At 70.5% G+C, this 51,104-nt stretch carries 45 protein-coding genes, 1 tRNA gene, 1 rRNA gene and 1 riboswitch; of the genes, 26 read left to right on the plus strand and 21 right to left on the minus strand.

What is annotated here, in order from left to right; genetic code table 11:
• A 5S ribosomal RNA gene (gene rrf, locus ACFWGD_RS12000) occupies positions 1 to 83 on the plus strand; the annotation flags it as partial.
• Between the two features lie 159 nt (positions 84 to 242).
• On the opposite strand, the gene ACFWGD_RS12005 is transcribed toward rrf, so the two are convergent.
• On the minus strand, positions 243 to 1,433 hold the full coding sequence (locus ACFWGD_RS12005) for an aminotransferase class I/II-fold pyridoxal phosphate-dependent enzyme (protein WP_377778922.1): 1,191 nt from the start codon (positions 1,431 to 1,433) through the stop codon (positions 243 to 245).
• Between the two features lie 64 nt (positions 1,434 to 1,497).
• Between ACFWGD_RS12005 and ACFWGD_RS12010 the strand changes: the two genes are divergently transcribed.
• Entirely contained in the window at positions 1,498 to 2,607 is a 1,110-nt protein-coding gene (locus ACFWGD_RS12010; RefSeq protein WP_377778923.1) for an alpha/beta hydrolase, read from the plus strand.
• Here ACFWGD_RS12010 and ACFWGD_RS12015 read toward each other — a convergent pair.
• The 3 genes from ACFWGD_RS12015 to ACFWGD_RS12025 form a co-directional block, all read right to left on the minus strand.
• Entirely contained in the window at positions 2,604 to 3,239 is a 636-nt protein-coding gene (locus tag ACFWGD_RS12015) for a DUF3239 domain-containing protein (protein WP_377778924.1), read from the minus strand. The genes ACFWGD_RS12010 and ACFWGD_RS12015 overlap by 4 nt on opposite strands.
• A gap of 47 nt (positions 3,240 to 3,286) precedes the next feature.
• Entirely contained in the window at positions 3,287 to 4,963 is a 1,677-nt protein-coding gene (locus ACFWGD_RS12020) for a DNA repair helicase XPB (RefSeq protein WP_377778925.1), read from the minus strand.
• A gap of 94 nt (positions 4,964 to 5,057) precedes the next feature.
• Entirely contained in the window at positions 5,058 to 7,475 is a 2,418-nt protein-coding gene (locus ACFWGD_RS12025; protein ID WP_377778926.1) for a helicase-associated domain-containing protein, read from the minus strand.
• A gap of 65 nt (positions 7,476 to 7,540) precedes the next feature.
• On the opposite strand from ACFWGD_RS12025, the gene ACFWGD_RS12030 reads away from it, so the two are divergent.
• Positions 7,541 to 7,732 (plus strand): hypothetical protein, encoded by a 192-nt coding sequence (locus tag ACFWGD_RS12030; protein WP_377778927.1) that lies wholly within the window; start codon positions 7,541 to 7,543, stop codon positions 7,730 to 7,732.
• Between the two features lie 228 nt (positions 7,733 to 7,960).
• Here ACFWGD_RS12030 and ACFWGD_RS12035 read toward each other — a convergent pair whose 3' ends face one another.
• Entirely contained in the window at positions 7,961 to 8,635 is a 675-nt protein-coding gene (locus tag ACFWGD_RS12035; RefSeq protein ID WP_377778928.1) for a transglycosylase family protein, read from the minus strand.
• A gap of 19 nt (positions 8,636 to 8,654) precedes the next feature.
• Positions 8,655 to 8,834, minus strand: a riboswitch (cyclic di-AMP (ydaO/yuaA leader).
• 380 nt (positions 8,835 to 9,214) lie between these two features.
• On the opposite strand from ACFWGD_RS12035, the gene ACFWGD_RS12040 reads away from it, so the two are divergent.
• Positions 9,215 to 9,622, plus strand: coding sequence for a cold-shock protein (locus tag ACFWGD_RS12040; protein WP_377778929.1), 408 nt, complete (start codon positions 9,215 to 9,217; stop codon positions 9,620 to 9,622).
• A 34-nt stretch (positions 9,623 to 9,656) separates the two neighbouring features.
• On the opposite strand, the gene ACFWGD_RS12045 is transcribed toward ACFWGD_RS12040, so the two are convergent.
• Both ACFWGD_RS12045 and ACFWGD_RS12050 read right to left on the minus strand, forming a co-directional pair.
• Positions 9,657 to 10,193, minus strand: a complete 537-nt coding sequence (locus ACFWGD_RS12045) for a DUF2771 family protein (protein WP_377778930.1) — start codon at positions 10,191 to 10,193, stop codon at positions 9,657 to 9,659.
• Positions 10,194 to 10,263: 70 nt separating this feature from the next.
• Complete coding sequence (locus ACFWGD_RS12050) at positions 10,264 to 11,160, minus strand: glutaminyl-peptide cyclotransferase (protein WP_377778931.1); 897 nt, start codon at positions 11,158 to 11,160, stop codon at positions 10,264 to 10,266.
• Positions 11,161 to 11,175: 15 nt separating this feature from the next.
• Between ACFWGD_RS12050 and ACFWGD_RS12055 the strand changes: the two genes are divergently transcribed.
• The 3 genes from ACFWGD_RS12055 to ACFWGD_RS12065 all read left to right on the plus strand — a co-directional run bounded on the left by ACFWGD_RS12055 (position 11,176) and on the right by ACFWGD_RS12065 (position 14,389).
• A complete protein-coding gene (locus tag ACFWGD_RS12055) occupies positions 11,176 to 11,910 on the plus strand; it encodes a DUF3027 domain-containing protein (protein WP_377778932.1) in 735 nt (244 codons plus the stop codon).
• A gap of 121 nt (positions 11,911 to 12,031) precedes the next feature.
• Positions 12,032 to 13,534 carry an NCS2 family permease gene (locus tag ACFWGD_RS12060; RefSeq protein ID WP_377778933.1) on the plus strand — a complete coding sequence of 501 codons (1,503 nt, stop codon included), beginning with the start codon at positions 12,032 to 12,034 and terminating at the stop codon, positions 13,532 to 13,534.
• 3 nt (positions 13,535 to 13,537) lie between these two features.
• The gene (locus ACFWGD_RS12065) at positions 13,538 to 14,389 is read left to right on the plus strand and encodes a TrmH family RNA methyltransferase (RefSeq protein WP_377778934.1); all 852 of its coding nucleotides are present in this window, start codon (positions 13,538 to 13,540) and stop codon (positions 14,387 to 14,389) included.
• On the opposite strand, the gene ACFWGD_RS12070 is transcribed toward ACFWGD_RS12065, so the two are convergent.
• The 3 genes from ACFWGD_RS12070 to serC all read right to left on the minus strand — a co-directional run bounded on the left by ACFWGD_RS12070 (position 14,368) and on the right by serC (position 17,687).
• A complete protein-coding gene (locus ACFWGD_RS12070) occupies positions 14,368 to 15,285 on the minus strand; it encodes a DUF6928 family protein (protein ID WP_377778935.1) in 918 nt (305 codons plus the stop codon). The two genes, ACFWGD_RS12065 and ACFWGD_RS12070, sit on opposite strands and share 22 nt — an antisense overlap.
• A gap of 10 nt (positions 15,286 to 15,295) precedes the next feature.
• Positions 15,296 to 16,414, minus strand: coding sequence for a septation protein SepH (sepH, locus tag ACFWGD_RS12075; RefSeq protein WP_377778936.1), 1,119 nt, complete (start codon positions 16,412 to 16,414; stop codon positions 15,296 to 15,298).
• A gap of 136 nt (positions 16,415 to 16,550) precedes the next feature.
• The gene (gene serC / locus ACFWGD_RS12080) at positions 16,551 to 17,687 is read right to left on the minus strand and encodes a phosphoserine transaminase (protein ID WP_377778937.1); all 1,137 of its coding nucleotides are present in this window, start codon (positions 17,685 to 17,687) and stop codon (positions 16,551 to 16,553) included.
• A gap of 651 nt (positions 17,688 to 18,338) precedes the next feature.
• On the opposite strand from serC, the gene ACFWGD_RS12085 reads away from it, so the two are divergent.
• Together ACFWGD_RS12085 and ACFWGD_RS12090 are read left to right on the plus strand one after the other, a co-directional pair.
• The gene (locus ACFWGD_RS12085; RefSeq protein ID WP_377778938.1) at positions 18,339 to 19,634 is read left to right on the plus strand and encodes a citrate synthase; all 1,296 of its coding nucleotides are present in this window, start codon (positions 18,339 to 18,341) and stop codon (positions 19,632 to 19,634) included.
• Positions 19,635 to 19,854: 220 nt separating this feature from the next.
• Entirely contained in the window at positions 19,855 to 20,214 is a 360-nt protein-coding gene (locus ACFWGD_RS12090; protein WP_377778939.1) for an FKBP-type peptidyl-prolyl cis-trans isomerase, read from the plus strand.
• Between the two features lie 25 nt (positions 20,215 to 20,239).
• Here ACFWGD_RS12090 and ACFWGD_RS12095 read toward each other — a convergent pair whose 3' ends face one another.
• Positions 20,240 to 21,724, minus strand: coding sequence for a carboxyl transferase domain-containing protein (locus ACFWGD_RS12095; RefSeq protein WP_377778940.1), 1,485 nt, complete (start codon positions 21,722 to 21,724; stop codon positions 20,240 to 20,242).
• Between the two features lie 125 nt (positions 21,725 to 21,849).
• On the opposite strand from ACFWGD_RS12095, the gene ACFWGD_RS12100 reads away from it, so the two are divergent.
• Positions 21,850 to 22,797: a nucleoside hydrolase gene (locus tag ACFWGD_RS12100; protein ID WP_377778941.1), complete on the plus strand. Its 948-nt coding sequence runs from the start codon at positions 21,850 to 21,852 to the stop codon at positions 22,795 to 22,797.
• A complete protein-coding gene (locus ACFWGD_RS12105; protein ID WP_377778942.1) occupies positions 22,790 to 23,785 on the plus strand; it encodes a ribokinase in 996 nt (331 codons plus the stop codon). Before ACFWGD_RS12100 ends, ACFWGD_RS12105 begins: the two co-directional genes overlap by 8 nt.
• Positions 23,786 to 23,808: 23 nt before the next feature.
• Here ACFWGD_RS12105 and ACFWGD_RS12110 read toward each other — a convergent pair whose 3' ends face one another.
• Genes ACFWGD_RS12110 through ACFWGD_RS12125 form a run of 4 tightly spaced genes read right to left on the minus strand, consistent with a single transcriptional unit; the run spans position 23,809 to position 26,939 of the window.
• Complete coding sequence (locus ACFWGD_RS12110; protein WP_377778943.1) at positions 23,809 to 25,077, minus strand: ABC transporter permease; 1,269 nt, start codon at positions 25,075 to 25,077, stop codon at positions 23,809 to 23,811.
• Complete coding sequence (locus ACFWGD_RS12115; protein ID WP_377778944.1) at positions 25,074 to 25,985, minus strand: ABC transporter ATP-binding protein; 912 nt, start codon at positions 25,983 to 25,985, stop codon at positions 25,074 to 25,076. The genes ACFWGD_RS12110 and ACFWGD_RS12115 overlap by 4 nt, the downstream gene beginning before the upstream one ends.
• Positions 25,986 to 26,031: 46 nt before the next feature.
• Positions 26,032 to 26,625, minus strand: coding sequence for a hypothetical protein (locus ACFWGD_RS12120; protein WP_377778945.1), 594 nt, complete (start codon positions 26,623 to 26,625; stop codon positions 26,032 to 26,034).
• Complete coding sequence (locus tag ACFWGD_RS12125) at positions 26,622 to 26,939, minus strand: helix-turn-helix transcriptional regulator (protein ID WP_377778946.1); 318 nt, start codon at positions 26,937 to 26,939, stop codon at positions 26,622 to 26,624. Before ACFWGD_RS12125 ends, ACFWGD_RS12120 begins: the two co-directional genes overlap by 4 nt.
• A 122-nt stretch (positions 26,940 to 27,061) precedes the next feature.
• Between ACFWGD_RS12125 and ACFWGD_RS12130 the strand changes: the two genes are divergently transcribed.
• From ACFWGD_RS12130 to gcvT, 7 genes are all read left to right on the plus strand, one after another.
• Positions 27,062 to 28,789 (plus strand): FMN-binding glutamate synthase family protein, encoded by a 1,728-nt coding sequence (locus ACFWGD_RS12130; protein WP_377778947.1) that lies wholly within the window; start codon positions 27,062 to 27,064, stop codon positions 28,787 to 28,789.
• An 18-nt stretch (positions 28,790 to 28,807) separates the two neighbouring features.
• Positions 28,808 to 29,659 carry an aldo/keto reductase gene (locus tag ACFWGD_RS12135; protein ID WP_377778948.1) on the plus strand — a complete coding sequence of 284 codons (852 nt, stop codon included), beginning with the start codon at positions 28,808 to 28,810 and terminating at the stop codon, positions 29,657 to 29,659.
• A 26-nt stretch (positions 29,660 to 29,685) separates the two neighbouring features.
• Positions 29,686 to 30,453 (plus strand): enoyl-CoA hydratase, encoded by a 768-nt coding sequence (locus ACFWGD_RS12140; protein WP_377778949.1) that lies wholly within the window; start codon positions 29,686 to 29,688, stop codon positions 30,451 to 30,453.
• Positions 30,454 to 30,467: 14 nt separating this feature from the next.
• Entirely contained in the window at positions 30,468 to 32,936 is a 2,469-nt protein-coding gene (locus ACFWGD_RS12145; protein WP_377778950.1) for an HAD-IC family P-type ATPase, read from the plus strand.
• A 281-nt stretch (positions 32,937 to 33,217) separates the two neighbouring features.
• Positions 33,218 to 33,604 carry a DUF485 domain-containing protein gene (locus ACFWGD_RS12150; protein WP_377778951.1) on the plus strand — a complete coding sequence of 129 codons (387 nt, stop codon included), beginning with the start codon at positions 33,218 to 33,220 and terminating at the stop codon, positions 33,602 to 33,604.
• Positions 33,605 to 33,607: 3 nt separating this feature from the next.
• Positions 33,608 to 35,263, plus strand: coding sequence for a cation acetate symporter (locus tag ACFWGD_RS12155; RefSeq protein ID WP_377778952.1), 1,656 nt, complete (start codon positions 33,608 to 33,610; stop codon positions 35,261 to 35,263).
• A gap of 253 nt (positions 35,264 to 35,516) precedes the next feature.
• Entirely contained in the window at positions 35,517 to 36,698 is a 1,182-nt protein-coding gene (gcvT, locus tag ACFWGD_RS12160; RefSeq protein ID WP_377778953.1) for a glycine cleavage system aminomethyltransferase GcvT, read from the plus strand.
• Positions 36,699 to 36,738: 40 nt separating this feature from the next.
• Here the strand turns inward: gcvT and ACFWGD_RS12165 are convergent, their stop codons facing one another.
• Together ACFWGD_RS12165 and ACFWGD_RS12170 are read right to left on the minus strand one after the other, a co-directional pair.
• Positions 36,739 to 37,431, minus strand: coding sequence for a hypothetical protein (locus ACFWGD_RS12165; RefSeq protein WP_377778954.1), 693 nt, complete (start codon positions 37,429 to 37,431; stop codon positions 36,739 to 36,741).
• A gap of 165 nt (positions 37,432 to 37,596) precedes the next feature.
• The gene (locus ACFWGD_RS12170) at positions 37,597 to 39,156 is read right to left on the minus strand and encodes a neocarzinostatin apoprotein domain-containing protein (protein ID WP_377778955.1); all 1,560 of its coding nucleotides are present in this window, start codon (positions 39,154 to 39,156) and stop codon (positions 37,597 to 37,599) included.
• Positions 39,157 to 39,507: 351 nt separating this feature from the next.
• Between ACFWGD_RS12170 and ACFWGD_RS12175 the strand changes: the two genes are divergently transcribed.
• From ACFWGD_RS12175 to ACFWGD_RS12200, 6 genes are all read left to right on the plus strand, one after another.
• Positions 39,508 to 41,277: an L-fucose isomerase gene (locus tag ACFWGD_RS12175; protein ID WP_377778956.1), complete on the plus strand. Its 1,770-nt coding sequence runs from the start codon at positions 39,508 to 39,510 to the stop codon at positions 41,275 to 41,277.
• A 50-nt stretch (positions 41,278 to 41,327) separates the two neighbouring features.
• On the plus strand, positions 41,328 to 42,794 hold the full coding sequence (locus ACFWGD_RS12180; protein ID WP_377778957.1) for a rhamnulokinase family protein: 1,467 nt from the start codon (positions 41,328 to 41,330) through the stop codon (positions 42,792 to 42,794).
• Positions 42,795 to 42,946: 152 nt separating this feature from the next.
• The gene (locus ACFWGD_RS12185; protein ID WP_377778958.1) at positions 42,947 to 43,609 is read left to right on the plus strand and encodes a class II aldolase/adducin family protein; all 663 of its coding nucleotides are present in this window, start codon (positions 42,947 to 42,949) and stop codon (positions 43,607 to 43,609) included.
• A gap of 37 nt (positions 43,610 to 43,646) precedes the next feature.
• Positions 43,647 to 45,059 carry a sugar porter family MFS transporter gene (locus tag ACFWGD_RS12190; protein WP_377778959.1) on the plus strand — a complete coding sequence of 471 codons (1,413 nt, stop codon included), beginning with the start codon at positions 43,647 to 43,649 and terminating at the stop codon, positions 45,057 to 45,059.
• A gap of 45 nt (positions 45,060 to 45,104) precedes the next feature.
• Positions 45,105 to 45,527: an RbsD/FucU family protein gene (locus ACFWGD_RS12195; protein ID WP_377778960.1), complete on the plus strand. Its 423-nt coding sequence runs from the start codon at positions 45,105 to 45,107 to the stop codon at positions 45,525 to 45,527.
• A gap of 178 nt (positions 45,528 to 45,705) precedes the next feature.
• The gene (locus ACFWGD_RS12200) at positions 45,706 to 46,704 is read left to right on the plus strand and encodes a LacI family DNA-binding transcriptional regulator (protein ID WP_377778961.1); all 999 of its coding nucleotides are present in this window, start codon (positions 45,706 to 45,708) and stop codon (positions 46,702 to 46,704) included.
• 98 nt (positions 46,705 to 46,802) lie between these two features.
• Here the strand turns inward: ACFWGD_RS12200 and ACFWGD_RS12205 are convergent, their stop codons facing one another.
• Positions 46,803 to 47,135 (minus strand): hypothetical protein, encoded by a 333-nt coding sequence (locus tag ACFWGD_RS12205; protein WP_377778962.1) that lies wholly within the window; start codon positions 47,133 to 47,135, stop codon positions 46,803 to 46,805.
• 300 nt (positions 47,136 to 47,435) lie between these two features.
• A tRNA-Arg gene (locus ACFWGD_RS12210) sits at positions 47,436 to 47,508 on the minus strand.
• A 274-nt stretch (positions 47,509 to 47,782) separates the two neighbouring features.
• Here ACFWGD_RS12210 and ACFWGD_RS12215 point away from each other — a divergent pair.
• Positions 47,783 to 48,070, plus strand: a complete 288-nt coding sequence (locus ACFWGD_RS12215; protein WP_377778963.1) for a hypothetical protein — start codon at positions 47,783 to 47,785, stop codon at positions 48,068 to 48,070.
• A gap of 27 nt (positions 48,071 to 48,097) precedes the next feature.
• Positions 48,098 to 48,868, plus strand: a complete 771-nt coding sequence (gene cobF / locus ACFWGD_RS12220; protein ID WP_377778965.1) for a precorrin-6A synthase (deacetylating) — start codon at positions 48,098 to 48,100, stop codon at positions 48,866 to 48,868.
• Positions 48,869 to 48,905: 37 nt separating this feature from the next.
• Here the strand turns inward: cobF and glpK are convergent, their stop codons facing one another.
• Both glpK and ACFWGD_RS12230 read right to left on the minus strand, forming a co-directional pair.
• A complete protein-coding gene (gene glpK, locus ACFWGD_RS12225; RefSeq protein WP_377778966.1) occupies positions 48,906 to 50,426 on the minus strand; it encodes a glycerol kinase GlpK in 1,521 nt (506 codons plus the stop codon).
• A 64-nt stretch (positions 50,427 to 50,490) separates the two neighbouring features.
• On the minus strand, positions 50,491 to 50,937 hold the full coding sequence (locus tag ACFWGD_RS12230; RefSeq protein WP_377778964.1) for a hypothetical protein: 447 nt from the start codon (positions 50,935 to 50,937) through the stop codon (positions 50,491 to 50,493).
• Positions 50,938 to 51,104 lie beyond the last annotated feature (167 nt).

Consider the following 51,104-nt stretch of genomic DNA (forward strand, 5'->3'; position numbering starts at 1 on the left):
CCATTCCGAACCCGGAAGCTAAGCCCACCTGCGCCGATGGTACTGCACCTGGGAGGGTGTGGGAGAGTAGGTCACCGCCGGCCAATAACATGGTTAGAAACGACTAGGCCGTCATCTGGTCTCATGTCCCCGCTAGGGGGTGTGGGATCGGGTGGCGGCCTTTCGTCATGCCCGGGGTCCCTCTCCCGCTCGAGCCGTCGCAGGCGGGAGAGTGGCCCCTCGGTTATTCAGTGGCCGGCGCGCTACAGCGAGTCCATGTGCGCCCGGAGCTTGTCCAGCGCCTCCCGGATCACGGCTTCGCGCTTGCAGAATCCGAACCGGGCGAGATTGCGCCACCGGGGATCCTTGGGATCCTCCACGAACGCCGGCACGGGAATCGCGGCGACTCCGACGGTCTCGGGCAATGCCCGGCACGTCTCCATGGCGTCGCCCAATCCCAGGGGAGAGACGTCGGCGACGACGAAGTATCCGCCGTCGGCCCCATGGACCTCCAACCCGAGCTCCCGCAGCCCGGAGACGAGAACATCCCGGTTGGACTCCAGCTCGGCGGCCATCGACTCGACCCAGTCACCGCAGTCGTCCAATCCCCGCGCCACGGCCGGCTGAACGTGGGTGACGCCGACGTAGCTGAGGAACTGCTTCGCCGTGGCCACCGCGGACACCAGTTCTTCGCAGCCGAGGACCCACCCCGTCTTCCAACCGGTGACGTTGAACGTCTTCGCGGCCGACGAGACGACCACGCACCGATCGCGCATCCCGGGGATGTCGGCGATGGAGGTGTGGGAGTGGCCGTCGAAAAGCAGGCGCTCGTAGACCTCGTCGGCCAGCACCCACGCCCCGGCCGCGACGGCGACCTCCGCGACGGCCTCGAGCTCGGCGGCGGTGAAGATCGTGCCGGTCGGGTTGTGCGGGGTGTTGACGATGATCATCGCCGTGTCCTCCCGCACCGCCGCGCGCAGGGCGTCGACGTCGAGGCGCCAGCCGTCCTCGCCAGACCGCAGCGGAACCGCGGTCCACTCCGCGCCGGCCAGCTCCACGGCGGCGCGGTAGGAGTCGTAGAAGGGCTCGATGAGCACCACGTGCGCCCCCGGCTCGACGAGCCCGAGCACGGCCGCGGTGAGGCCCTCGGTGGCGCCGACGGTGACCAGGCACTCGGTGCCGGCATCCCAATTCTGGCCGAGCCGGCGGGCGCGGTCGTCGCAGATCGCGCGGCGCAGCTCCTCGACGCCGCGGCCGGGAGCGTACTGGTTGTCGCCGCGGCGGATGGCGGCGATGGCCTCGTCGAGCATCTCCCGCGGCCCGTCGCTGTCGGGGTAGCCCTGGCCGAGATTGATGGCTCCGGTGGTCTTGGCCAGGCGGCTCATGGTGGCGAAGATGGTCTCGCCCAGCGGGCGCAGGCGGCGCACGGTGGGGCCGTTCGGGTCGATGCTCATGGGGTAGACGGTATTCGAACGGGCCGCGGCGGGGCCATCCGCGCCGGCTGGCACAATGTGCGGCATGAGTGAACCGATCTCCGGCTTCGACGCGCGCCCCGGCTACGACCCCGCCAGCGAGGGCTTCACGCCCGTGACGTCCGACGAGGGCAAGCTGCGGCAGCTGGTCGACTACCTGGCCGAGCACGTCTCGGCCTACCGCGATGCGCCGCCCGTGCCGTGGTCGGGGACTGGGGAGGAGGTCGCCGACGCCCGCGCCGCCGCCAATGCCCGCATGGCGCGGCTTCCCGACGCGATCGTCCACGCCTCCATGCTCGTCCTAGGCGCTGGCGTCGACCACACGCTGCCCTTCGTCGCCTTCGACGGCGCGGGGTGCCGGATCGAGGACGTGGACGCGGCCGGCGTGCCCGTGCGCGTGTTCGTGCCCGGCGATCCCACGGGCGCGGTCGTCGTCGCCGCGCATGGCGGCGCGTGGTGGATGGGCGACGGCGCGGCCCTCGACGGTTCCTTCGGCCCGGATTGCGCGGCGCTGGCGCAGCGGTCGGGTGCGGTGGTCGTCGACGTCGACATCCGCCTGGCGCCCGAGCACCCCATGCCGGCCGCCGCCGAGGACATCGCCGCCGTCGCGCGCTGGGCGCGCACCGGCCCGCTGCCGGAGATCGCCGCCGACGCCCCGGTCGTGCTGTGGGGGAGGTCGTCGGGCGGGCATGCGGCGGTGGTTGCCGCGGGGTTGCTTGACGACGACGCACCGGACGTCGGAATCTCTTCCATCGCCCTCACCGCACCGTCGCTGGATCTGCGGGGACGATCGAAGGAGATGCTCACGGCCATCTTCGGCCACGCCGATGCCGCCGACCCCACGGTGTCCCCGGCGCTCGGCGAGCTGCCGGGGGTGCCGCGGGCGCACGTGCAGCTGGGCACGATGGACGAGACGGTGTCGGGCGGGGACGTGGTCGTCGACAAGCTCCTGGCCTCGGGCCGGCCCGCGACGTCGGCGGATTTCCTGGCCACCCACCTGGTGGCGGTGCCCGCGGTGCAGCGGGCGCGGATCACCGACCTGGCCCGCCACGTCCTCGACGCCACCGGCACGGCCCGCGAGCTGCCCGGCGACCCGGCGGGGGAGTACGACAAGGACGCCATCGACCGCGCCAACCGGGAATCCTGGGGGAGTTAGAGCTCCAGCAGGTCGTAGCGGGTGTCGCGGACCTCGGCGACGCGCTCGAGGTTGGCGCGCAGCAGCTGCCAGTCGCCCTCGGGGATGGTGCGCTCGGCGTTGCGGCGGGTGCGCGTGGACGGGGTGGCCCAGGCGATCGGCACCGGCGTGACCTGGTCCCAATGATCGCGGCCGCGGCGGTGCTTGCCGCCGACGGCCACCGACGGTACCCGCGCGCCGACCGTCCGCGGCGTGCCGGAGACCTTGGACACCGTGCGCAGCACGAGCGCCCGGCGGGGCTCGGCGCCCTCGTCGGAGGCGGTGTCCACCAGCGCCATCAGCGTCATCGTGCGCGGCTCGACCTCGGCGATCATCGCCGGCGCCAGCGGCCACGTGTCGTAGAGGTCCTGAGGGGTGCCCGTCGTGCCCGGCAGCGTCAGCGCCACCCACGCGCACATCGTGCCGAAGGTGATGGCCACGATGCCCACGCCCAACCCGAGAGCGGACGTGCCCAGCAGCCACAGCGCCAGCGCGCCGCCGGCCCACAGCAGCACCGCCATGATGGCGGCGGAGATGCGCAGGCGCTTGCCGTCGCGGAAATACTCGTTGTTGGCGGTGTTGTGGGCTTCGTCGACGGTGAAGTCGAAGCTCATCGGGTTGGGTCCTTCCTGGGGTGGGTGGTGCGTCGCGGCGCGCGCGACTACAGCGTATCGCCCGGCAGCGACGGGCCGAGCAGCTCGTCGGCGTCGGCGATGCGGTAGGCGTAGCCCTGCTCGGCGAGGAAGCGCTGCCGGTGGGCGGCGTACTCGGTGTCGAGGGTGTCGCGGGCGACGACGGAGTAGAAGATCGCGCCGCCGCCGTCGGCCTTGGGGCGCAGCAGGCGGCCCAGGCGCTGGGCCTCCTCCTGGCGCGACCCGAACGTGCCGGACACCTGCACGGCGACGGCGGCTTCGGGCAGGTCGATGGAGAAGTTGGCCACCTTCGACACCACGAGGGTGGTCAGCTCGCCGGAGCGGAAGGCGTCGAAAAGCTCCTCCCTGCGCTTGTTCGGGGTCTTGCCGTCGATGACCGGCGCGTCGAGCGCCCGGCCCAGCTCCTCGAGCTGGTCCAGGTAGGCGCCGATGACCAGGGTCGGCTCGCCGGGGTGTCGGTCCAGGAGCTTTTCGACGACCGGGATCTTCGTGGGCGACGTGGCGGCGAGGCGATAGCGGTCCGTCGCTTCGGCGGTGGCGTAGACCATGCGCTCGGCTTCGGTGAGGGTGACGCGGACCTCGATGCAGTCGGCCGGGGCGATCCAGCCCTGCGCCTCGATGTCCTTCCACGGGGCGTCGTAGCGCTTCGGCCCGATGAGGCTGAAGACGTCGCCCTCACGGCCGTCCTCGCGCACCAGCGTCGCCGTCAGGCCCAGGCGGCGGCGGGACTGCAGGTCGGCGCTCATGCGGAACACCGGGGCCGGCAGGAGGTGGACCTCGTCGTAGATGATCAGGCCCCAGTCCCGGGAATCGAATAGTTCCAGGGCGCGGAACTCGCCCTTCGTCTTGCGGGTGACCACCTGGTAGGTGGCGATGGTCACCGGGCGGATCTCCTTGCGCTCGCCCGAGTACTCGCCGATCTCGTCCTCGGTCAGCGAGGTGCGGCGCAGCAGCTCGTCGCGCCACTGGCGGCCGGCGACGGTGTTGGTCACCAGGATCAGGGTGGTGCGGTTGGCGTCGACCATCGCGGCCGCGCCGACGATGGTCTTGCCCGCGCCGCAGGGCAGGACCACCACGCCGGAGCCGCCGTCGCGGAAGGAATCGGCGGCGTGGCGCTGGTAGTCGCGCAGCTCCCACGCGTCGTGCTCGCCGACCCACTCGATGTCGTGGGCCTCGCCGTCGACGTAGCCGGCGGTGTCGCCCGCCGGCCAGCCGACCTTGAGCAGCTCCTGCTTGATGCGCCCGCGCTCGGAGGGGTGGACCGTCCACGTGTCGGCGTCGATCTCCTCGCCGAGCATCGGGCGGATCTTCTTGTGGCGGGTGATCTCCGCCAGCACCGCCGGGTCCTTCGACTCGAGCACCAGGCCGTGAGCGGGGTGCTTGGACAGCGTCAGCCGCCCGTAGCGGTCCATGGTCTCCGCGACGTCGATGAGCAGCGCCTGCGGCACCGGGAAGCGCGAGTACTTCTCCAGCACGTCGACGACCTGCTCGGCGTCGTGGCCGGCGGCGCGGGCGTTCCACAGGGCCAGCGGCGTGATCCGGTAGGTGTGGATGTGCTCCGGGGCCCGCTCCAGCTCGGCGAAGGGGGCCAGCGCCGCGCGGGCGGCGTCCGCGTCGGCGTGGTCGATCTCGAGGAGGACCGTCTTGTCGGACTGGACGATGAGGGGGCCGTCGCCGAAGGACATGGGGCATCACCACTGCTTCCGGTTGGGGAAAAGACTCGCGTGCGGCCCGCCCGGGGCCGAAACGCGCCAAAACCCCATTATGACGCGGTGGGCGTCATGCGTCGAGGACGACCTCCGTCACGCGGTGCAGCAGGAAGCGCAGCACCTGGCCCGTCGCGGGGTCGACCGCGTCGACCTGGCCGCCCGACACCGTCACCGGGCGCACGCGCCTGCGGCCGGCCCGGCCGTTGCGGTCGACGAACCCGATGGTCACGTCGAGCCCGGAGCGGGCGGCGCGGTGCAGCAGCGCCTGGGCGGCCGCGCCGGTGGCGGGGTCGTCGTCCATGCCGATGCGCGTGCCGTCGCCGGTGTCCGCAGCCCGGTCGCCGGCCTGGATGGATTGCAGCGCCTGGCTGATCCGGCCGTCGTCGGCGCGGGCGGGCGCGGCCGGGCGGCGCGGGGCCTCCGGCACCCGGAACCGCTCCGGGCGCAGGTCGAGTGCGGCGCCCAGCGGATCCTCGGCGATGGCCGACAGCCCGGCGTCGCGCAGGGCGGCGATCATCGCCGGCGGGGTGGCCTGGCAGATCGCGACGGTGTCCGCCAACCGGCGCAGGCCGAGGCGCTCGGCCACCGGATCCGCCAGCACCTGCGCCAGCAGCGCCGGGTCCTCGCACCGCAGGTACGCCGCCGCCGGGCCGCCGCGCAACCGGCCGTGGCGGCGGGCGACGTCGTCGATGAGGTAGGTCACCGACTGCGGCACCTCGCCCATCGCGCGGTCGGACAGGAACCCGTGGAGGTCGGCCGCCGACGTCCCGGCGTCGAGCGCGCGGCGCACCGACTCCTCCGAGATGCGGTGGACGCTGGCCAGGCCGGGCGATTCCAGATCGGTGAAGGACTCCAGCGTCTCCAGGAACGCGCCGTCGGCCGGCCCCGGCACCAGCAGCGTCAGGTCGGCCTGCACGATGAACTGCGTCGCCGGCGCCGGCAATGAGGAGGCCAGGGCGCCGGCCAGATCGCCGTCGTCGTGAAGCTCCCCGACCTTGCCCACCGCCGCCCTGCCCGCCGCGGACGCCCCGGCCCCGATGACGGACCCGGCGCCACCGCCGGCCGGCACCGCCAGGCCCAGCACGGCGAACTCGGAGAGGATCTCGGCCAGGACGTCGTCGGGGCAATGCGACGACGCGATCGGGGCGCGGGCGTTGAACCGCGCGCGGACGTCCGGGATGCCGGAACCGGGGGAGGTGCCCTCGCACAGCAGGCGCAGCACGCGCATCCGCAGCTCCGGGGCGCCGGCGCGCCGGGCGTCGGGGGACAGCAGGGCCAGCGGCTTGCCGGTCGGGCCATCGGCGCCGACCAGCCACGGGGCCTCCTCGGACGCGAGCCAGCCGACGATGAGGCGGGCCCAGCGCTGCGCGGCGCCGTCCTCGAGGAACCCGTCGGCCACCGAGGTCGGCGCGAGGTAGTCGCCCCCGGAATCGTCCTCCGGCAGCGGGCGCGGGGTGCCCACGTGGATCAGGCCGGCCGCCGACGCGATGGCGATGACGCGGGCGAGCTCCAGGTCGCCGATGCCCAGGGCGTCGACGAGGCGGCGATGTTCGCGCACTCCGACGGTGCCGTCCTTGAGCGTGGGCACGGCCCGCTCGCCGAGCAGCTCCAGCAGGGCGCGGACGGTGCGCAGCAGTTCCAGCGCCGCGCCGGCGGCGGCACCGTCGGGGTCGCGCAGCTCCACCGCGTCGGCCGGCCCGGGCCGCAGCACCGGCGGCCCGTCCGGGGGCACCGACCCGCGCAGCAGGGCGCGGACGCGGCCCGGCAGCCGCACCGTCGATTCGTCGATGCGCTCCAGCAGCCCCGCGGCGATGAGGCGCGGCACGGGCAGCGCGGGGTCGGCGCCGGGCGCGGCGTCGCGGGTGGTGCCCAGCCCGCCGGCGTCGGCCAGGGTGCCCAGCAGCTTGCGCTGGCGATCATCGGCGCCGGCCAGCGCCTCCCGCAGCTCGGCGCCGGTCGGCTCGCCGGGGCGCGGGATCAGGCGCCACCCGGCGGGCAGCGCGGCGACGACCTCGTCGGCCACGAGCAGATGGTCGACCCATTCCCCGGGCGTCTTTCCGGGCGTCTTGCGCGCCGAGCGCCCGGAAAACGCCCCCGCGCCGCCGGGCCCGTCGCCGTGGATGAGGGCCGATCGCCGCAGCTCGTCGAGGGCCTCGCGCGCGTGCGCGATCGTCGGCCGGTCCTTCGCGGGCACGCCGGCCGCCGACAGGTCCTCGCGGAGCTTGTCGACGACGCCGGCCGCCGCCACCGGTTCGGCGTCCCCGCCCAGATCGATCGCGGCTTCGAGCAGCGCCAGCCCCAGGGCGTCGACGTCGGACAGTGCCCGCTGCACGGACGATCGCAGCTGCAGTCGACCGGCCAGCGCGTCGGAGGACCGGGGCGGCGGCGACAGCGCATCGGGGCGGCGGCGCAGGACGTCGGCGAGGAAACCGTCGGAACGGGCCGCCAGCCATCGGCGAAACGGGGGGAAGGGGGTGGCGTGGGTCATGTCGGTTCCCACATTAGCCGGGGCGAAAGGTGACTGGCGTCGCCGTTTCTGAGATAATGATGAGCATGGCTAACGTTCAGAAGAAGAACCAGTACGTCGATCCGGGCTGGCCGCAGGACCTCGCCCCGGGCGAGCACCCCGTCACCGAAATCGTCGCCCGCCACGCCGGCGCCGACTCGCCCTACGGCGACACGACGTTCCCGGTTCCGGTGGAGACCCTGCATTACGTCCACCCGACCACGGTCATCAACAAGTAGGCCCGGGGCCCCGAACTTCAGGTCCGAGCCCGATGGTCACCCGGCGTCGACGGGTGCCCATCGGGCATTGGCCATGCCCGGGCATGGGGCTCTTCCAGTTGGCGCCCCACTTCTCCCGAATACGAAAAACCCGCCTCCGGTCACGCCGGAAGGCGGGTTTTTTCGTGGCTCCGTGGTGTCGGAGCCCGGGACTCGAGCCCGGTGGGCCCGGTCGCGGGGAGAGCGTGCTTAGACGAAGGACGGGACGCCCGGGATGGACGGCACGCTGGCCAGCAGCTTCTCCAGGATCTCGTTGTACTGGCCGGTGACCTCGGTCGGCAGGGCGACGCCCTGGGCGGAGGCGATGGCGCGGGCATCGGTGAGAACCTCGTTGAGGTCCGCGATGGTGCGGGCGGCCTGCAGGTCGGCGACGATGCCCTGGATGGTGGCGGCGTCGAGCGACGGGGCGGCGGCCGGGGCCTGGGCCTGCTCGCCCTGCGGGGCGGCGTAGTTCACGCCGGCGCCGGCGGAGCTCGGGTGCGGGCGGTCGGTCGGGCCGGAGCTCAGGCCCAGCTTGGCGGAGCAGGCCGGCCAGGCGCCCCAGCCCTGCTGCGCGAGGACCTTCTCGGCGACGTAGATCTGCTCTTCGCGGGTGGCCTGGTCGGCGGTCGGGGCGAACTCGCCGCCGCCGAAGCCGTTCCAGGTGCCGGCGGCGAACTGCAGGCCGCCGTAGTAGCCGTTGCCGGTGTTGATGGACCAGTTGCCGCCGGACTCGCACTCCGCCAGGCGATCCCAGTCGGAATCCGGGGCGGCGGTGGCGGTCGGGGCGGCCATGGCGGCGCCGGCGCCGAGGATGGCGCCGGTCAGGGCGACCTTGGCGGAGGTGGAGATGAAGCTGCGGTTCTTGGTGGCGTGACGGGCCATGGTGGTGGTTTCCCTCTCGTTGATTTCGGTGATTCGCCGTCGGGGTTAGCTGTCGGGTTCGGGCGGAAGGGATGCCCGGCGGACGTGGTGGTCCGGCTTCACCCCAGGGAGGTGGGCGCCGATGTGGCGCTTTCCCGGCCGGCTTGCGCCGGTGGTTTCCCCGACCCCGTCTCGATCAGGATGTTGTCCATGAAGTTTTCGCTGGCCTCGGGTCTCCGTGGTGCCGTCCCGGACGGGGTTGGGCGAGGGGCGGCGGAGGTGCCGTGGTGCGTCGTTTGCGTACGGTAGCGGTCGGTAACGGAATAGTCACGTTAACCGGACTGGCGGGGTGGCGGCGGTTTTTCGTCGAAAAGCAGGTGCTTTACGACGTTTTGGCTGGTCAACCCATATGATGTGGGGCATGTTGCGGATGGGGAAGAACTGAAATGTGACCAAGGTCACGTTATCATGCCGTGATCTTCGGGGGTTGATCGGCCGTGGGCTATACTTCGTTGTTTCACTTCATGTTCCGTTCCGCCCGCTCAGCCGCCCCGCGGTGACCGCGGGGGGACGGAGAGAACCGAGAGGAAGGTGGCCCCGGTGCCCATCGGCAAGGTCAAGTGGTACGACAAGGATCGCGGCTTCGGATTCGTGTCCAACCCCGGCGGGGACGACGTCTACGTCGGCCATGCCGTGCTGCCGGAGGGCGTCGAGGAACTGGCCAAGGGCCAGCGCATCGAATACGACTACGCCGACGGCCGCCCGGGCCCGCAGGCGCTGCACATCACCGTGCTCGAGGAGGCCCCGCGCTCCGGCCGCGCCGGCGCCGGCCGCCGCCCCGCCAAGCGCCACTCGCCCGAGGACCTCAACGGCATGATCTCCGACATGATCTCCATGCTCGAGTCCACCGTCCAGCGCGACCTGCGCTCCGGCCGGTACCCCGACCGCAAGCACGGCCACCAGATGGCCGAGGTCATGCGCGCCGTGGCCCGCGAACTGGACCACTGAGGCGCTGAGTTACTGAGGCGGAACTGGAGCCGAGTTACTCCCGGCCGGCGTCGTTGACGATGGACCAGGTGACGCCGTAGGCGACCTCTTCGCCGGCGTCATCGGAGCCGACGACCGTGGACGACACCTCGACGACGCCCAGCGGCGTGCGCTCGCCGTTGACCGACGCCGAGCCCGCGATGGTCTCCGTCTTCGATTCGCCCGGCTCCTTGCGGTCGGCGGAGTTGACGGACTCGTCGGCGTAGAAGCGCTGCAGGGCCCACGTCACGGAGGACACCTCGTCGGGGACCTCGATCTCCGCGGTCTCCTCAAGTCCGATGGACACGTGCGCGGTGGCGGCGTCGTCGGTGGTGCACGCGTCCTCGCCGCGGTCGAAGATGTTGCAGACGCGGTAGGGGGAGACCTCGAGCTCCTCGCCGCCCACGCGCACCGTCATGGTCAGCGCGGCGGGGTCGTCGACGGCACCGTCGTTGGCGCGGTCGAGGACCAGGACCAGGCCCGTGATGAACAGCGCGACCGCGACGATCACGCCGATGATCCGCCAGGTCTTCTTATTCGCCTTCGCCGCCACGGGCCCGCTCCTTCGTCGTCGTCCGGCCGGCGCCGCCCGGCGCCCGAACCGCGGGCCAGTCTAACGGCGGCTAACCGGCGGGCGTGAACCGGACCTCGAACAAGGTGGGCCAGTACTTGCCGGTGACCAGGAAGTGGTCGGTGCCCGGGACGTGGGCGATGCCGTTGAACACGTCCGCGCGGGCGCGGGCCGCGGGATCGAGGGAATCGACCAGCGCCGTGGCATCGGCGAAGCCCGTGACCGCGCCGGTGGCGGGGTCGATGCGCACGATGTCGTTGGTCTGCCACCGGTTCGCCCACACTTCGGGGCCGTCCGGGCCGTCGACGCACTCGAGTTCGTTGAGGTTGCCCACCGTCACCTCGCCGGCGGTGACGTCGACCCGGCCGGTTTCGGCGAAGGTCGCGGGATCGCGGAAGGTCAGCGTGTGCGAGCCGTCGGACATGACCAGGCGGTCGCCCTGGGCGCACAGGCCCCAGCCCTCGCCCTCGTATTCGGCGCGGCCGGTCTCCTCCAGCGTCACGGCGTCGCGGGCGAACGCCACGCCCTTCTGCCACGTCAACTGCCACACCACGTCGCCGGCGCGCGTGATGCCCTCGCCGAAGAATTCCTTCGGCAGGTCGTGCCGGTCCTGCGCCGGCGAGCCCGCCCGCCAGTCCGGCACGCGCCAGATCGCCGACTCGCCCCACTGGCCGGTGCCCACGAGCAGCGACCCGTCGTCGTCGATCTCCAGGCCCTGCGTGAAGGCGCGGTCGTCGAACGGGTGCTCCGCGACGACCTCGATGCCCAGCTCGGGGATCCCGGCGGCCTCGGCCACGCTCCCGCCCCGGTCGGCGCCGGCGGTGTTCTCCACGGGCACGGGGGAGGGGGATCCCGCCGGGGCGTCGTCAAGCGACCCACCGGAACAGCCCGCGAGGAGGAACACGGACGACAGGAGGCCGGCGGAGGCGGCCTTCGCGCTGAGCTTCATGCACCCCACTCTAGAATGGCCCGTGTGACAGACAACCGACGCCGCCGTTCCCGCAATCGCCGCCGCTCCCGCGGCCCCCTGTTGGGCGACCGGGCCGTCGGCATCGCCCGCGCCGCCGTCGACGACATGGACGAGGGCCCCGCGGGCGGCCACGTCGGCGTCAACGTCACCCACCCGGGGGTGGCCGTGCACAACTTCGCCGCGGAGCTGCCGGGCTACCGGGGATGGGAATGGCACGTGGTGCTGGCGTGCGCGCCGGGCACCGACCACATCACCGTCAGCGAAGTCGCCCTGGTCCCCGGCGACAGCGCACTGCGCGCGCCCGCCTGGGTGCCGTACGAGGAGCGCCTGCGCCCCGGCGACCTCGGCCCGCGCGACCTGCTGCCGCCCGCGTCCGACGATCCCCGCTTGACGACGGCCGACGCGGAAGACCGTGAGCTCACCCCGGAAGGATTGCGCCTAACGGCGGAGCGCTGGACCGACGGCGACACCGGGCCGCACGGCGAATTCGCCGACGAGGCCCTGCGCCATTGCGGGACGTGCGCCTTCTTCGTGGCGCTGGAGGGGCCGCTGGGCGCCGACTTCGGCGCCTGCGTCAACGAGTGGGCCTTCGACGGCGACGTCGTCCACGTCGACCACGGGTGCGGCGCGCACTCGGCCACCCCGGAAGTCACCGGCGCGGGCGCGCCGGGCGGCGAGGCGTACGACGATCAGGAGATCGTCGAGCGGGCGGATCTGCGGGGGCACTGACCCGGTGGTCGCCCGTGTTGCCCGGCGGGGGCCGCGAGTGCGATTCTGAGAGGCGCATTAACGATCCCCGGCCGCCGCGCCCCATCGCGGCGGCCGCCCGTCAAGACTGGAGCGCACGCGCATGGCCGAATCCACGGTGGAGCCCGCAGACCATAAGGGGGCCGCTCGCGCAGAGCGCCGCGGCCCCGCATCCGCAATCGACCGCTACTTCGGCATCACCGAGCGCGGGTCCAGCATCGTCACGGAGGTCCGCGGCGGCGTCGTCACGTTCTTCGCGATGGCGTACATCATCCTGCTCAACCCCCTGATCCTCGGCGGCATCGAGGACGTCGAGGGCACCGTGCTGTCGGTGCCGCAGGTCGCCGCGATGACCGCGTTCGCCGCCGGCATCATGACCATCCTGTTCGGCGCATGGGCCAAGTACCCGTTCGGCATTGCCGCGGGCCTGGGCATCAACACGCTGGTCGCGGTGACCTTCGTGGCCAACGAGGGCCTGACCTGGGCCGAGGCGATGGGCCTGGTGGTCATCGACGGCCTGATCATCGTCGCGCTGGCCGTGTCGGGCTTCCGCTCGGCGGTGTTCAACGCGATCCCGCCGTCGATGAAGGCGGCGATGGCGGTCGGCATCGGCCTGTTCATCTCCATCATCGGCTTCGTCGACGGCGGCCTGGTCCGCCGCATCCCCGACGCCGCCGGCACCACCGTGCCGGTGCAGCTGGGCATCGGCGGCCACATCACGTCGTGGCCGACGGCGGTCTTCGTGCTGGGCATCATCATCTGCGGCGTGCTGGTCGTGCGGAAGGTGCCGGGCGGGCTGTTCATCGGCATCGTCGTCAACACCATCATCGCGCTGATCGTCGAGGCCGCCACCAAGTCGGGCCCGTCGTTCGTCGACGGCGAGCCGAACCCGGGCGGCTGGAGCCTCGCGGTGCCGGGCGCCCCGGACGGCATCGGCGGCCTGCCGGACATGTCGCTGCTGGGGCAGTTCGACATGTTCGGCGCGTTCGTACGCCTGGGCGTCATCGGCGCGACGATGCTGGTGTTCACCCTGGTCCTGGCGAACTTCTTCGACGCCATGGGCACCATGACGGGCCTGGGCAAGCAGGCCGGGCTGGCGGGCAAGGATGGCGTGCTGCCGGGCATGAAGCGCGCGCTGGTCGTCGAGGGCCTCGGCGCCGTGGTCGGCGGCGCGTCGTCCTCTTCGTCGAACACGGTGTACGTGGATTCCGCCGCCGGCATCGGCGACGGTGCCCGCACGGGCCTGGCCAACGTGGTCACGGGCCTTCTGTTCCTGCTGGCGATGTTCTTCACGCCGCTCTACGAGATCGTGCCGGTCGAGGCCGCGGCCCCGGTCCTGGTCATCGTCGGCGCGATGATGATGTCGCAGATCACGGAGATCGACTTCTCCCGTTTCGACATCGCGCTGCCGGCCTTCATGACCATCGTGATCATGCCGTTCACGTACTCCATCGCCAACGGCATCGGCGTCGGCTTCGTCACCTACGCCCTGCTGGCGCTGTTCTCGGGCCGGGCCCGCGAGGTCCATCCGCTGCTCTACGTCGTCGCCGCGCTGTTCCTGGTGTACTTCGGCATCGAGCCCGTCTCGGCGATCCTGGGCGCGTAGCCGGTGCCGGATTCACGCCCGAACCGCGTGCGGGTCGCCGATGCGGCCGATCCGCGCCTCGACGACATCCGCGACCTCAACCGCTCGGATTCCCGCCCGGATCTGCCGGGCGGCAAGGGCCTGGTCATCGCGGAGGGCGCGTTGATCGTCCCCCGCCTGGCCGGGTCGAGGTTTCCGTTGCGCTGCATCGCGGGCACTCCTCGGCGCCTGGATTCGCTTGACGACGACCTGGCGTCCGGCGATCCCGCCGTCCGCGCCCGGGCGCTGTCGGTGCCGTGGCTCGAAGTCGAGCGGCCGGTGCTGGCCGGCGCCGTGGGATTCGATTTGCACCGGGGCCTGCTCGGCGTCGCCGACCGTGCGCCGGAGCCGGCCGTGGACGAGGTGGTGGCGGGGGCGCGTACCCTGCTCATCCTCGAGGGCGTCGGCGACCACGAGAACATCGGCGCCATGTTCCGAAATGCCGCGGGCATGGGAGTCGACGGGGTGCTCTTCGGCGCCGCGTGCGCGGACCCGCTGTACCGGCGCGCGGTGCGGGTGTCCATGGGCCACGTGCTGCGCACGCCGTTCGCGCACCTGCCGGGGACCACGACGACGTGGCAGCGCTCGCTCGACGGGCTGCGCGACGCCGGTTTCCGCATCGTGGCCATGACGCCGGGGGAGGGGTCGGTGCCGCTGTGGGAGGCGATGGCACACGAGAAGGTGGCCATCCTCGTCGGAGCCGAGGGCCCGGGGCTCACCGAGCACGCGATGCGCGCCGCCGACGTCCGCGCCCGCGTCCCCATGGCGGAGGGCACGGACAGCCTCAACGTGGCCACGGCCGCGGCCATCGCGTTCTACGAGCGGTTGCGCTTCTGAACCTTCGCCCAGGCCCGGCTGCCCCACCCGCGCACGCCGCGGCCGAGTGAGCGGGCGCCGTCGGCGGCGGCGCGGCCGACGCGGCGGATGCCTTCGGCGGAGTCGTCGGGGGCGCGCTGCGAGTGGTCCTCGTAATCGTCGTAGTCGGCGTTGCCCGCGGCCGAGCCGGGGGCTCCCAGCGATGCTGCGCTGCGCCGCGTCGCCTCCGGCGGACGTGCCGAGGCCCTGCGCCCGTCGATGGCGAATGCGCTGACGGGGATGTCCGGGCCCGGATCGGCGGGGTCGAAGCCGAGCCAACCGGCTGCCGCGGCGGCGGCGAGTTCGGCGGGCACGAAGGGCATGGCCACGCCGCGGCGCGGTGCCACGGGGGCGGTGGCGGAATCGCTGGCGGCGTCAGCGTCATTGCCATCGGACTCCGGCTTGCGGCGCCCGGCCCAGAAATCGCCCTCGAAGACCTCCGGCACGCCGGTGTCCTCGAGGATGGTGAACCGTGTCGCGGAAAAGGCGCGCTTGAGCTCGCCGGCGCGCCAGTGGGCGAAGGCGCCGAAACCGGTGGCGGGGTCGGTGGAGAAGGCGTACACGTCGGTCGCCGCGATGCCGCGCAAGTAGCGCTGCGGCAGCTCGGAGAGCAGGGAGACGTCCTCCAGGACCGTCTGCACCACGGCCAGGCCGTCGAAGCCGCCGATGTAGAACTCGCCGGCGCCCGCGGGCGCGGACCTGTTCAGCGGGAAATCGCCGATGGGGGTGACCGTCAGGCGCGGGTCGAGCAGCGCCAGGTATTTGCGGCCGAATCCCCGGTCATGGCCGGGTTCGGCGGTGAGGACGCTCAACGGCTCCGCGGCCGTGACGAACCAGATCGTGGCGACGCCCGCGCGCGGCCCCCGGGGAGTGCTCATCCCTCACCCGTCACTTCCGGTCCGTGGGGCGCACCCCGAGCAGAACATCCTCCCAGGAGGGCATGACCGTCTTGCGGCGGCGCTTCGGCGCGGGACCCTCGTCGGGGTGGCGCAGGAAATCGGCGTCGTCATTGATGCCGTCGGAGTCGGCGTCGCCCCCGTGATCGTGAGGGGAGTGAGGGCCGTGGTGGCCGGGGTGGCCGTGATCGCCATGTCCGTCCTCGGAGACACCGGCGGCACCGGCGTCATGCGCTCCCGGTGCTCCCGGGGTCACATGCGGCGCGGCCTCCGGCGCCGGGCGCAGGCCCGGGGCTTCGCCCTCGACGGAGGACAGATTGCGGCGCGGGCGGGCGAAGTCGGGATCGACGAGCTCGGCGGCGATGGTGTTGCGGGCCACCGTCGAGGCGGAAGCGCCCTCGGCGTGGAACGCCCACTCCGCGGTGGTGGTCGAGTGCCCGGCGGACCAGGTCACGCCGATGATCCACTGCCCGGCCGGATCGCGCCACGCATCCCATTCCGACGTGGTCAGGTCCAGGCCTCGGGCGGCGAAGGCGGTGGCCAGGATCTCCCACAGCGTCAGCTTCGCCGGGCCATCCGCCCGCCGCGGCCGGGACTGCTTGCCCAGCTCCGCGATGCGGGCGCGCTCGGCGAGAACCGGGTGCGCGAAAGGCTCGATGCGGCGGGCCGGCATGCCGGTCAGCTCGAGGAGCTCCTCCACCGACGCGCCGCCGCGGACGCGGTCCTGGATCTCGCGGGGCCGCAGGACCATCTTCGGCTCGGCCATCTCGACCACGACCGGTTCCGGGCGGGAGGCGGCCTCATCGGCGGTGTCGTCGGCCGCGGCAGAGTTCTCGTCGGAGTCGGTGTCCTGCGGGGCGTCGACCTGCGCAGCGTCGTCCGGCGCCGCCTCTTCCTGGGCGGCGGCCTCCGGATCCCCGGGGGAATCGGGGTGCGCGGAGGCGTCGTCAAGCGACTCCCCGACGGGCACGGAAACGGCCGCGACCAAATCCCGCAACTCGTCGGTGACCGGCAGCGCGAACCGCTCCCCGTCACCCGCGCCGGAATCCGCGGCGGCGAGGATGATCGTCCCCGGCTCGCCGGCGTCCGTGATGGGCTTCAATTCCCGCATTCGAAAACCTCCTGGGGATGACCGCCGTGTACTTTCCCCCATGCTAAACGACGAAACCCCCGCCAGGCCGCCACCAATGTGGTGCGGCGTGTGCGGGGGATCGCGGCGCGGGCTCCCGAAACGGGCCCGGCGGGGATCAGGCCGAAGCGTGGCCGTTGTCGAGGATCCAGTCGATGGCGCCGGTCAGCTTCTTGACGTCCTCCGGATCGATCGCCGGGAACATGCCGATGCGCAGCTGGTTGCGGCCCAGCTTGCGGTACGGCTCGGTGTCCAGGATGCCGTTGGCGCGCAGCACCTTGGCGATCTTCGCGGCGTCGATGTCGTCGGAGAAGTCGATGGTGCCCACGACCAGCGAGCGGGTGGCCTCGTCCGCCACGTACGGGGAGGTCTCGGCGCGGCGCTCGGCCCAGTCGTACAGGTGCGACGAGGACTCGGTGGTGCGGGCCACCATGCCGTCGAGGCCGCCGTTGGCGTTCATCCACTTGACCTGGTCGGCGAGCATGAGCAGCGTGCCCACGGCCGGGGTGTTGTAGGTCTGGTTCTTCAGCGAGTTGTCCACCGCGGTCTGCAGGTTGAGGAACTCGGGGATGAAGCGGTCCGAGGCGTTGATCTTGGCGATGCGCTCCAGCGCCGCCGGGGACATCGCGGCCAGCCACAGGCCACCGTCAGAGGCGAAGCACTTCTGCGGGGAGAAGTAGTAGGCATCGGCCTGCGAAATGTCGACGGGCAGGCCGCCGGCGCCCGACGTGGCGTCGATGGCGACGAGCTGGCCCTCCGAGCCCTCCGGGCGGGTGACGGGCACCATCGCGCCGGTCGAGGTCTCGTTGTGCGCCCAACCGATCAGGTCGACGCCCTCCTCGCCCGCGACGACCGCCGGCGCCGTGCCCGGCTCGGACTCGATGACCTGCGGGGCGTCGAGCCACGGGGCCAGCTTGGCCGCCTTGGCGAACTTCGACGAGAACTCGCCGAAGGACAGGTGCGCCGACTTCTTCTCGATCAGGCCGAAGGTCGCGGCATCCCAGAAGGCGGTGGCGCCGCCGAGGGAGAGGATGATCTCGTAGCCGTCCGGCAGGGAGAACAGCTCCGACAGGCCCTCGCGGACCTCGCCGACGACGTTCTTCACGGCGGGCTGGCGGTGCGACGTGCCCATGATGCCCTCGGCGCCGTCGGCGACGGCCTGGATCTGGGACGGGCGGACCTTGGACGGGCCGCAGCCGAAGCGGCCGTCACCGGGGAGGAACTCGGCGGGCAAGGAAGGGAACTGATCGCTCATGGGGCGCAACCTTTCGGTGGGTTATGGACCATCATGACTCTATCGCCCCGGGTGCGGGCGGGTCACGGGCGGGGGATCGCCCCCGAAACCCCCGCGGCGGGTACGGCCGGGGAGGGGGACTCCGGGTGTGGCGAATCCGGGTTCGCAAAATTTGCTAAATGTAAAGATTGCAAAGTGGAAGTTGTGCAAAATGGAGCGGCGCTGGGGCGACCGTTTCGGCTGCTCCGGATGGGTAGGGGCCTTTTCATGCCCAATGGGGGAGGTGATGTGCGCGCCGAGCGCAAAAGTTCGGAAAGTGCGGGCGGGCGACCTGTCCGGGAGTGGTCATCGTATGGGGTGACCTGCCTGAACGTGGTGTTGCTCCGGGAAAACAAAGTCGTTAAGCTGGCCGCCTGACCGCCGCGGGCGCCAAACTGCGGGGGTAAGGGTGTTGTCGCCCTCACATTCTTTGCTAGAGTGTGTCGCAATCCACTGCTGGCGGTTGAGTATGGCTCGGCCGGGCCCCGGTGTGAAGCGGGCGAAGGACTACTTCGGCCGATCCGCATCGGGCACCATCTGCGCGCCCTCGCGGGACGCGCGGATAGTGTGGGCCGTGGCCGGCGAGACAACGCCGGATTGCCTGAACGACACATTTTCAGCGAAAGGGAAGTTGTGGCTACTGAGAACAACAAGGCCGTGCTCCACTACCCCGGCGGCGAGTTCGAGATGGACATCGTCGAGGCCACCGAGGGCAACGACGGCATCGCGATCGGCAAGCTGCTCGCGGACACCGGACTGACCACGTTCGACCCGGGCTACACGGCCACGGGCTCGACGACCTCCGCGATCACCTACATCGACGGCGGCAACGGCATTCTCCGCCACCGCGGTTACCCCATTGAGCAGCTGGCCGAGAAGGCCACGTTCAACGAGGTCTCCTACATGCTGATCAACGGCGAGCTCCCCACGAAGGAGCAGCTGGAGAAGTTCAACTTCGACATCCGCCACCACACCCTGCTGGACGAGGACTTCAAGAAGGCCTTCTCCATCTTCCCGCGCGGCGCGCACCCGATGGCGACGCTGGCCTCCTCCGTCAACATCCTCTCGGCGTACTACCAGGACGAGCTCGACCCGTCCGACCCGGAGGCCCGCGAGCTGGCCACCTCCCGCCTGATGGCCAAGGTGCCCATGCTGGCCGCCTACGCCTACCGCGCCTCCAAGGGCCAGCCGTACATGTACCCGGACAACTCGCTGAACGCCCGCGAGAACTTCCTGCGCATGATGTTCGGCTTCCCGTCCGAGAAGTACGAGGTCGACCCGGTGCTCGTCGAGGCCCTCGACAAGCTCCTCATCCTCCACGCCGACCACGAGCAGAACTGCTCCACCTCGACCGTGCGCATGGTCGCCTCCTCCGGCGCCAACATGTTCGTCTCCATCGCCGCGGGCATCAACGCCCTGTCCGGCCCGCTGCACGGCGGCGCCAACCAGGCCGTTCTGGAGATGCTCGAGGACATCAAGAACAACCACAACGGCGACGCCACCGACTTCATGAACCGCGTGAAGAACAAGGAAGCCGGCGTCCGCCTCATGGGCTTCGGCCACCGCGTGTACAAGTCCTACGACCCGCGCGCCGCCATCGCCAAGAAGACCGCCCACGAGGTGCTGCAGCACCTCGGCGGCGACGAGCTGCTGGACCTGGCCATGAAGCTCGAGGAGATCGCGCTGGCCGACGACTACTTCGTGCAGCGCAAGCTCTACCCGAACGTCGACTTCTACACCGGCCTGATCTACCGCGCCATGGGCTTCCCGTCGGACTTCTTCACCGTCCTGTTCGCCATCGGCCGCCTGCCGGGCTGGATCGCCCACTTCAACGAGCAGGTCACCGACCCGGCCTCGAAGATCAACCGCCCCCGCCAGATCTACACCGGCGAGACCGAGCGCGACATCGTTCCCCGCGACCAGCGCTAGGAGTTTTCGCGCGGTCATCCGCGCGTGACGGCGCCAACGCCCCGTCCGGCCATGTGGCCGGGCGGGGCGTTCGCCGTAGGCGTCGCAAAGCCGCCGCCCTCCGGTGCGGCCCCGACACGGCCCGCCCGCGATCAACTAGACTTCACCCGAAGAAACCGAACCGACGCGGAAGACGCGGGCGCGCCGCGCCCGCCGAACCGCCGATACGAGGAGACTCACCATGGCGAAGCCCGAACTCGGCGCCAAGTCCGGCCCGGCACCCACCGACCTGGTCATCAACGACATCACCGTCGGCGACGGCGCGGAGGCGACCCCCGGCGCCCGCGTCGAGGTCCACTACGTGGGCGTGGAATTCGAGACCGGCGACGAGTTCGACTCGTCGTGGAACCGCGGCCAGTCCATCGAGTTCCCGCTCAACGGCCTCATCGCCGGTTGGCAGGAGGGCATCCCCGGCATGAAGGTCGGCGGCCGCCGCGAGCTGATCTGCCCGCCGGAGAAGGCCTACGGCCCCGCCGGCGCCGGCCACTTCCTGTCGGGCAAGACCCTGGTCTTCGTCATCGACCTGCTCGACGTCAAGTAAGTCGCGCGGCGCACGGCGCCGCGGGTCACTGGCCGAGCGCGAACTCCCGGTAGTGGGCGAAGCGCTGTTCGCGGCCGACGCGCTCGGGGGCGGTTTCCAGCGTCCACAGGGCATGGGCGATGGCGCCGAGGACACGGTCGACGAGCTCGCCGCGGTCCTCCGGCTCGGCGATGATCTCGTCGACGACCCCGGCGGCCAGGAGCGCTTCGGCGGCGACGCCCTGGGCCTCCATCATCTCCGGCGCGTGCTCGGTGTCGCGGTGGATGATCGCCGACGCGCCCTCCGGCGGCAGCGGCGACAGCCACGCGTCGTGCATGGCCAACGCGCGGTCGGCCGGCAGCATGGCCAGCGCGCCGCCGCCGCAGCCCTGGCCCAGGATCATGGAGACGGTGGGCACGCGGACGTCGAGCAGCGCGGTGAGGGTGCGGGCGATCTCGCCGGCCATCGCGCTTTCCTCCGCCTCCTTGGTCAACTCCGCGCCGGCGGTGTCGATGACCGTGACCAGGGGGATCTGCAGGCTCTCGGCCAACCGGATCGCCCGCTGCGCGAACCGCAGCGACGCCGGCCCCATCGGGTCCGGGCCCAACGGCGGCTGCTTGTGGCGGTCCTGGACGACGAGGATCACCGGGCGCCCGGCGATGCGCGCCAGGACGGCGCGGACGGCGTCGTCGTTCTCGCCGTCGCCGGTGCCCGACAGCGGCACCGACCGGTCCTCGAGCGCGGCGAGAATGTCGCCGCCACCCGGCCGCGAATCCTCGCGGGTGCGCAGGATCGACTCCCACGCGCTGCGCCCGTCGGGCACCGCGTCCGGCGGCGGCGCCGGCTCGTCGGTCTCGACGTCGGGCATGAGCACGTCGATGGTCCGACGCACCGAACCGCGCAGGCCCTCCGGCGAAATGACGCCGTCGATGATGCCGCGCTCGAAGAGGTTCTCCGCGCTCTGCACGCCCTCGGGGATGCCGGTGCCCGTCGTCAGCTCGACCACGCGCGGGCCCAGGAAGCCCAGCAGGGCGCCCGGCTCGGCGAAGGTGAAGTGCCCCGACGACCCCCAGGAGGCCATGACGCCGCCGGTGGTGGGGTTGCGCAGGTAGACGAGGAACGGCAGGTGGGCGTCCTTGTGGCGGGCGACGGCGGTGGTGATGGACACCATCATCGCGAATGCCGGGGTGCCCTCCTGCATGCGCGTGCCGCCCGACGTCGGCGACAGCAGCAGCGGCAGTCCCTCGTCGGTGGCGCGCTCGATGCCGCGGATGATCCGCCGGGCCGTCGCCGCGCCGATGGAGCCGGCCAGGAACGAGAACTCCGAGCAGATCACCGCCACGCGGCGCCCGCCGACCTCGCCTTCGCCAGTGAGCACGGCCTCGTCGACGCCGGACTTTTCCCGGGCCCGTTCGAGGGTGGCGGCGTAGTCGGCGCCGATCTCCCCGTAGTCCGGCGGGGTGTCCCAGCTGCGGTATGTGCCCCGGTCAATGACGGAATCGATGAGTTCGCGTGCGCTCGTGCGTGTCATGTCCCCAGGTTATGGCACAACGGCGATCTCCGGCGGCGCATGCCCGGGCGGCTGCCCCATCCGGGAAACCTGGATAATGGGGCCAGCACGCATTGGATCCCCACTGGACGGAGCATGAACCGGCGATGAAGACCATCCTCGACCTCGACACCGGCATCGACGACGCCCTGGCGCTGGCCTACGCGCTGGGTTCCCCGGAGCTGGAGCTCATCGGCGTCACCGGCACCTACGGCAATGTCCTCATGGAGGACGGGGTGGCCAACAACCTGGCGCTCCTGGACCTGTTCGGCAAGGCGGACGTGCCGGTGTTCCACGGTGAGCCGCACGCGTCGGCGAAGGACGGCTTCGAGGTCCTGGAGATCTCGGCGTTCATCCACGGCGGCAACGGCATCGGCGAGGTCGATCTGCCGGCGTCGCAGCGACCCGTCGACGAGCGCGGTGCGGTCGACTTCCTCGTCGATTCGGTCCGCGAGCATGGCGACGACCTGGTCATCGTCGCCACCGGCCCCATGACGAACCTGGCCGCGGCGATCGACCGGGACCCGGAGTTCGCGGGGCGCGCGCGGATCGTCATCATGGGCGGCGCCCTGACGGTGCCGGGCAACGTGCGCCCGTGGGCGGAGGCGAACATCAACCAGGATCCCGAGGCCGCCGACAAGCTCTTCCGCTCGGGCGCGGACGTCACCATGATCGGCCTCGACGTCACGCTGCAGACGCTGCTGACGTACGAGGAGACGAAGAAGTGGCGCGAGCTGGGCACCGACGCCGGCCGCGCGCTGGCGGACATGACGGACTACTACATCAAGGCCTACGACACCACCGCCCCGCATTTGGGCGGCTGTGGCCTGCATGATCCGTTGGCGGTGGGCGTGGCGGTGGATCCGTCGCTGGTCACGGTAATCGAGCACAACATGAAGGTCGATTGCGACGGCGAGACCCGGGGCCGCACCATCGGCGACGAGGTCCGCCTCAACGATCCGGAGAAGAACGTCAAGGTCGCGGTCGGGGTGGACGTCGAGCGCTTCCTGTCGGAGTTCATGTCGCGCGTCGGGGCGGTGGCGGCGCATGGCTGACGCGGGTTCGCTTTTCGACGCCCTGGCGTCCGCGCCGGGCGCCGTGGCCGTGGTGGGTTCGGCCAATGCCGATCTGACGGTGCGCGTCGCCGCGCTGCCGAAGCCGGGGGAGACCATCGCGGGCGGCCCGCTCGTGGTGCTGCCGGGCGGCAAGTCGGCGAACCAGGCGGCGACGGTCGCGCGGCTCGGCGTGCGCGCCTCGCTGATCGGCGCGGTCGGCGATGACCCCAATGGCGCGATGCTGCGCGAGTCGCTCGTCGATGCCGGCGTGGACGTCGCCCATCTGTCGCAGTCGGAGGAGGCGACCGGCACGGCGATGATCCTCGTCGACGACGAGGCCGAGAACTGCATCGTCATCTCACCGGGGGCGAATGGGACGGTGGACGCGGGGCTCGTCGGCAAGCATGCGGAGGCGATCCGCGGCGCCGACGTGCTGGGCCTGTGCCTGGAGGTCGGCGACGACGCCGTGGTCGAGGCCGCGCGCATCGCCCGCGAGGCCGGCGTGACCGTGGTGTTCAACCTGTCGCCCGTGCGCGAGGTGCCGGCGGAGCTGCTGGGGCTGGTCGACGTGCTCATGGTCAACGAGCACGAGCTGGCCGCCCTGGTCGGTGGCGCCGCGGCCGCCGAGGGCGCCGAGTCCGGCGACTGGACCGATGCGGCGACGGCGCTGGCCGGACAGCACGGGATCCGCACCACCGTGGTCACCCTCGGCGGGGCGGGATCCGTGGTCGTGCAGGCGGAGGGGTCCTCCTCGGTCACCGCCACGCGGATCGATCCGCTGACGGTCGACGTCGTGGACACCACCGGCTGCGGCGATTCCTACATGGGCAGCATCATGGCGGGGCTGGCCTCCGGCATGGGAGTCGGCGACGCCGCCCGGCTCGCGGCCGCCGTGTCGGCGTACGCGGCGGGCGGCGAAGGGGCGCAGGCCTCCTACGGCACCGCCGACCAGGTCCGGGATTTCGCCCGGACCGGCCGGCGGGGCTGAACCGGCGGGGCTGCGCCGGTCGGCTACCCCTTCAGCGCCTGCATCCAGGTGACGCGGGTGCCGGTGCGCAGCACGTTGCGCGGGTAGATCTTCGCGGCGAGCAGCAGCGTGAGCACGCACGTCACCGCGAGCACGGCACCAGAGCCCAGCAGCTGCAGCGCGCTGAAGTTGCCCATGGCGTACTGCAGCGGGGCGGTGGTCACCGACGCCGGCGGGATCCACGCGGCGACCTGCATGAACGTCCCGTCCAGCTGCGACCAGCCGAAGGCCGGGACGTAGATGGACACGAAGGACAGGATCAGCACCGGCATTTGCGCCGCACCGAAGTCCTCCATGCGGCTGACCAGCGAACCGGCCGTCGCGTACAGGGCGGCGAAGAGCAGGTAGCCGAGGATGAAGAACGGGATCAGCGTGGCCACGGCGCCCCACGGGATGTCGAAGTCCGAGGCCAGGCCCGTGGCGAAGATCGTCGCCGAGGCGGCCGCGACGATGGCGGCCATCATGATCGCGCCGGCCAGGCCCGCGCCGAGGATCTTGCCGGCGAGCAGGTGCAGCGGGCGGATCGTGGCGAGCATGATCTCGACGACGCGCGACGACTTCTCCTCGATGACCGAGCTGGCCACCGCGCCGCCGAACATCATGATGGCGGTGATCATCACCATGACGCCGACGCCGACGACGATGAGCGCCGCGAAGTCGATGTCCTGGGTGGACTGCGAGGTCACCGAGCCCTGCCCGGCGGCCGCCGCGACGGCGGCGGGGTCGCCGCCCTGCGCGGAGATTGCATCGGCCTGCAGCTGCGAGGACAGGGCCGAATTGAGCGTGACGACGAGCGTGTTCGACGCATCGTTCTGCAGCAGCGACCATTCGTTGTCGCCGCCGGCGGGGACGAGCGCCGCATCGGCGGATTCGTCGTCGATCATGGCGCGGGCGGCGTCCTCGTCGACGGCGGGGAGCGTCTCGATGGGCTGCGGCAGCGAGCCCTCCGGGGCATCGGCGAGCGATTCGGCGAAGGGGGCCTCACCGACGACGGCGATGCGCGTCGGCTCGGCGGCCTCCCCGTCGTCGCGGGTGAGGTACGCGGTGAGCAGCACGCCGCCGACGGCGAGCACGATGCCCAGGATCAGCGTGACCACGGAGCCCTTCTTGACCAGGTTCTCGCGCAGCTCGCGCTTGGTCACCAGGCCGATGGCGGTGGAGGCGCGGTAGCCACCGCGGTTGGCGGCTGTGTCGTTGTTGGTGCCGGCGTTAGTCTTGCGGGCGGGTCCGGGATTCTTCGTGGGAGTGCTCATGACTGCACGACCTCCTGGTACAGCTCGGTCAGCGGGATGTTGACGGGCCCGAAGGAATGCACCGGGCCATGGGAACGGGCGCGATCCAGCAGCTGCTGGTCGATGTCGGCGGGAGCGGCGTCGTCAAGCGTGAACACCGTGCGGCCGCGCTCGTCGACCGTCGACGACGCGACGCCGGGGACGCCGTCCGCCCACCCGTGCGGGGCCGAGGGGACCTCGACGGCCAGCAGGCGCGGGCCCTTGGACCGCAGCTCGGCGACGGTGCCCTCCGCGAGCATCCGGCCATCGCGGATGATGCCGACGCGGTCGCACAGGCGCTCCACCAGATCGAGCTGGTGCGAGGAGAACACGACCGGGATGCCCTGGTTCGCGCGCTCGCGCAGCACCCGCGACATCACGCCGACCGCGATGGGGTCCAGGCCCGAGAAGGGCTCGTCGAGGACGAGGACCTCCGGATCGTGGACCAGCGCCGCGGCCAGCTGCACGCGCTGCTGATTGCCCAGCGACAGGGTGTCCACCTTGTCGCCGCCGCGCTCGGTGAGATTGAGGGTCTCCAGGAGGGACTCCGCCCGGTCCTTCGCGGTCGCGGCATCCATGCCGTGCAACCGGGCGAAGTAGATGAGCTGGTCGAGGACCTTCTCCTTGGGGTACAGGCCGCGCTCCTCCGGCATGTAGCCGATGGTGCGGCGCGACGTGTCGTCGAGCGGGACGTCGCCGAGGCGGACCTCGCCGCCGTCCGTGGACAGCACCCCCAACGCGATGCGCATGGTCGTGGTCTTGCCGGCGCCGTTGGCACCGACGAAACCGTAGATCTCGCCCGGGCGGACGGTGAAGCTCATGTCGTCGAGGACGTGGAGGTCCCCGTACGACTTCTGGAGGCCGTCGATGATCAGAGGCTTGCCCTGCATGGTCGCCATCCTTTCTGGTCGGTTGGTCGTTGGCGGGTTGTTCGGGTCACTCATCGGGCATCGTCCACGCGATCACGGCGGTGGGCACGGACAGGAGGATGAGGAAGGGGATGAGGAAGCCGAGGCCCATCAGGTACGGGACGTCGGCGGCCCACTCCGGTTCGTTCGAGCCCACCCACACGCCGAAGAACACCGAGCCGAGGCAGAACAACAGGCCGAACCAGGTGAAGCCCTGGTAGGCGAGGCTGCGCAGGCCTTCCACGCGCCCCCGCTCATACTCGTCCAGGACCGCGATCGGCGCGCCGTCGAGGTTGTCGGTGACGATGACGAGCGTCGTCCACGTCAGGACCTGGATCACCGTGAGGGCGATCCAGGGCACGCCCCACCAGCCGGAGAAGCCGTCGCCGATGACCGCGGCGCCGAGCATGATGCCGGCGACGAGCAGTGCGGCGATGATGGCCAGGTAGGCGATGACCAGGCGGCGGCGGGCCGTCCGGTTGCGCAATTTCGGGAACATCCGGTCGGTGTGCTCGCGGCGCTCGAGGTACTTCCGTTCGCGCCGGGCCTCCCAGCGCTCCAGGAAGGTCGAACTGCGGGCGGTGCCGGCACCGGTCTCTTCGGTGGCATTGGTCGTGTTCATCGCACTTCCTCCGGGATCGTCGGTCGGGCAGGTGCGGGGGGCCGGCTTTGGCTCTGCGCCGCGTACAGCGCCGCGGACATGGGCGTGAACTCCTCGCGGGAGAACACCGCCTCGACCGGGAGGCCGAACACCTCGCACAATCGGAACGCAAGATCGAGGCTGGGGTAGTGGTCCCCGCGCTCGAGTGCGCCGATCGTCTGGTGATTGACCTCCACGGCCTCCGCGAGCTGCGCGCGGCTGAGCCCGCGTTCCGCGCGGAGCACGGACAGCCGGTTGTAGATCGGTCTCTGTGGACCTCGTTTCACTGGGCTCATGCGTCCAAGTGTTGTGAAAACCCAACACCCTGTCAAGGAAAACAACGAAATATCTCCATCGGGATCATGTCGTCCCTGGTCAGCGCTGCCCGGGCCAGTGCTGAGCACGTACCCTGGACACCGTGATCACACGGCCTACGATTCTCGGGATCCTGTTCGTCGCCAACGTCATCGCGCTGGCCCTGACCGTCTTCGTCAGCCCATGGTGGGCGGTCCTGCTGGCGGTCTTCGTCTTCCTCGACCTGGTGGCGTTCTACGACGTGCTCATCCAGAAGAAGCATGCGCTGCTGCGGATCTACCCGATCCTCGGCCATGCGCGGTACATCCTGGAGTCCATCCGCCCGGAGACCCAGCAGTACTTCATCGAGCGCAACTTCGACGGCACGCCCTTCGACCGCGACACCCGGTCGGTCATCTACGAGCGGGCCAAGGGGCTGGGCTCGAAGAAGTCCTTCGGCACCGAGCGCAAGATCACCGAGCCCGGCTACGAGTACATCCCGCATTCCATGGCCCCGTCGCGCACGGTCAACGCCAACCCGCGGGTCCGGCTCGGCGGCGAGGCAACGACGCAGCCTTACGACGTGTCCATCTTCAACATCGCCGCGATGAGCTTCGGCGCGCTGTCGCCCAACGCGGTGCTGGCCATGAACAAGGGCGCGGCTATGGGCGGCTTCATCCACGACACCGGCGAGGGCTCCATCTCCCCGTACCACCTGGAGTACGGCGCGGACCTGTTCTGGGAGATCGGCTCGGGCTACTTCGGCTGCCGCACCGAAGACGGCGACTTCGATCCCGTGAAGTTCCGCGAGCGCGCGGCGCTGCCGGAGGTCAAGGCCACGTACCTGAAGGTCAGCCAGGGCGCGAAGCCCGGCCTGGGCGGCATGCTGCCCGGCGACAAGGTCGACGAGATCATCGCCGAGACCCGCGGCGTGCGCGTGGGCCAGGGAGTGACCAGCCCTCCGTTCCACCGCGTGTACTCCACGCCGCGCGAACTGGTCCGGTTCATGGGCACGATGCGCGAGCTCAGCGGGGGCAAGCCGGTTGGCTTCAAGATCTGCGCCGGCTCCCGCATCGAGTTCCTGGCGGTGTGCAAGGCGATGGTGGAGGAGGACATCACGCCGGACTTCATCGTCGTCGACGGCGCGGAGGGCGGCACGGGCGCCGCGCCCCTGGAGTACTCCGACCGCGTGGGCTTCCCGCTGACCGACGGCCTGGTGCTCGTGCACAATGCGCTGGTCGGGGCGGGCCTGCGCCACCGCGTCAAGATTGGCGCGACGGGCAAGATCGTCACCGGCTTCGACATCATCAAGCGCATGTGCCAGGGCGCCGATTTCATGGCCTCGGCCCGCGGCATGATGATGGCCACCGGCTGCATCCAGTCGCAGCTGTGCCACACCAACGAGTGCCCGGTCGGCGTGGCCACGCAGGACCCGAAGCGCTGGAAGGCCATCGACGTCGAGGACAAGGCCAACCGCGTGCGCAATTTCCACGACGCCACCGTGCAGGAGGCCGTGGGCATGCTCGCGTCGATGGGCCTGGAGAGCTTCGATCAGCTCTCGCCGTCCATGCTCTTCCGCCGCACGTCCGACGAGTACGCCGAGACCTACGCCGAGCTGTACAACTGGCTCGAGCCGGGTGAACTCGTCTCCGGCACGCGCTTCCACGCGTGGGCGGAGGATTGGGCGCTGGCCGACCCGGAACGCTTCTGGTACCCCGAGCTCCACGGCGGCGTGAAGCCCAGGACCGCCCCGGTGGGCCGCACGGGCGTCGAATCGGATGACGTCGCGGAGGACATGCAGGAGGATGAAGAGGGCGCCGGCGCTGCGGGCAATGGCGACAACATCGCCTGACGCGCGTACAAAAGGGGCATGGCCAATGACGAATTCGACGGCATCATCCCTTCCCTGACCCTCAACGACGGCAATTCCATCCCCCAGCTCGGCCTGGGCACGTGGCGGATGGACGACGAGACCGCCCGCCGGTGCGTCCGCCACGCCATCGGCATCGGGTACCGGCACATCGACACCGCGACGCTCTACGGCAATGAGGTGGGCGTCGGCCAGGGCATCGCCGACGCCATCGCGGCGGGCGACGTCGACCGCGGGGACCTGTTCGTGACCACGAAGGTGTGGAACGACGACCAGCGCGCCGCCGACACCCGCCGGTCGGCGGAAGAGTCGCTGCGCCGCCTCGGCCTGGATTACGTCGACCTGCTGCTGGTCCACTGGCCCTGCCCGAAGCAGGGGCTCTTCGCCGAGTGCTACGGCGAGATCATGAACCTGCGCGACGAGGGCGTGACCCGGTCGGCCGGCGTCGCGAACTTCTACGCCGGGGTCCTCGACGAGCTTCCCGAGGCCCCCGCCGTCAACCAGATCGAACTCCACCCCGGCCTGCCCCAGGACGAGCAGGTCGCCGACGACGAGCGACGGAACGTCGTCACGCAGAGCTGGGCCCCGCTCGGCCGGGCCAAGCAGTTCGGGTCCGGGCCCATCGCCGACATCGCGGCCGAGCTCGGCCGCACTCCCGCGCAGGTGACGCTGCGGTGGCATCTGCAGCGCGGGCTGGTGGCGATCCCGAAGTCGGCCGATTTCGGGCGGATGGAGGAAAACCTGGGGGTGCTCGACTTCGAGCTTGGCGACGCCCACCTGGGCGCCATCGCCGCACTCGCGGATCCGGCCACTCGCATCGGCGGGGACCCCAGGGTTTTCGGCGACGAGTAGCGCCGCGCCCCGGTAGGTTTGGGACCATGCCCACGTCGTCCATGACCCCCGAAACGTCCGAGATCCGCGTCGAGCACGATGGCCCGATCACCACGATCACCATCGACCGCGATCACAAGCGCAATTCCCTCAACGCCGGCGTCTGCTCGGACATCGCCGACGCCGTGGAGGCGGCGCCCGGCCGGGAGGAGTGCCGGGTCATCGTCATCCGCGGCGAGGGCCGCGCGTTCTGCGCCGGCGCCGACCTCGGCGGCCAGCACAGCGACGGCAACTTCCACGGGCAGCTCGCCCGCATGCTGCACGCGCTGCAGGAATGCCCGCGCATCATCATCGCCGACGTCCAGGGCGCGGCGGTCGGCGCGGGCATGCAGCTGTCCATGGCCGCCGACCTGCGCGTGGTGGGCGAGCGCGGCTGGTTCATGATCCCGCCGGTCAAGCTCGGCATCGCCGTCGACGCCTGGACCATCCGCCGCACCCGCGTGCTCGTCGGCGGCGCCCGCGCCCGCACGATCCTGCTCGCCGCCGAGCAGATCGACCAGGCGGAGGCGAAGTACTGCGGCCTGGCGTCCTACGCCGGCGACTCCACCGTCACCCGCGAGGTCGCGGAGCGGATCGCGTCGTTCGCGCCGATGAGCCTGGAGTACCACAAGATGGTGCTCAACGACGACGAGACGAACCTGCCGCCGAAGGACGCCCAGCGCGAGCTGTACGAGGCCGTGTGGGCGTCCGAGGACGCCGCGGAAGCCGGCCGGGCGCGCGCCGAGAAGCGCGACCCGGTGTTCCGCGGGAAGTGACGGGCGCGACGCACATGCCTCGAACGGAGGGCCCGGAGCAGACCACCGGGTTCGTCACCGGGCCCGGGGGCCTGACCGCGGAGCAGGTCGGGCAGCGGCGGCGCGCCGGGCTGGTCAATCACCTGCCGCCGACGTCGGGCCGCACCGTGTCCGACATCATCCGCGCCAACGTGTTCACGCGGATCAACGCGATCCTGGCGGTGCTGCTGGTGATCGTGCTGTGGACGGGGTCGTGGGTCAACGGCGCCTTCGGGCTGCTGATCATCGCCAACTCCATCGTCGGCGTGGTCCAGGAGCTGCGGGCGAAGCGGACGCTGGACAAGCTGTCCATCGTCGGCCGCGCCCGGCCGATGGTCATCCGCGACGGCGGCCCGGCCCGGGACCTGGACCGGGAGGAGATCGTCGTCGACGATCTCGTGGAGCTCGGCGCCGGCGACCAGATCATCGTCGATGGCATCGCGCGCACCGTCGACGGCCTCGACGTCGACGAGTCGCCGCTGACCGGCGAGTCGAAGGCGGTGCACAAGAAGCCGGGCGATCCGCTGTACTCCGGCTCGCACGTCGTGGCGGGCGGCGGCACGCAGCAGGCAACGAAGGTCGGCGCCGACGCGTATGCCGCGCAGTTGGCGGCGGAGGCCAGCAAGTTCACGCTGACGGATTCGGAGCTGCTGCGGGGGATCAACAAGATCCTGCTCGTGATCACGTGGATCCTCGTGCCCACCGGCGCCCTGGTCATCTGGACGCAGCTGTTCCGGTCGGGCCAGCCGCTGAAGGAATCGCTGCTGGCCATGGTCGCGTCCCTGGTGCCGATGGTCCCCGAGGGCCTGGTGCTGATGATGTCCATCGCCTTCGCCATCGGCATCGTCCGCCTGGGCCGCCGCCGGGTCCTGACCAACGAGCTGCCGGCCATCGAGGGCCTGGCCCGCGTCGACGTCGTGTGCGTGGACAAGACCGGCACGCTGACCGAGAACACCATGCACGTGCGCGAGGTCGTCCCGCTTGACGACGGTCCCGGCGCACCCGACGTCCGCCCGGTCCTCGCGGCGCTGGGGCACCTGGAGGAGCGGCCGAACGCGACGTCGATGGCCATCAACGACAGCCTCGAGAGCGACGGCGTCGCCGATCCGGGGTGGGCGGTGGCGGACAAGGCACCGTTCACCTCCGCCCGCAAGTGGGCCGGCGCGACGTTCGACGGGCGGGGCACGTGGGTGCTCGGCGCGCCCGACATCCTCGCCGCCGAGGGCTCCGCGGCGCTGGCCCGCGCCGAGGAATTGATGTCCGCCGGCCTGCGCGTGCTGCTGCTGGCCCGCGCCGATGACGCCATCGCCGCCACCGTCTCCGACGTCGTGGTGGGCCCGGGAGAGGCCGTCGACAAGCATCCGGGGATGCTCGAACCGGCCGCGCTCGTGGTCCTGGACCAGACGCTGCGCCCCGATGCGCGGGAAACGCTGGAGTACTTCGACCGCGAGAACGTGACCGTGAAGGTGATCTCGGGCGACAACGCGGCCTCCGTCGGCGCCGTCGGGCGGTCCCTGGGGCTGCCGGGCGCCGACCGCCCCGTCGACGCCCGCGAGCTGCCCGACCCCGATGGGGGAGAAGTAGAGGAGAAGGCCTTCGCCGACGCGGTCGCCGCCGGGAGCGTGTTCGGGCGCGTCACCGCCGACCAGAAGCGGGCGATGGTGCGGGCCCTGCAATCGCGCGGGCACGTCGTGGCCATGACCGGCGACGGCGTCAACGACGTCCTGGCGCTCAAGGACGCCAACATCGGCGTGGCCATGGGCGCCGGCGCCCCCGCGACGAGGTCCGTGGCGCAGCTGGTGCTGCTGGACAACCGCTTCGCCGTCATGCCGCACGTGGTCGCCGAGGGGCGCCGGGTCATCGGAAACATCGAGCGGGTGGCCAACCTCTTCCTGACCAAGACCATCTACTCGGTGTTCCTGGCGCTGGCGGTGGGCATCATCGGCTACGCGTACCCGTTCGAGCCGATCCACGTGACCATCACCGGCTGGTTCACCATCGGCATCCCGGCCTTCGTGCTGTCGCTGGCACCCAACCACGAGCGGGCCAAGCCGGGGTTCTCCTCGCGGGTGTTCCGGCTCGCGCTGCCATCCGGGCTCATCGTCGGCGCGCTGACCTTCGGCTTCTGGCTGTGGGCCTACCCGGGCGCCGACGCCTCCGGCGCGGTGCGGGGCGAGGCGTCGACGGCGACGCTGGTCGTGCTCATCATCACGGCGTTCTGGGTGCTCGCCGTCGTCGCACGGCCCTACGAGCCGTGGAAGCTCGCATTGCTGGCCGTGGCCGGCGGCGCGTACTTCGTCATCTTCCTCGTCCGCCCCATCGCCTCGGTGCTGCACCTGCATCCGGTGCCCGCGGGGCTCGGATTCGCCGCGGTGATGACGGGCATCGCCGGTGCGGTGCTGGTCGAGACCGTCTGGCAGATCAACCGCAGGCGCGCCGATCGGCTTCGAAATCAAAATAGTTAATTCGGATTAACCGAAAAGCGGTCATGGCGGGGGTAACTCCGTTAGTTTTTGTTAGTGCAGGTGGACTGTACCTTTGGGGGTGGCGTGAACTTCCTTAAAGGGGGCTGTGAGTGTGACGTGTTTCGCAGGTCGGGGTGTTCCAGGTAACTTCAGGGGCGCACATATTCCGGTGTGACGTGATGCACAGCGCGTCCGCCGTGTGAGGTGTTACCCACGCCAGGGCCCGCCGTGGCCGGCGTGAACCGTGATTGTCCGTACATGATGACCCGGAAAGGCACACAGTGTCCGCAACCCCCCAGCCGGTCAACCGGCACAAGCCCACCGCAGCGGAGTACCGCTACGTGCAGGGCACCGAGGAGTTCCAGGAACTCCGCTCGACGTTCCGCTCGTTCACGATCCCGCTGACCATCGCGGGTCTGGTCTGGTACGTCGCGTACGTGCTCCTGGCCACCTACATGCCGGACCTGTTCGGCACCGAGATGCCGATCGTCGGCAGCCTCGGCATCCTGCTCGGCCTCCTGCAGTTCGTCACCACGTTCTTCATCACCTGGTGGTACATCGGCTTCGCCAACAAGAAGCTCGAGCCGAAGCAGGCCGCGATCCGCGAGGACATGGAAGCCGGCCTCATCGCCGACAAGCTCAACTCCGTCAACCGGGAGGTCAAGTAAGACATGAACAACCTGACTTTCCTTGCGCAGGCGGACCTCGCCGAGTCCAACCCGATCCTCAACATCATCGTCTTCGTCGCGTTCATCGTGATCACGATGGTCGTCGTCACCCGCGTGTCCAAGGGCGGCAACAAGAAGGACGCCTCCGACTTCTACACGGGCGGCGCCCAGTTCTCCGGCACCCAGAATGGCCTGGCCATCGCGGGTGACTACCTGTCGGCCGCGTCCTTCCTGGGCATCGTCGGCGCCATCGCGCTGACCGGCTACGACGGATTCCTGTACTCCATCGGTTTCTTCGTGGCCTGGCTGGTCGCGCTGCTGCTCGTCGCCGAGCCGCTGCGCAACGTGGGCAAGTTCACCATGGCCGACGTGCTCGCCTTCCGCCTGCGCCAGCAGCCGGTGCGCACCGCCGCCGCCATCACCACGCTGGCGGTCACGCTGTTCTACCTCATCGCCCAGATGGCCGGCGCCGGCTCGCTCGTCGCCGTGCTGCTGAACCTGGACGGCAAGCTCGAGCAGTCCATCGTCGTCGCCATCGTCGGCGCCGTCATGATCGCCTACGTCCTCATCGGCGGCATGAAGGGCACCACCTACGTCCAGATGATCAAGGCCGTGCTGCTCGTCGGCGGCGTCGCCATCATGACCGTGCTGGTGTTCATCTCCGCGAAGTCCGGTTTCGTCGGCCTGCTGGAGCAGGCCGTGTCCACCCACGACGCATCCCAGGCCGCCGTCGAGAACGGCACCCAGGGCGCGCAGCTCCTCGAGCCGGGCATGAAGTACGGCAAGACCGAGATCTCCAAGCTCGACTTCATCTCCCTGGGCCTGGCCCTGGTGCTCGGTACCGCCGGTCTGCCCCACGTGCTCATGCGCTTCTACACGGTGCCCACGGCCCGTGAGGCCCGCAAGTCCGTGACCTGGGCCATCGTGCTCATCGGTTCGTTCTACCTGATGACCCTCATCCTGGGCTTCGGTGCCGCCGCGCTGGTCGGCCCCGACGCGATCCTCGCCGCCCCGGGTGGCGCGAACGCCGCGGCCCCGCTGCTGGCGCTGCGACTGGGCGGCTCCATCTTCATGGCGCTGATCTCCGCCGTCGCCTTCGCCACCGTCCTCGCGGTCGTCGCCGGCCTGGCCATCACGGCCTCCGCGTCCGTCGGCCAGGACCTGTACCAGGCCGTCATCAAGAAGGGCACCGCGTCCGAGGAGCAGCAGGTCCGCGTCTCCCGCATCACCGTCGTCGTGCTGGGCATCGCGTCCATCATCCTCGGCATCCTGGCCATGTCGCAGAACGTCGCCTTCCTGGTCGCGCTGGCCTTCGCGGTCGCCGCCTCGGCGAACCTGCCGACCATCCTGCTGTCGCTGTTCTGGAGGAAGTTCAACACCGCCGGCGCCGTCGCGTCGATGTACACCGGCGTGGGCGCGGCCCTGCTGCTGATCTTCTTCTCCCCGGCCGTCTCCGGTGCCGAGACCTCCATGGTCCCGGGCGCCGACTGGTCCTGGTTCCCGCTGGCCAACCCCGGCCTGGTGTCGATCCCGCTGGCGTTCATCGCGGGCATCATCGCCACCTACGTGGGCAAGCCGGACAACCTGGATGACCTCCAGGCCGAGATGGAGGTCCGCTCCCTCACCGGCGTCGGCACCGAAGCCGCCGTCGACCACTAAGCGCGGACCCCGGAGCACACCGGGCGCGGAAGTCATCGTCCGCACCCGGCCAGCGTCCCCACGGTGGCGCGCCGCTCCACGAACGACCCCGCCCGACCCCGGAGGATTCCGGTGGCCGGGCGGGGTTTTCCGCGCTTGGCGGCGACCCCGTGATCGTCGCAAAGCACTGCCATGACCTGCCGAAAAGCGTAAATCGCGGGGCGGGGATAAAGTGGTTGCCAACCATGCCCGTGATTGACCAGGAGGCACATACATGACCGACACGACCGCACAGCCGAATCCGGGCACGACGCCGCGCCGCAGCCCGCTGCACGACCGGCACGTGGAGCTGGGGGCGGAGATGCGCGACGTCGGCGGGCACGAGCTGCCCTTCCGGTACGGTTCGGAGCTCGACGAGCACAAGGCCGTGCGCGAGGCCGTAGGCCTGTTCGACCTGTCGCTGATGGGCGAGATCCGCGTGTCCGGGCCCGAGGCGGCGAGCTTCCTGGCGCACACCCTCATTTCCGCGATCAAGCCGATCGCGCTGGGCAAGGCGAAGTACACGATGATCGTGCAGGAAGACGGCGGCATCATCGATGATCTGATCGTCTACCGCCTGGGCGTCAACGAGTTCATGCTGGTCAACAACGCGGGCAACATGATCGAGGTGTACCAGACGCTGCGCGAGCGCGTCGGCGGCTACGACGTCGAGGTCGTCGACCGCAGCCAGGACATCGCGCTGATCGCCGTGCAGGGCCCGAAGGCCGCGAAGCTGCTGCGCCGCGTGGTGCCGGCCGATTCGCACGGCACGCTCGACGCGCTGCGCTACTACTCCTGCACGTCGCTGGAGGTCGCGGGCGTGGAGATGATCGTCGCCCGCACCGGCTACACCGGCGAGGACGGGTTCGAGGTCTTCCCGCCGGCCGACAAGGGCGCCGACGTCTGGGACGCGCTGCTCGCCGCCGGTGGCGCCGTGACCGACCCCGAGGATCCCGCCGACGACGGCGCCGACCTGGGCGTGCGCCCCTGTGGGCTGCTGTGCCGCGACATCCTGCGCCTCGAGGCCGGCATGCCACTGTACGGCCGCGAGCTCACGCGCGAGCGCACCCCGCTGGAGGCGGGCCTGAAGTCCGTGATGGGCCCGACGAAGGGCAACTTCATCGGCCGCAATGCCCTGGTCAATCAGCCGCAGCCGAAGCAGCTGCTCGTGGGCCTGCAGATCGAGGGCACGGTCGCGCCGGAGCGCGGGGCGGAGCTTCGCGACGTCGACGGCAACGTGGCCGGCGACATCACCTCGACCAAGGTGTCGCCGACGTTCGGCCACCCGATCGCGTTCGCCTACGTCGACCGGTGGCTGGCGACCAAGGGCACCGAGCTCCGGGTCGACATCGATGGCGAGGAGCGCACGGTGACCGTCGTGCCGACGCCATTCTACAACCGCAAGCGCCGCGTGTAGCGGCGGAACCGCGGGGGAGGGGCCGCGGGAAACGCCGCGGTTACCTGCCCTGCGCCCCCGGTTCATCCGACGCCCGCGCGTCACCGGCCATGCCGTGACCGCGGGCGTCGCCATGTCCGTTGCCGGGGGCTCCGCCGTTGCCGTTGCCGCCTTCGCCACCATTTCCACCATTGCCGGGGGCGCCGGGTTCCTCGGTGGGAACGCCCGGCGAATCGGACGGGTCGGCGGGGGCGGGCTCGTCGAGGATCACCGTCCACCGAGGCAGCGGACCACCGGCGCAGATGAGGTTTTCGCCATTGACCGCCGGGCGCAGTGTCCCCTGGAGCCCCGGGCAGGGGTCGCCGATGCGGGCGCGGCCGTCGCCCCGCCGGGTGGCGGTGGTCGTGGCGGTGGGGGACGAGGCCGGATCGGACGTCGCCGAACCATCGGCCGCCGATCCGCTCGACGGGGTGCCGGGGCTACCATCCGCCGGGGACGAAGTGGCCGACTCGGACGCCGACGTCGATGCCGCCGCGGTCGACGACCCGGGTTCCGTGGGCGATTCCGACGAGTCGGGCGTGGCGGACTCCGACGTCGAGCGCTCAGTTCCCGACGTGCCGTCGGTGGCCGTGATGCCCGAATCGGACGAGGCCGAGGAGTCGGCGGCGTTGGTGCCCGCCATGTCCTGCGGGGCGCACGCCGCAGCGAGCAGGGCAGCGCCGCATGCGGCGGCTGCGATGGTGGTGCGCTTCATGTCGGTTCCTCCCCGGTGCCGTGATCGTCGTCGAGCCTGCGTCGAGTTCGGGGTGATCCTACATGGCGGGACGGATGCCCGGGCATTTCCGCTGTGAGGTTGCACGGCGGGCGCAGGGTATCGGGGCTCTGGCCGGGAGCGCCCGCGTCCGGCCACGGCCCGAGGCTAGTCCTGGCCGTCCGCCCCGCCGGCGCCGCGGGTTCGCCGTCCCACCAGCATTCCGGCACCGAGGATCGCGGCGCCGACGATGGCGCCGATGATGCCCGCGGACAACGTGGCGGCGGGAGACGCGGCGGCGGTGAGCGTCGCGGTGGCGGGCGTCGCGGCCTCGTCGCCGGCACCGCCCGTGCCATTCCCGCCCAGGCCTGCGGGCTGCCCCGAACCGGTCGCCGACGTGGACTTCGATCCCACCGGCTTGGTGCCGGGTTTCGTGCCCGGCTTGGTCCCGGGCTTGGCTCCGGACCCCGCTGCGGCGGCCTTCTCCGCGGCGGTGCCGGCGACGGTGAGGTCGGTGACGGTGTCCTGGCTGCGGTCGGAGGACCCGTGGGCGGCGAAGGTGAACAGGGCGCATGCGTTGTCGATGCAGTTGCCGGCGGCGAAGACCGGTTCCACGTCGACGATGGTCGTGAACGTCCCGCCGGCGCCCATCTCGGAGGCCTTGACGTAGTTGACGGACCCGAAGTTCGATGCGTCGGTGTGCGAGAACTTCGCCTTCTCGGCGACGCCGACGTAGATGCCGGCGCCGGCCGTCGAAAAGCCCGAGCCGCTGACCGTGATGGAGGTGACCCCCGAGGCGGCGATCTCGGTCGTCGACAGGGTCATCGCGGGACCGTTCGTCGAGGTCGCGGGGCTCGTGCTTGGCGACGCCGCCGTGCCTCCCGCCCCACCCGGGCGCGTGGCGGCGGCGGGGGAACCGGCCGCCGTGGGTGCGGCGGGCCCGTTGGTGGCGGCGTTTGCGGTGTTGGGGGAGGTGCCGGGAGAGGCGGTCGGCGTGGCGCCGCCGGCGAAGTGGATGGGCTCCCACGCGTCCTGGCTGCGGTCGGCGAGCTTGGGGAAGGCCATGAACGTGGCCACGTGGCACTGGGTCGTGCGGCAATCGACCTCGCCGAACGCCACGTCGACGGGCAACTCGGCGGTGAAGCGGCCGTCGCCGCCGACGGTGACCTTCACCGCCTCGCCGTAGGTCTGCGGGTAGCCGGACTCGGGCTTGTCGATGGTCTGCGCCACGTAAATGCTCTCCCCGGCGGCGTATCCGGTGCCCGTGACGGTGAGCACGGAGTCGTCGTCAAGCCCGTCGGTGGCGGACAGGGTGAAGGCCGGGCCGGTGGAGGTTCCGGGGGCGTCGGCCGCGCCGCCGGAACCGGGGAAGGGGAGGCCCGGGAGGGAGGGGAAGCCGGGGAGCGAGGGGAGTGCGGAAAGAGAGGGGAGGCTTCCCGAAACTCCGGAAGGAACGCCGGGGGACGCCACCAGCGCCGTCGATTCGGGCGACGGCGACGTCGCGTTCACCCCCGGAGCCGCCCCCGCCGTGGGGATCGGGAACAGGGTCGCGCCGCCCAAGGTCAGTGCGCCTGCCGCGATGGCCGCGAGGGGGCGCCGGCCGCCCCGCGGGCGCGAGCGGTGCCCGGAGGGGAGGGGCGCCGGGGCGCAGTCGGCCGACGAATGGTGCGGGGTCGCGGGCGCATCGGCGGTGCCTGCGCAAATGCGGTGGGAAGCGGGAACGGTCATGGATCCTCCGAAGATCAATCAACAGTGAAATGAGGGTAGCCTGACCGAAATAGGTGTGGCAATCGAAAGGGGTGTGGAGGGGTCCCGGGAAGGCCCGCTTTTCCTCGTCGTGAACCCGGTCGCGGGGCCGGAATCCCGCCTTCGGGGGTGGCTCGCAATCGGTCAAGCGGACATTTCTGCGCATGAGGTAGATCACACTTGACCTCCCCGCGGTAATTGCTCACACTGGGATGTGAACGCTCACAAGGAGCACAAAGTTCCCCCCAGATTGCAGTGTGTGTGCAGGTCAAAATAGTTGGGGAATATGTGAGCGCTAACCCTCTTCGCTGGGAGAGAGAAAGGTTCACCGCCATGACCAACCATCCCGTCATCGGAATCCGCCCCCTCATCGACGGCCGCCGCCGTGGAGTCCGCGAGTCCCTCGAGGACAAGACCATGGAGCTGGCCGAGAACGTCGCCAAGCTCCTGAAGGACAACGTCCGCTACGCCGACGGCGAGCCCGTCGAGGTCGTCATCGCCGACGGCACCATCGGCGGCCCGGCCGAGTCCGCCGCGTGCACGAAGAAGTTCAAGGCCGCCGGCGTCGCCGCCGACCTCACCGTCACCGCCTCCTGGAACTACATCACCGAGGTCCTCGACCTCGACCCGACCATCCCGCACGCCATCTGGGGCTTCAACGGCACCGAGCGCCCGGGCGCGGTCACCCTCGCCGCGGCGCTGGGCGCCTACACGCAGCTGGGCATCCCGGCCTTCGGCATCTACGGCCATGACGTCCAGGACGCCTCCGACACCGGACTCACCGACGACGTCGTCGACCAGATCCTCCGCTTCGCCCGCGCCGCCGTCGCGGTCGGCCAGATGAAGGACCGCAGCTACCTGGCCATGGGCACCGTGTCCATGGGCATCGCCGGCTGCCGCGTCCCCGAGACCACCCTGCTGCAGTACCTGGGCATCCGCAGCGAGTACATCGACATGATCGAGCTCGACCGCCGCATCACCCAGGGCATCTACGACGAGGAGGAGTACGAGGTCGCCCGCGCCTGGGTCCGCGAGAACCTGAAGGAGGGCGAGAACTTCAACCCCGAGCACAACCAGGTCTCCGCCGAAGAGTACGAGGCCCAGTGGGACTACGTCACCAAGATGACCCTCGTCGCCTCCGACCTCATGGAGGGCAACCCGAAGCTCGCCGAGAAGGGCTTCGAGGAAGAGGCCGGCGGGCATGACGCCATCGCCGCCGGTTTCCAGGGCCAGCGCCAGTGGACCGACTACAAGCCCAACGGCGACCTGCTGGAGACCCTGCTCAACACCAGCTTCGACTGGAACGGCAAGCGCCAGCCGAAGATCGTGGCCACCGAGGGCGACGTGCTCAACGGCATGACCATGCTGTTCAACCACCTGCTGACCAACCGCGCCCAGCTGTTCAGCGACGTGCGCACCTACTGGAGCCCGGAGGCCGTCAAGCGCGTCACCGGCCATGAGCTCACCGGCCACGCCGCCGGCGGCTTCATCGACCTGCGCAACTCCGGCGCCACCACGCTCGACGCCGCCTGCGGCGCCCGCGACGCCGAGGGCAACCCGACCATCAAGCCCTGGTGGGAGATGGAGGACGACGAGATCGAGCGCGACCTCAAGGCCACCACGTTCCACGCCGCGACGAAGGAGTACTTCCCGGGCGGCGGCTTCTCCACCCACTTCACCACCCCGGGCGAGGTGCCGGTCACCGCGGCCCGCCTGAACATGGTCGAGGGCCTCGGCCCGGTGCTGCAGGTCACGGAGGGCTGGACCATCGAGCTTCCCGACGAGGTCCGCGACACCATCGTCAACCGCACCGACCGCACGTGGCCGACGACCTTCTTCGCGCCTCGCGTCACCGGCGAGGGCGCCCACCGCAGCGTCTTCGACTGGATGGACAACTGGGGCGCCAACCACACGGCGACCGGCGTCGGCCACTTCGGCGACGACCTGATCACCCTCGCCTCGATGCTGCGCATCCCGGTCTACATGCACAACGTCCCCGAGGAGCGCATCTTCCGCCCGCGCGCCTGGGCGAGCTTCGGCACCGCCGATCTCGAGAGCGCCGACTTCCGGGCCTGCGCCAACTTCGGGCCGCTGTACCGCTGATCGGCGCGGGAAACGCAACGGACCGGAACGGATAGAAGGAGCCAACGGAAATGACCACCAGGCAGCATGCCGCCATCGCGCTCGACCTCGGGTCGTCGAACGGGCGCGCCGTACTCGGCACCCTCTCCGGGGGAGTGCTGCGCCTCCAGGAGGCGCACCGATTCGCGCACAAGGTCGACACGACCGACGGCGTGCTGACCTGGGACACCGACAGGCTTCGCGACGGTGCGCTGGCCGGCATCTCCGTCGCCCGCACCCTCGTCCCGATCGACGTCGAATCGATCGGAATCGACACCTGGGGAGTGGACTACGCCCTCCTCGACGACGACGGCGACCTGGTCCGCCCCGTCCGCGCCTACCGCGACGGCCGGATGGCGGAGCACTTCGCCGACTACAACAAGGCCCTGGACCCGTGGACGGCGTGGTGCCACACGGGCGTCCAGCCGGCCGAAATCAATACTTCCGTGCAGCTGTTCTCCGATCTGGCGCAGGAGCCGGATCTGGTCGACCGCGTCGATCGCGTGCAGCTGCTTCCCGACTACTTCGCCTGGCTGCTGTGCGGCGAGAAGGGCTTCGGCCGCGCCATCGCGTCGACCACCGGGCTCGCCGCTCCCGGCACGCGCCGCTGGTCCTCCGAGGTCCTCGATTCTCTGGGGATCCCGGAAAAGTGGTTCGGCCAGATCGCGCCGGACTCGATGGTGCTCGCCCCGGAGAAGACCAGCGGGATCCCGCTGGTGCGCCCCGGCGGCCACGACACCGCCTGCGCCGTCCACGCCATGCCGGTGCCCGAAGACGTGAAGTCCAGCGTCTTCATCTCCTGCGGATCGTGGACCCTGGTCGGCGCCGTCACCGACGAGCCGATCCTCAGCCGCGGCGCCTACCGGGCGGGCTTCACCAACGAAACCTGCGTCGACGGCCGCAACCGCTTCCTCCGCAACATCACCGGCATGTGGATCCTCCAGGACCTCATGCGCGGATGGTGCTCCGAAGGAACGGGCATGGAACTGCTCGACCTCCTCGACGCCGCCAAGCAGGCGCCCAGCATGGGCCTCGTCTTCGACCCCAACGACGCCGCGTTCACGGGCACCGGAAACATGGAGCAGCGCATCAACGAGCGCATGCAGGCCATGTACGGCCGCACCCCCGACGGGCGCGGGCAGCTCGCCCGCCTGATCTTCGAGTCCCTCGCCATCGCCCACGCCCGGACCATCAAGGAAATCGAGTCCCTCACCGGCACGCCCGCCGAGGTCATCAACATGGTCGGCGGCGGATCGCGCAACGGCCTGCTCTGCCAGATGACGGCCTCCGCCACCGGCGTCCCGCTGCTCAGCGGCCCCGCCGAGGCGTCCGCCGCCGGCAACCTGCTCAGCCAGTTCGAGGCCATCGGCGCCATCGGCCACGGCGAGCGCATCGGCATCATCGAGCGCTCCTTCACGCCCCTGCGCTTCGAGCCCCGCGACCCGACCCGCTGGGACGACATGACCCGCCGGCTCGAGGAGGCCGAGAAGGGCCGCTGACCCCGGCGCCGGCCGACACCGGCGCCCCACCCCGCAAACCCCATCCAGCCAGCCCGACCCCGCGGCCGCACCCCCGCCCCCCAGCCGCACCCCTGAACTTCACCGAATTCACCAACTTCACCTGCTCCCACCGAGTGGAAAGGACATCAACGATGACCACCGACAAGCTCTCCCACGCCGAACTGCGCGAAGACATCTGCGAGATCGGCCGCATGGTCTGGTCCAAGGGCATGGTCGCCGCCAACGACGGCAACATCTCCGCCCGCATCTCCGAGGACCTCGTGCTGGCCACCCCGACCGGCATCTCCAAGGGCCGCCTGCGCCCCGACATGCTCAACGTCCTGGACCTGCAGGGCAACGTCGTCGAGGCCGCCCCCGCCGGCAACCTGCCCACGTCCGAGATCCGCATGCACCTGCGCATGTACCGCGTGAACCCGGAGATCAACGGCTGCGTCCACGCGCACCCGCTGCACGGCACCGCCTTCGCCATTAAGGGCGAAGCCCTGGACAAGCAGATGATGCCGGAAACCGTCATCGCCATGCCGGAGATCCCGCTCGCCCCCTACGGCACGCCGTCGACCGAGGCGATCCCGGATTCCGTCGAGCCCTTCGCCTTCACCCACAAGGTCGCCCTGCTCGAGCAGCACGGCGCACTGGCCTGGGGCGGCGACGTGTGGGACGCCTACTTCCAGATGGAGCGCCTCGAGTACACGGCGCAGCTGACCTTCCTGACCCGCCTCCTCGGTGGTGAGCGTGAACTGCCGGAAGATGAGATCCAGAAGCTCATCGGCATGCGCGCGCAGTACGGCCTGTGAGCCGGGATGATTTGATCCGACAAGGGATGAATGAACAATGTCACGCCATGAAAACCACGCGGTAGCGGACGCCCGCGCCGCCGCCCCCACCGCCGGAACCAGGCCGGCCCCGGCCCCGGCCAACCCCGAGACCCGGCCGATCGTCTACGTCTTCGCCGTCCTCGGCGGCCTGGCCGGCCTGCTGTACGGCTACGACTCCGGCGCCATCTCCCTGGCGCTGCCGGACATCTCCACCCAGTTCGGGCTGAGCCCGACCCTCGAGGGCCTCATCGTCTCCTTCCTCCTCTTCGGCGCCCTGCCGTCGATCGCGGTGGCCACGATGATGGAGAAGAAGATCGAGCGCCGGAACCTGCTCATCGTCGGCGCGGTCATCTTCGCCGTCGGTTCGCTGGGCTGCGCGCTCGCCCCGACCCCGGCCATCCTGATGGGCTTCCGCTTCATCCTCGGCATGGCCGCCGGCATCGCGAACATGTTCGGCCTGATCTACCTGTCCGAGCTCGCCCCCGCCCACCTGCGCGGCATGATGGCCTCGCTCTACCAGCTGTCGGTCAACTTCGGCATCCTCATCTCCTACGGCGTCGGCCACTACTTCTCGCTCGACGGCCGCTGGGAATGGACCCTCGGCCTCGGCCTCGTCCCCGCCGTCATCTTCGGCGTCGGCATGGCGCTGTCGCCGCAGTCCCCGCGCTGGCTGATCCGCGACGGGCAGATCGAGAAGGCCCGCAAGACCCTGCACCGCGTCCGCTCGACGGACGAGGAAGTTGATCGCGAGGTCGCCGACATCCAGGTGTCGCTGCAGAGCCAGGAAGCCGGCTTCAAGGAGCTGTTCGGCACCTTCCGTCCCGTGGTCATGCTCGCCTTCGTCCTGGTCATCTTCCAGGTGTTCACCGGCATCAACGCCGCGGTCTACTACGCGCCGAAGATCTTCGAGCACCTCGGCATGGGCGCCAACGCCGGCATCATCGCCAACTACGGCGTCGGCATCGCCCTGGTCGTCTCCACGCTGGTCTCCCTGCCCTTCATCGACCGCTGGGGCCGCAAGAAGCTGCTGGCCATCTCGCTGGGCGGCCAGATCCCGCCGCTGCTGGCGCTGACGTTCTTCGCGGACACCCACGCCACCGTCGCCATCATCGCCGTGTTCCTGTTCGTCTTCGCCTTCGGCTTCGGCCTGGGCCCGGTGTTCTGGTCCTACGTCCCCGAGATCTTCCCGCTGCGCGCCCGCGCGCTGGGCGTCGGCATCATCACCTTCGCGCAGTACACGATGAACGCCCTGCTGTCGCTGATCTTCCCGGACCTCATCGCCGCCATCGGCACCGGCGTCTTCCTGATCTTCGCCGTGATGAGCGCCATCGCCGTGTGGTTCATCCTCACCCGCGTCATCGAGACCAAGGGCAAGACCCTCGAGGAAATCGAGGCCTACTGGCAGGAAACCGCGGACGTCAAGTCCTGATCGGCCCCTCCGCCACCCACTTTCGAGAAAGAAGAAGGCACCACCATGCTCCGCAACATCCCCACCATCCTGAGCCCGGATCTCGTCCACGTGCTCATGCGCATGGGCCACGGCGATGAGATCGTCCTGGCCGACGCGAACTTCCCCGGCGAGCAGGTCAACGACAACGTCCTGCGCGCCGACGGCCACGGCATCCCGCCGCTGCTGGAGGCCATCCTCGAGCTCATGCCGCTGGACCCGTACAACGACTGGCAGTTCGCGCTGATGAACACGGTCGAGGGCGACCCGACGCCGGAGATCTGGCCGACGTACCGCAAGCTGGTCTCCGACTCCGAGCCGGAGAACAACACCGAGAAGGGCTTCGAGCGCTTCGAGTTCTACGAGCGCGCGCGCCAGGCCCGCGCGGTCGTCGTCACCGGCGAAACGGCGCTGTACGGTAACATCATCCTGAAGAAGGGCGTGCTCTAGCAGCGCAAATGCGGTGGATCGGACGATCCGCCGCGCCAGCTCACACCACGCGGCCGCCTCGTCACCATCGAGGCGGCCGCGTTCGGCTTGCGGTGCCCCGGCACCGCCCGCCCCTCCGCCCGAACGTTCCCTACACCCCACACCCCACCGAGCGCACCACCCGCAGGAGCCCCCAGCCATGTCACCCCACCAACGCACGACGATGAAGGACGTCGCCGAGGTCGCCGGCGTCAGCATCCAGACGGTGTCGAGGGTCCTCAATAACTCCGGGTCCGTGTCGCCGTCCACGCGCGAGAAGGTGGAGCGGGCCGCGGAGAGCCTGCGCTACCAGGTGAATCTGGCCGCCAGGTCGCTGGCGTCGAAGCGCTCCCAGATGGTGGGCATGCTGGTGACGGGCGAGATCCGCTTCGGCGTCGCGGAGATCTTCTCCGCACTGGAGAACAGGGTGGCGGCCGAAGGCAGGTACCTGGCCATGGCCACGGCGTCGTCAAGCGATCCCGAGGGGATCGGGCGGGCCCTGTCGTACCTGGAGGGCCTGCAGGTCGGCGGGCTGATGGTCGTCGCCCGCGAGGAGGCGACGCTGCGGCTGGTGTCGGCGCGCACGACCATCCCGTGCGTGGCCATCATCGCCGGCGAGCACGTCGATCCGCGCGTGTCCACGGTGTCGATCTGCCAGTACGACGGCGCCGTGCGGGCCACCGAGCACCTCATCGAGACCGGCTGCCGCAATCTCGTGCACATCACCGGCGATCTGACCTGGCAGGACGCGCAGGAACGACTCCGCGGCTTCAGGGATGCTTGTCGACGGGCCGGTGCAGCGGCCGATTGGATCGTCGGCGACAGCTGGTTCGCGGACGTGGGCCATGACGCGGCCCTCGACATCATCGCCCGCGGCGGGGTCGACGGGATCGTCGCCGGCAACGACGACATCGCGCTCGGCGCCCTGCACGCCCTGCACGAGGCCGGCGTGGACGTGCCCGGGGAGATCTCCGTCGTCGGCTTCGACGACACCCCGCAGGCGAAGTTCTTCGTCCCGGCCCTGACGTCGATCCGGCAGCCGTTCCAGGAGCTCGGCGACGCCGCCTTCGACGAACTCGACGCCCGGATCGCCGGCCGTCCCGCCGGGCACCGCTACCTCCAGCCCGAGCTCGTCGTCCGCGCCACCACGCGCGGATAGTCAGGCACGACGGCCATCGAGGTCGGGCGCCGAAAACGCCGGCCGCGCCCCTGTGGCGGGGCGGGCCGGCGTCGTAAAGCGGAACGAGGGGGAGGGAACTAAAGCTCGCCGCGGGCGCGGCGGGCCTTCTCCTCTTCGGCGAGCTTCTTCAGCTCCTCTTCCTTCTCCTCGAGCTCCTCGTGGAAGAGCTCCTTGCGGTCCTCGAGGGAAATGTTGCCGTCGAGCTTGGAGAAGTTGCTGCCGTAGCGCTGGCCGAGGAACATCTCGACGGCCGCGCTGAGCTGCTTGGCGTCGTAGAAGTTGAGCATGAGAATCTGCGTGTCGTTCTCGTCGACGAGCTGGAGGCGCAGATTGCCGTCGATGTCGGTGAGGTTGGCGAAAACCTTGACTCCGTCGACGTCGGTGAACGCGGGCTTCTTGGTGGCGGGCATTGTGCAGTCCTTTCCGTGGGGGCTTCCACTGTGTGCGAAAGACCGGCAACCCTCGTCCAGTCGATGCGGACCCGGTGAAGGCTCGTCGGTTCTTCGGGGGTGCACCCGAAATGCGCATGCACCCTTTCCACAATCGACAGTAATCGCGAATCGGGGCGGGGCGCCCGGTGAGATGCGTCGCGGTGCGGGGCAACGGTGTTCCCGTGCGCCTGACCTGCGGGAAGTGCGGGCATCGCCCGCTGCGTGGCCGCCCGGTTCCCCCGTTCGGGTGTTGCGCGGGGGTGGGGCGGGGTCGAGTTGTGCCCCAGGCAGGAATCGAACCTGCGACACCGGCTTTAGGAGAGCCGTGCTCTATCCACTGAGCTACTGGGGCGAATCGCCGTGCGACGGGGCGGCGGGCGGCTCGGATGAGCGGTGCCGGGCGCCGTCGGGACGCCACAACATTACCCCACGGCCCGGGTGCGGCCGAAAGGCATGATCATCGCCACAATCGCGCCGCATCGGCCCAGCGTGCGTGAATCCAGGCTAACGGTGGTCCCCCCGTGGCCGCCGCACGCCGGGCCCGGGCGGTGGGCCGGGTCTACCATGGGATCCACGGCCCGGCCGATGGTCGGCGAAGGGCGAATCGACAAATGCGAGGTCCGGAAGTGCTGAAGCCCACGTTCACCGATGTCAATGGAGTCAAGTTCGTCTGCCAGGTGACCAACGACGCGGAATCCCCGCACCTGGTCGTCTCGCAGCTGCAGGAGGACGGCAGCCTCAAGCCCGTCATGGTGCTGAACAACTACGACGCCAAGCACATGGGCAACGCCTGCGACGTGTACCTGAAGCAGTCCTGGGCCAACCGCTACACCGCCGGTTCGCTGTCGGCGCTGAGCGCGGAGGAGATGAGCGGCGCGTTCGGCGCCGACATGGATTCGAACGGCTCCAAGTAGCCCGTGGGGGCCACCGTCTCGGCCGTGATGGCCATCGACGTCATCGGCATCGGCGCGGGCAGTCCCGCGCACCTGACGCTGGAGGCCATCGAGGAGCTCGCGGGCGTCGGCGTCGTCTTCGCCCTGGACAAGGGCGAGTCGAAGTCGGACCTGCTGGATGCGCGCCGCGCCATCCTCGACGCCCACGCTCCGCACGTGGAGCTGGTCGTCGTCCCGGATCCGCCCCGCGATCGCGCGCCGGCCGATTACGGCGGCGAGGTCCGCGATTGGCATCAGGCCCGGGCTGAGCTGCTTTACGACGCCATGGCGCGCCACCTCGGGCGGCCTTCCGTCGACAAGCAACGTGGTGCCTTCCTGGTCTGGGGCGACCCGTCGCTGTATGACTCGACGCTGCGGATCCTCGACCGCATCCGGGGGCTCGGCGCGGACCTCGACGTCCGGGTGATCCCCGGCATCACCGCGGTGCAGGCGCTGACCGCGGCGCATGCGACGACGTTCAACCGCATCGGCCGCCCGGTGCTGGTGACCACCGGGCGGCGCCTGGGCGAGCGGCCCGCCGGCACGGATGCGGTGGTCATGCTCGACGGGGGAGCGGCGTGGCTGGATCACGCCGGCGCGGACGAGGAGATCCTGTGGGGCGCCTACCTGGGCACCCCGATGGAAACCCTGCGCCGCGGCCGCGTCGCTGACATCGGCGCGGAATTGGCGCAGCTGAAGTCCGATCTCCGTGCCCAGCATGGCTGGATCATGGACGTTTACATTTTGCGTCCGGCCGGGACCACGGACGCGGGGGAGTAGGGCCCGGTAGTCGGTCGGGCTCGGCTCGCCCCCGGCCTCAGTCCTCGACCCAGTCCAGGGTCCGCTCGACGGCCTTGCCCCATTCGGAGAAGAGCTCGTCGCGGCGGCCCGCGTCCATGTTGGGCGTGAAGGTCCGGTCCTCGCGCCACATGGCCCGGATCTCGTCGGTGGATTCCCAGAACCCGACGGTCAGGCCGGCGGCGTAGGCCGCGCCCAGCGCCGTCGTCTCGGTGATCACCGGCCGCGTGACGGGGGCGCCGAGGATGTCGGCCTGGAACTGCATGAGCAGGTCGTTGGGCACCATGCCGCCGTCGACGCGCAACGTGGTCAGGCTGACGCCGGAGTCCCGGTTCATGGCCTCGACGACCTCGCGCGTCTGGTACGCGGTGGCCTCCAGCGCCGCGCGCGCGATGTGGCCCTTGTTGATGTACCTGGTCAGCCCCACGATCACCCCGCGCGCATCCGGCCGCCAATGCGGCGCCAGCAGCCCGGAGAACGCGGGCACGACGTAGCAGCCGCCGTTGTCGTCGACCGTCGCCGCAAGCTTTTCGACGGACGGCGCATCCGGGATCATCCCGAGATTGTCCCGGAGCCACTGGATCAGCGATCCGGTCACCGCGATCGACCCCTCGAGCGCGTAGACGGGCAGATCCTCGCCGATGCGGTAGGCGACCGTGGTGATCAGCCCGTGGTCCGAGCGCTGGGCGACCGTGCCGGTGTTGAGCAGCAGGAAGTTGCCCGTGCCGTAGGTGTTCTTCGCCTCGCCCGGCTCCAGGCAGGCCTGTCCGAAGGTGGCGGCCTGCTGGTCGCCGAGGATGCCGCCGATGGCCACGTTGTGGAGCGGGCCCTGCCAGCGCACGACGCCGAGGTACTGCGACGAGCTGACGATGGTCGGCAGCATGGACATGGGGATGCCCATCGCCTCGCACAGCGCCGGATCCCACTCGAGGGTCTCCAGGTTCATCAGCATCGTGCGCGAAGCATTGGTGACGTCCGTGACGTGGAGCGACTTGCCGTGGCGGCGCGTGAGATTCCACGTCAGCCACGTGTCCACGGTGCCGAAGATGAGCTCGCCGCGCTCGGCCCGATCGCGGGCGCCGTCGACGTTGTCCAGGATCCACGCGATCTTCGGGCCGGAGAAGTACGTGGACACCGGGAGGCCGGTGATGCGGCGGACGCGCTCCTCGCCGACGTCGTCGCGAAGCTTCTTGCAGATCCCGTCCGTGCGCGTGTCCTGCCACACGATGGCGTTGTACACCGGCTCGCCCGTGGCGCGGTCCCACACGATGGTCGTCTCGCGCTGATTGGTGATGCCCAGGGCGGCGACGTCGGCCGCCGACCACTCCTCGTCGGCCATGACGTCCGCGATGACGCGGCGCGTGTTGCGCCAGATCTCCACTGCGTCATGCTCGACCCAGCCGGGCTTCGGCATGATCTGCCGGTGCTCCATCTGGCTCATGCCGCGGCGGTGGCCGTCGCGGTCGAACAGGATGCACCGCGTCGACGTGGTGCCCTGGTCGATGGCCGCGACGACCTGGCCGCCACCCGGATTGAGCAGCGCGCGGGCCTGCGCGTCGAAGAAGTTGGTGAACTGGCCGGGGATCCTCACGTACGCGCCCCGCCTACCGCTCGTCGACCGGGCGCGACTGGCCCTGGTGGCCGGGGAAGGGGCGCGGGGCGATCGGCGACCGGCCCAGGTACTCCTCGATCCAGCGGCCCACGACGTGCTTGGCCGAATCCGCCGCATCGGCGACGGTCACCGGCTCCAGCGACGGGTCGTCGACCTCCACCACGCGATCCGGGTCACCGGCGACGTGGATGACGACCTCGGCGCGGTCGTCGCCGACGAGGGTCACCGCGACCTCGGCCAGCAGATCGATGTTGCTCTGCTCGGCGACGGCCCAGCGGTAGACGCGGTCGTTCTCCCAATCGGCGGCGGCGTCGGCGAAATACTCCGGGTACACGCCGCGGCCGTGGGCCAGCGTCAGCGCGGGGGCGTCGTCGACGCGGCCGTCCTGGCGCAGCGGGCGGAGATGGAAACGGCCGGCATTGAGTTCCATGGGTTCCATGGGGGCATTCCTCTCGTGCGGCGGGCCCCGACGGGAATCGGCGGGCACCGCGTCTCGAACCGCCGGGAACGGCGGCGTCACTGCGCTCCAGCGTAGTGGATCGGTGCCCGCCGGAAACCGAGGACGCCGCACGCGAAAAGGCGATCCCCGCCGCACCATCCGGTGCC

Source organism: Corynebacterium sp. NPDC060344 (genome assembly GCF_042725215.1).
Lineage (GTDB): Bacteria > Actinomycetota > Actinomycetes > Mycobacteriales > Mycobacteriaceae > Corynebacterium.

Excerpts from the sequence above, each read along its gene's own strand:
- ACFWGD_RS12005 (WP_377778922.1), bottom strand. The coding sequence starts at position 1,433 with ATGAGCATCGACCCGAACGGCCCCACCGTGCGCCGCCTGCGCCCGCTG.
- ACFWGD_RS12010 (WP_377778923.1), top strand. The coding sequence starts at position 1,498 with ATGAGTGAACCGATCTCCGGCTTCGACGCGCGCCCCGGCTACGACCCC.
- ACFWGD_RS12015 (WP_377778924.1), bottom strand. The coding sequence starts at position 3,239 with ATGAGCTTCGACTTCACCGTCGACGAAGCCCACAACACCGCCAACAAC.
- ACFWGD_RS12020 (WP_377778925.1), bottom strand. The coding sequence starts at position 4,963 with ATGTCCTTCGGCGACGGCCCCCTCATCGTCCAGTCCGACAAGACGGTC.
- ACFWGD_RS12025 (WP_377778926.1), bottom strand. The coding sequence starts at position 7,475 with ATGACCCACGCCACCCCCTTCCCCCCGTTTCGCCGATGGCTGGCGGCC.
- ACFWGD_RS12030 (WP_377778927.1), top strand. The coding sequence starts at position 7,541 with ATGGCTAACGTTCAGAAGAAGAACCAGTACGTCGATCCGGGCTGGCCG.
- ACFWGD_RS12035 (WP_377778928.1), bottom strand. The coding sequence starts at position 8,635 with ATGGCCCGTCACGCCACCAAGAACCGCAGCTTCATCTCCACCTCCGCC.
- ACFWGD_RS12050 (WP_377778931.1), bottom strand. The coding sequence starts at position 11,160 with ATGAAGCTCAGCGCGAAGGCCGCCTCCGCCGGCCTCCTGTCGTCCGTG.
- ACFWGD_RS12055 (WP_377778932.1), top strand. The coding sequence starts at position 11,176 with ATGGCCCGTGTGACAGACAACCGACGCCGCCGTTCCCGCAATCGCCGC.
- ACFWGD_RS12060 (WP_377778933.1), top strand. The coding sequence starts at position 12,032 with ATGGCCGAATCCACGGTGGAGCCCGCAGACCATAAGGGGGCCGCTCGC.
- ACFWGD_RS12070 (WP_377778935.1), bottom strand. The coding sequence starts at position 15,285 with ATGAGCACTCCCCGGGGGCCGCGCGCGGGCGTCGCCACGATCTGGTTC.
- sepH (WP_377778936.1), bottom strand. The coding sequence starts at position 16,414 with ATGCGGGAATTGAAGCCCATCACGGACGCCGGCGAGCCGGGGACGATC.
- serC (WP_377778937.1), bottom strand. The coding sequence starts at position 17,687 with ATGAGCGATCAGTTCCCTTCCTTGCCCGCCGAGTTCCTCCCCGGTGAC.
- ACFWGD_RS12090 (WP_377778939.1), top strand. The coding sequence starts at position 19,855 with ATGGCGAAGCCCGAACTCGGCGCCAAGTCCGGCCCGGCACCCACCGAC.
- ACFWGD_RS12095 (WP_377778940.1), bottom strand. The coding sequence starts at position 21,724 with ATGACACGCACGAGCGCACGCGAACTCATCGATTCCGTCATTGACCGG.
- ACFWGD_RS12100 (WP_377778941.1), top strand. The coding sequence starts at position 21,850 with ATGAAGACCATCCTCGACCTCGACACCGGCATCGACGACGCCCTGGCG.
- ACFWGD_RS12105 (WP_377778942.1), top strand. The coding sequence starts at position 22,790 with ATGGCTGACGCGGGTTCGCTTTTCGACGCCCTGGCGTCCGCGCCGGGC.
- ACFWGD_RS12110 (WP_377778943.1), bottom strand. The coding sequence starts at position 25,077 with ATGAGCACTCCCACGAAGAATCCCGGACCCGCCCGCAAGACTAACGCC.
- ACFWGD_RS12115 (WP_377778944.1), bottom strand. The coding sequence starts at position 25,985 with ATGCAGGGCAAGCCTCTGATCATCGACGGCCTCCAGAAGTCGTACGGG.
- ACFWGD_RS12120 (WP_377778945.1), bottom strand. The coding sequence starts at position 26,625 with ATGAACACGACCAATGCCACCGAAGAGACCGGTGCCGGCACCGCCCGC.
- ACFWGD_RS12125 (WP_377778946.1), bottom strand. The coding sequence starts at position 26,939 with ATGAGCCCAGTGAAACGAGGTCCACAGAGACCGATCTACAACCGGCTG.
- ACFWGD_RS12135 (WP_377778948.1), top strand. The coding sequence starts at position 28,808 with ATGGCCAATGACGAATTCGACGGCATCATCCCTTCCCTGACCCTCAAC.
- ACFWGD_RS12140 (WP_377778949.1), top strand. The coding sequence starts at position 29,686 with ATGCCCACGTCGTCCATGACCCCCGAAACGTCCGAGATCCGCGTCGAG.
- ACFWGD_RS12145 (WP_377778950.1), top strand. The coding sequence starts at position 30,468 with ATGCCTCGAACGGAGGGCCCGGAGCAGACCACCGGGTTCGTCACCGGG.
- ACFWGD_RS12155 (WP_377778952.1), top strand. The coding sequence starts at position 33,608 with ATGAACAACCTGACTTTCCTTGCGCAGGCGGACCTCGCCGAGTCCAAC.
- gcvT (WP_377778953.1), top strand. The coding sequence starts at position 35,517 with ATGACCGACACGACCGCACAGCCGAATCCGGGCACGACGCCGCGCCGC.
- ACFWGD_RS12165 (WP_377778954.1), bottom strand. The coding sequence starts at position 37,431 with ATGAAGCGCACCACCATCGCAGCCGCCGCATGCGGCGCTGCCCTGCTC.
- ACFWGD_RS12170 (WP_377778955.1), bottom strand. The coding sequence starts at position 39,156 with ATGACCGTTCCCGCTTCCCACCGCATTTGCGCAGGCACCGCCGATGCG.
- ACFWGD_RS12175 (WP_377778956.1), top strand. The coding sequence starts at position 39,508 with ATGACCAACCATCCCGTCATCGGAATCCGCCCCCTCATCGACGGCCGC.
- ACFWGD_RS12180 (WP_377778957.1), top strand. The coding sequence starts at position 41,328 with ATGACCACCAGGCAGCATGCCGCCATCGCGCTCGACCTCGGGTCGTCG.
- ACFWGD_RS12185 (WP_377778958.1), top strand. The coding sequence starts at position 42,947 with ATGACCACCGACAAGCTCTCCCACGCCGAACTGCGCGAAGACATCTGC.
- ACFWGD_RS12190 (WP_377778959.1), top strand. The coding sequence starts at position 43,647 with ATGTCACGCCATGAAAACCACGCGGTAGCGGACGCCCGCGCCGCCGCC.
- ACFWGD_RS12195 (WP_377778960.1), top strand. The coding sequence starts at position 45,105 with ATGCTCCGCAACATCCCCACCATCCTGAGCCCGGATCTCGTCCACGTG.
- ACFWGD_RS12200 (WP_377778961.1), top strand. The coding sequence starts at position 45,706 with ATGTCACCCCACCAACGCACGACGATGAAGGACGTCGCCGAGGTCGCC.
- ACFWGD_RS12205 (WP_377778962.1), bottom strand. The coding sequence starts at position 47,135 with ATGCCCGCCACCAAGAAGCCCGCGTTCACCGACGTCGACGGAGTCAAG.
- cobF (WP_377778965.1), top strand. The coding sequence starts at position 48,098 with ATGGCCATCGACGTCATCGGCATCGGCGCGGGCAGTCCCGCGCACCTG.
- ACFWGD_RS12230 (WP_377778964.1), bottom strand. The coding sequence starts at position 50,937 with ATGGAACCCATGGAACTCAATGCCGGCCGTTTCCATCTCCGCCCGCTG.